Source organism: Lederbergia graminis (assembly GCF_042655485.1).
Taxonomy (GTDB): Bacteria; Bacillota; Bacilli; order Bacillales; family Bacillaceae_C; genus Lederbergia; species Lederbergia graminis.
Window position 1 is genome coordinate 1 of sequence record NZ_JBHSMC010000012.1, and the last position, 52469, is coordinate 52469.

Annotated in this window: 52 protein-coding genes, 1 tRNA gene and 3 rRNA genes; 1 reads left to right on the forward strand and 55 read right to left on the reverse strand. The window is 36.9% G+C overall.

Translation table 11 applies throughout. The features are described 5' to 3' along the window. From ACFPM4_RS08950 to metG, 42 genes are all read right to left on the reverse strand, one after another. Positions 1 to 101, reverse strand: a 16S ribosomal RNA gene (locus ACFPM4_RS08950); the annotation flags it as partial. Between the two features lie 343 nt (positions 102 to 444). After that, complete coding sequence (lysS, locus tag ACFPM4_RS08955; RefSeq protein ID WP_382350424.1) at positions 445 to 1932, reverse strand: lysine--tRNA ligase; 1488 nt, start codon at positions 1930 to 1932, stop codon at positions 445 to 447. 387 nt (positions 1933 to 2319) lie between these two features. Further along, positions 2320 to 2538 carry a helix-turn-helix domain-containing protein gene (locus ACFPM4_RS08960; protein WP_382350427.1) on the reverse strand — a complete coding sequence of 73 codons (219 nt, stop codon included), beginning with the start codon at positions 2536 to 2538 and terminating at the stop codon, positions 2320 to 2322. Continuing rightward, positions 2490 to 3017, reverse strand: a complete 528-nt coding sequence (gene folK / locus ACFPM4_RS08965) for a 2-amino-4-hydroxy-6-hydroxymethyldihydropteridine diphosphokinase (protein ID WP_382350430.1) — start codon at positions 3015 to 3017, stop codon at positions 2490 to 2492. Before folK ends, ACFPM4_RS08960 begins: the two co-directional genes overlap by 49 nt. Beyond that, positions 3010 to 3378, reverse strand: a complete 369-nt coding sequence (folB, locus tag ACFPM4_RS08970; RefSeq protein ID WP_144929254.1) for a dihydroneopterin aldolase — start codon at positions 3376 to 3378, stop codon at positions 3010 to 3012. The genes folK and folB overlap by 8 nt, the downstream gene beginning before the upstream one ends. Continuing rightward, positions 3371 to 4195 carry a dihydropteroate synthase gene (folP, locus tag ACFPM4_RS08975; protein ID WP_382350516.1) on the reverse strand — a complete coding sequence of 275 codons (825 nt, stop codon included), beginning with the start codon at positions 4193 to 4195 and terminating at the stop codon, positions 3371 to 3373. The genes folB and folP overlap by 8 nt, the downstream gene beginning before the upstream one ends. A 121-nt stretch (positions 4196 to 4316) precedes the next feature. Further along, a complete protein-coding gene (gene cysK, locus ACFPM4_RS08980) occupies positions 4317 to 5243 on the reverse strand; it encodes a cysteine synthase A (protein ID WP_144927568.1) in 927 nt (308 codons plus the stop codon). Between the two features lie 142 nt (positions 5244 to 5385). Continuing rightward, positions 5386 to 6267 carry an Hsp33 family molecular chaperone HslO gene (hslO, locus tag ACFPM4_RS08985; RefSeq protein ID WP_382350435.1) on the reverse strand — a complete coding sequence of 294 codons (882 nt, stop codon included), beginning with the start codon at positions 6265 to 6267 and terminating at the stop codon, positions 5386 to 5388. Positions 6268 to 6285: 18 nt separating this feature from the next. After that, positions 6286 to 7053: a type III pantothenate kinase gene (locus tag ACFPM4_RS08990; protein WP_382350519.1), complete on the reverse strand. Its 768-nt coding sequence runs from the start codon at positions 7051 to 7053 to the stop codon at positions 6286 to 6288. A gap of 148 nt (positions 7054 to 7201) precedes the next feature. Beyond that, entirely contained in the window at positions 7202 to 9193 is a 1992-nt protein-coding gene (gene ftsH, locus ACFPM4_RS08995) for an ATP-dependent zinc metalloprotease FtsH (RefSeq protein ID WP_382350438.1), read from the reverse strand. Positions 9194 to 9285: 92 nt separating this feature from the next. Next, positions 9286 to 9837, reverse strand: coding sequence for a hypoxanthine phosphoribosyltransferase (hpt, locus tag ACFPM4_RS09000; protein ID WP_144927577.1), 552 nt, complete (start codon positions 9835 to 9837; stop codon positions 9286 to 9288). Continuing rightward, complete coding sequence (gene tilS / locus ACFPM4_RS09005) at positions 9827 to 11254, reverse strand: tRNA lysidine(34) synthetase TilS (protein ID WP_382350442.1); 1428 nt, start codon at positions 11252 to 11254, stop codon at positions 9827 to 9829. Before tilS ends, hpt begins: the two co-directional genes overlap by 11 nt. A 111-nt stretch (positions 11255 to 11365) precedes the next feature. Then, positions 11366 to 12316: a protein kinase domain-containing protein gene (locus ACFPM4_RS09010; RefSeq protein WP_382350445.1), complete on the reverse strand. Its 951-nt coding sequence runs from the start codon at positions 12314 to 12316 to the stop codon at positions 11366 to 11368. Continuing rightward, a complete protein-coding gene (locus ACFPM4_RS09015) occupies positions 12285 to 13022 on the reverse strand; it encodes a vWA domain-containing protein (protein ID WP_382350448.1) in 738 nt (245 codons plus the stop codon). Before ACFPM4_RS09015 ends, ACFPM4_RS09010 begins: the two co-directional genes overlap by 32 nt. 65 nt (positions 13023 to 13087) lie before the next feature. Further along, a complete protein-coding gene (spoIIE, locus tag ACFPM4_RS09020; RefSeq protein WP_144927589.1) occupies positions 13088 to 15571 on the reverse strand; it encodes a stage II sporulation protein E in 2484 nt (827 codons plus the stop codon). A gap of 217 nt (positions 15572 to 15788) precedes the next feature. Continuing rightward, positions 15789 to 15862: transfer RNA gene (locus tag ACFPM4_RS09025), tRNA-Met, on the reverse strand. A 114-nt stretch (positions 15863 to 15976) separates the two neighbouring features. Continuing rightward, positions 15977 to 16393, reverse strand: coding sequence for a S1 domain-containing RNA-binding protein (locus ACFPM4_RS09030; protein ID WP_144927592.1), 417 nt, complete (start codon positions 16391 to 16393; stop codon positions 15977 to 15979). A 383-nt stretch (positions 16394 to 16776) separates the two neighbouring features. Further along, entirely contained in the window at positions 16777 to 17181 is a 405-nt protein-coding gene (locus ACFPM4_RS09035; protein ID WP_144927595.1) for an FtsB family cell division protein, read from the reverse strand. Between the two features lie 18 nt (positions 17182 to 17199). After that, on the reverse strand, positions 17200 to 17826 hold the full coding sequence (gene yabQ, locus ACFPM4_RS09040) for a spore cortex biosynthesis protein YabQ (protein ID WP_144927598.1): 627 nt from the start codon (positions 17824 to 17826) through the stop codon (positions 17200 to 17202). Further along, positions 17823 to 18125 (reverse strand): sporulation protein YabP, encoded by a 303-nt coding sequence (gene yabP, locus ACFPM4_RS09045; RefSeq protein ID WP_144927601.1) that lies wholly within the window; start codon positions 18123 to 18125, stop codon positions 17823 to 17825. Before yabP ends, yabQ begins: the two co-directional genes overlap by 4 nt. 298 nt (positions 18126 to 18423) lie before the next feature. Beyond that, complete coding sequence (locus ACFPM4_RS09050; RefSeq protein WP_144927646.1) at positions 18424 to 18693, reverse strand: RNA-binding S4 domain-containing protein; 270 nt, start codon at positions 18691 to 18693, stop codon at positions 18424 to 18426. A gap of 26 nt (positions 18694 to 18719) precedes the next feature. Further along, positions 18720 to 20186, reverse strand: a complete 1467-nt coding sequence (gene yabN, locus ACFPM4_RS09055) for a bifunctional methyltransferase/pyrophosphohydrolase YabN (RefSeq protein ID WP_382350455.1) — start codon at positions 20184 to 20186, stop codon at positions 18720 to 18722. Positions 20187 to 20200: 14 nt separating this feature from the next. Then, positions 20201 to 21790, reverse strand: a complete 1590-nt coding sequence (locus tag ACFPM4_RS09060; protein WP_382350458.1) for a putative polysaccharide biosynthesis protein — start codon at positions 21788 to 21790, stop codon at positions 20201 to 20203. 232 nt (positions 21791 to 22022) lie between these two features. Further along, positions 22023 to 22559, reverse strand: a complete 537-nt coding sequence (gene spoVT, locus ACFPM4_RS09065; protein ID WP_144927616.1) for a stage V sporulation protein T — start codon at positions 22557 to 22559, stop codon at positions 22023 to 22025. Between the two features lie 211 nt (positions 22560 to 22770). Continuing rightward, positions 22771 to 26295, reverse strand: coding sequence for a transcription-repair coupling factor (gene mfd / locus ACFPM4_RS09070; RefSeq protein ID WP_382350462.1), 3525 nt, complete (start codon positions 26293 to 26295; stop codon positions 22771 to 22773). A gap of 76 nt (positions 26296 to 26371) precedes the next feature. Further along, positions 26372 to 26602 (reverse strand): anti-sigma-F factor Fin family protein, encoded by a 231-nt coding sequence (locus tag ACFPM4_RS09075; RefSeq protein WP_144927623.1) that lies wholly within the window; start codon positions 26600 to 26602, stop codon positions 26372 to 26374. A gap of 61 nt (positions 26603 to 26663) precedes the next feature. Continuing rightward, positions 26664 to 27224 carry an aminoacyl-tRNA hydrolase gene (gene pth / locus ACFPM4_RS09080; RefSeq protein WP_144927626.1) on the reverse strand — a complete coding sequence of 187 codons (561 nt, stop codon included), beginning with the start codon at positions 27222 to 27224 and terminating at the stop codon, positions 26664 to 26666. Positions 27225 to 27704: 480 nt separating this feature from the next. After that, a complete protein-coding gene (locus tag ACFPM4_RS09085) occupies positions 27705 to 28328 on the reverse strand; it encodes a 50S ribosomal protein L25/general stress protein Ctc (RefSeq protein WP_144927628.1) in 624 nt (207 codons plus the stop codon). Between the two features lie 974 nt (positions 28329 to 29302). Further along, on the reverse strand, positions 29303 to 30262 hold the full coding sequence (locus ACFPM4_RS09090) for a ribose-phosphate diphosphokinase (RefSeq protein ID WP_144927631.1): 960 nt from the start codon (positions 30260 to 30262) through the stop codon (positions 29303 to 29305). A 13-nt stretch (positions 30263 to 30275) separates the two neighbouring features. Next, on the reverse strand, positions 30276 to 31649 hold the full coding sequence (glmU, locus tag ACFPM4_RS09095) for a bifunctional UDP-N-acetylglucosamine diphosphorylase/glucosamine-1-phosphate N-acetyltransferase GlmU (protein WP_382350468.1): 1374 nt from the start codon (positions 31647 to 31649) through the stop codon (positions 30276 to 30278). Positions 31650 to 31853: 204 nt separating this feature from the next. Further along, a complete protein-coding gene (gene spoVG, locus ACFPM4_RS09100) occupies positions 31854 to 32147 on the reverse strand; it encodes a septation regulator SpoVG (protein WP_144927637.1) in 294 nt (97 codons plus the stop codon). 149 nt (positions 32148 to 32296) lie between these two features. Next, positions 32297 to 32671 carry a RidA family protein gene (locus ACFPM4_RS09105; RefSeq protein WP_144928529.1) on the reverse strand — a complete coding sequence of 125 codons (375 nt, stop codon included), beginning with the start codon at positions 32669 to 32671 and terminating at the stop codon, positions 32297 to 32299. A gap of 18 nt (positions 32672 to 32689) precedes the next feature. Then, positions 32690 to 33523 (reverse strand): pur operon repressor, encoded by an 834-nt coding sequence (gene purR, locus ACFPM4_RS09110; RefSeq protein ID WP_144928531.1) that lies wholly within the window; start codon positions 33521 to 33523, stop codon positions 32690 to 32692. A gap of 110 nt (positions 33524 to 33633) precedes the next feature. Continuing rightward, a complete protein-coding gene (gene ispE, locus ACFPM4_RS09115; protein WP_144928533.1) occupies positions 33634 to 34488 on the reverse strand; it encodes a 4-(cytidine 5'-diphospho)-2-C-methyl-D-erythritol kinase in 855 nt (284 codons plus the stop codon). A 146-nt stretch (positions 34489 to 34634) separates the two neighbouring features. Beyond that, on the reverse strand, positions 34635 to 34820 hold the full coding sequence (locus ACFPM4_RS09120) for a small, acid-soluble spore protein, alpha/beta type (protein WP_144928535.1): 186 nt from the start codon (positions 34818 to 34820) through the stop codon (positions 34635 to 34637). Between the two features lie 128 nt (positions 34821 to 34948). Next, positions 34949 to 35218, reverse strand: a complete 270-nt coding sequence (gene veg / locus ACFPM4_RS09125) for a biofilm formation stimulator Veg (protein WP_144928537.1) — start codon at positions 35216 to 35218, stop codon at positions 34949 to 34951. A gap of 280 nt (positions 35219 to 35498) precedes the next feature. After that, on the reverse strand, positions 35499 to 36362 hold the full coding sequence (yabG, locus tag ACFPM4_RS09130; protein ID WP_382350524.1) for a sporulation peptidase YabG: 864 nt from the start codon (positions 36360 to 36362) through the stop codon (positions 35499 to 35501). A 125-nt stretch (positions 36363 to 36487) separates the two neighbouring features. Further along, entirely contained in the window at positions 36488 to 37369 is an 882-nt protein-coding gene (gene rsmA / locus ACFPM4_RS09135) for a 16S rRNA (adenine(1518)-N(6)/adenine(1519)-N(6))-dimethyltransferase RsmA (protein ID WP_382350475.1), read from the reverse strand. After that, positions 37369 to 37926, reverse strand: a complete 558-nt coding sequence (gene rnmV / locus ACFPM4_RS09140) for a ribonuclease M5 (protein WP_382350478.1) — start codon at positions 37924 to 37926, stop codon at positions 37369 to 37371. Before rnmV ends, rsmA begins: the two co-directional genes overlap by 1 nt. A 170-nt stretch (positions 37927 to 38096) precedes the next feature. Beyond that, positions 38097 to 39305: a ubiquitin-like domain-containing protein gene (locus tag ACFPM4_RS09145; protein ID WP_382350481.1), complete on the reverse strand. Its 1209-nt coding sequence runs from the start codon at positions 39303 to 39305 to the stop codon at positions 38097 to 38099. Between the two features lie 223 nt (positions 39306 to 39528). Further along, the gene (locus ACFPM4_RS09150) at positions 39529 to 40296 is read right to left on the reverse strand and encodes a TatD family hydrolase (RefSeq protein WP_382350484.1); all 768 of its coding nucleotides are present in this window, start codon (positions 40294 to 40296) and stop codon (positions 39529 to 39531) included. A gap of 187 nt (positions 40297 to 40483) precedes the next feature. Next, positions 40484 to 42454 carry a methionine--tRNA ligase gene (gene metG / locus ACFPM4_RS09155; RefSeq protein WP_382350487.1) on the reverse strand — a complete coding sequence of 657 codons (1971 nt, stop codon included), beginning with the start codon at positions 42452 to 42454 and terminating at the stop codon, positions 40484 to 40486. A 268-nt stretch (positions 42455 to 42722) separates the two neighbouring features. Here metG and ACFPM4_RS09160 point away from each other — a divergent pair, with 268 nt between their 5' ends. After that, entirely contained in the window at positions 42723 to 43007 is a 285-nt protein-coding gene (locus ACFPM4_RS09160; RefSeq protein ID WP_382350490.1) for an AbrB/MazE/SpoVT family DNA-binding domain-containing protein, read from the forward strand. 72 nt (positions 43008 to 43079) lie between these two features. On the opposite strand, the gene ACFPM4_RS09165 is transcribed toward ACFPM4_RS09160, so the two are convergent. The 13 genes from ACFPM4_RS09165 to ACFPM4_RS09225 all read right to left on the reverse strand — a co-directional run. Continuing rightward, positions 43080 to 43547 (reverse strand): S-ribosylhomocysteine lyase, encoded by a 468-nt coding sequence (locus tag ACFPM4_RS09165; RefSeq protein ID WP_144928548.1) that lies wholly within the window; start codon positions 43545 to 43547, stop codon positions 43080 to 43082. A 34-nt stretch (positions 43548 to 43581) separates the two neighbouring features. After that, positions 43582 to 44460 (reverse strand): 16S rRNA (cytidine(1402)-2'-O)-methyltransferase, encoded by an 879-nt coding sequence (gene rsmI, locus ACFPM4_RS09170; RefSeq protein ID WP_382350495.1) that lies wholly within the window; start codon positions 44458 to 44460, stop codon positions 43582 to 43584. Further along, positions 44423 to 44725 carry a GIY-YIG nuclease family protein gene (locus ACFPM4_RS09175; protein WP_144928552.1) on the reverse strand — a complete coding sequence of 101 codons (303 nt, stop codon included), beginning with the start codon at positions 44723 to 44725 and terminating at the stop codon, positions 44423 to 44425. Before ACFPM4_RS09175 ends, rsmI begins: the two co-directional genes overlap by 38 nt. Next, positions 44709 to 45455, reverse strand: a complete 747-nt coding sequence (locus ACFPM4_RS09180) for a tRNA1(Val) (adenine(37)-N6)-methyltransferase (RefSeq protein WP_382350498.1) — start codon at positions 45453 to 45455, stop codon at positions 44709 to 44711. Before ACFPM4_RS09180 ends, ACFPM4_RS09175 begins: the two co-directional genes overlap by 17 nt. An 80-nt stretch (positions 45456 to 45535) precedes the next feature. Next, the gene (yabA, locus tag ACFPM4_RS09185; RefSeq protein WP_144928556.1) at positions 45536 to 45901 is read right to left on the reverse strand and encodes a DNA replication initiation control protein YabA; all 366 of its coding nucleotides are present in this window, start codon (positions 45899 to 45901) and stop codon (positions 45536 to 45538) included. A 14-nt stretch (positions 45902 to 45915) separates the two neighbouring features. Next, positions 45916 to 46743, reverse strand: a complete 828-nt coding sequence (locus tag ACFPM4_RS09190) for a PSP1 domain-containing protein (protein ID WP_144928558.1) — start codon at positions 46741 to 46743, stop codon at positions 45916 to 45918. After that, positions 46736 to 47743, reverse strand: a complete 1008-nt coding sequence (gene holB, locus ACFPM4_RS09195) for a DNA polymerase III subunit delta' (RefSeq protein ID WP_382350503.1) — start codon at positions 47741 to 47743, stop codon at positions 46736 to 46738. The genes ACFPM4_RS09190 and holB overlap by 8 nt, the downstream gene beginning before the upstream one ends. Before the next feature lie 31 nt (positions 47744 to 47774). Then, positions 47775 to 48104, reverse strand: a complete 330-nt coding sequence (locus ACFPM4_RS09200; protein WP_144928562.1) for a cyclic-di-AMP receptor — start codon at positions 48102 to 48104, stop codon at positions 47775 to 47777. 106 nt (positions 48105 to 48210) lie between these two features. Next, the gene (gene tmk, locus ACFPM4_RS09205) at positions 48211 to 48855 is read right to left on the reverse strand and encodes a dTMP kinase (RefSeq protein WP_382350507.1); all 645 of its coding nucleotides are present in this window, start codon (positions 48853 to 48855) and stop codon (positions 48211 to 48213) included. 49 nt (positions 48856 to 48904) lie between these two features. Further along, the gene (locus tag ACFPM4_RS09210; protein WP_382350510.1) at positions 48905 to 50311 is read right to left on the reverse strand and encodes an aminotransferase class I/II-fold pyridoxal phosphate-dependent enzyme; all 1407 of its coding nucleotides are present in this window, start codon (positions 50309 to 50311) and stop codon (positions 48905 to 48907) included. A 102-nt stretch (positions 50312 to 50413) separates the two neighbouring features. After that, a complete protein-coding gene (locus ACFPM4_RS09215; protein ID WP_382350513.1) occupies positions 50414 to 50650 on the reverse strand; it encodes a sigma factor G inhibitor Gin in 237 nt (78 codons plus the stop codon). 1469 nt (positions 50651 to 52119) lie between these two features. Then, positions 52120 to 52234 (reverse strand): 5S ribosomal RNA (rrf, locus tag ACFPM4_RS09220). Positions 52235 to 52302: 68 nt separating this feature from the next. Next, a 23S ribosomal RNA gene (locus tag ACFPM4_RS09225) occupies positions 52303 to 52469 on the reverse strand; the annotation flags it as partial.

A 52469-nucleotide genomic window follows, 5' to 3' on the forward strand; every position in this document is an offset into this window, starting at 1 on the left:
GCTAACTTTTCGGGAGCAAGCTCCCAAAAAGTCCGCTCGACTTGCATGTATTAGGCACGCCGCCAGCGTTCGTCCTGAGCCAGGATCAAACTCTCATTGAAGTTTTGAAGTGCACGGATGCACTAACAAAGGCGTTGCCACAGGACGTGGCGAACTTAGCCTTTGTTCCTTAAAGCTCTTGCTGGTCTTACTTAATTATTGTTAACGCTTCGTTTCGTTCAGTTTTCAAAGATCAAACTTCTTCGTCGCCCAACAGCGACTTTTCTATATTAACAAAACCAAGAGGCAATGTCAACAAGTTTTTTTGTTTTTTTATTTCGTTGTTGTCTGTTCTTTAATAAGACAACGAAGAATAATATACCATCATTTTGAGAAACTAGCAATACTTTTTTTGAGCTTTTTTTTAAAAAAATTAGCCTCATAGTAGAATGAGGCTAATTTCAATTAATCACGATGTCTCATAAGCGGGAATAGTAGTACGTCGCGTATGGAAGGAGAATTAGTTAATAACATAACTAGACGGTCAATTCCGATTCCTAGTCCACCTGTTGGCGGCATACCATATTCTAATGCTTCGATGAAATCCTCATCCATTTCATGAGCTTCATCATTCCCTTGTTCACGTTCGCGTAATTGACTCTCAAACCGCTCTCTTTGATCAATAGGGTCATTAAGTTCTGTAAATGCATTCGCATGTTCTCGACCAACGATAAAGAGCTCAAAGCGATCCGTAAATCTTTGGTCATCCTCATTTTTCTTCGCAAGTGGCGAAATTTCAACTGGATGTCCGTAGATGAATGTCGGTTGAATTAGCTTATCTTCTACTCTTTGTTCAAAGAATTCATTTACAATATGGCCATACGTCATATGTTCAGTAATTTCAATATTATGTTCCTTCGCAAGCTTTCTTGCTTCCTCATCGGTCATTTGATTCCAAAAATCTACACCTGTATACTCTTTTACTGCGTCAACCATGTGTAGTCTTGTCCATTTCGGCTCTAGATTTACCTCATGCTCTCCATAAGGGATAGTTGTAGAACCAATAACTTCTTTAGCTACATGGGCAATAAGATTTTCTGTAAGTTCCATAATATCATTATAGTCTGCGTAAGCCTCATATAATTCGATCATGGTAAATTCAGGGTTATGTCTCGTTGATACTCCTTCATTACGGAAGACTCGCCCAATCTCATATACTTTTTCAAGACCACCAACAATTAATCTTTTTAAATGCAACTCAATTGCAATCCTCATATATAATTGCATATCCAAAGCATTATGATGAGTTTCAAATGGTCTTGCAGCAGCTCCACCAGCAATGGAATGCAACATTGGTGTTTCGACTTCCAAGAAGCCTGCTTTATTTAAGTAACTTCTGATTTCTTGAATAATTAAACTACGAGAAATAAATGTTGATTTACTATCTTCATTAGTAATTAAATCAAGATATCGTTGACGGTAACGTTGTTCAATATCTTTTAGGCCATGGAATTTATCTGGTAAAGGGCGTAGAGCTTTCGTTAACAACGTTAATTCATGCGCTTTAACAGAAAGTTCTCCTACTTTTGTTTTAAATATAGTACCAGTAATTCCTACTAGATCCCCAAGATCAACATTATTAAATAGTTCATACTGCTCTTCGCCCACAGCATCTTGTCTTACATATATTTGAATCTGTCCATGAAGATCTTGAATATGAGCAAAGCCAGCTTTCCCTTTTCCACGCTTCGTCATTACACGACCAGCTAATGTAACAGTAACATTTGCTTCTGAGAGCTCTTCTTTCGATTGTTGCTCATATTTCTCTTTAATCCCACTTGTATTATCCGTGCGCTCAAATCGTTTACCAAATGGGTCAATACCGCCGCTACGTAAGGAAGACATTTTTTCGCGTCTAACTTGTAATTGATCATTTAACTCTTCGTGATTCATGAAAAACACTCCAATCTATATAAATACCACCTGACCTATCCACCATTGTACACAATAATTACCATTTAGGAAAAGTGTAAGATAACTTAAGTTAGATATGTGGAACATGTAAAAATTATCATAAAGGTTTATTACTAAAAAAACTGCCAGCTGAGACTGACAGTAGTAATCACGGGTATACCCCTCTGCATTTGCTTTACTTCTGCATTTCAACAACAAAGATAATATGTAACTCACACAACTTTGTGCAAAGTTCACTGTTTACTCGCTATTCTCTCGTATTAACACAACTTGTTATTTCATGCCCGTAGTAGACATGATTTCTGACGATCAATAAGGGTGTTTTGCATTTCAATATTGCCTAAATTTAATAATATAATACCCTTATTAAGGCGTTTCTTTACTATCAGGAGTAAGTTCTTCCTTACTTATCCCAAGGCTGTTTGCAACATCACGAAGAATCCTCTCTGAAGGCAACCTCGTTCCTCGCTCTATCTCGCCCAAAACCGATACTGATATTCCAATATCCTTCGCAAGACCTTCTTGCGTGAACCCTTTTAACTTTCGAAAAGCGCGTATGCGTCTTCCCCATTTATCTGTTTCCATAACCGAACTCCTTCTTTATCAGGTATTTCGTCTAGAACTTCAGCCAAAGGGGCATTTGTTGTTGGGAGCTTAATGCTCCTATTAATTTCTAGAAGTGGAACTATTACAAACGCACGTTCCTGTAGTCGTGGATGCGGCACTTGCAAACTCTCCATCTCAATATTTTCATCATTATACAATAAAATGTCAAGGTCTATTACCCTTGGTCCCCATCTAAATCCCCTTACTCTTCCTATCTCTTCTTCGATATTCAAACACACACGCAATAACTCTATAGGAGATAAACCTGTCTTAATCTGTACTACCATATTTAAAAAGCAATCTTGATCTGTATAGCCAATAGGATCCGTTTCATATATAGAAGAAAGTTTCTCAATAATGATATTTTCATTATTTCCCAAGGAATCAATGGCCTTCTTTAAGAATGATTCCCTATCCCCCATATTAGAACCTAATGATATGAAAGCAAAATTATCCATTACTTCGTCCCCTTGTAATTTCAACTGCTACAGAGCGGTAATGCCCTGGAATTGGTGGATCAGGTTTTACTACCTTTACTGTTAAACGTTCAATTAATGTAAAGGTAGTTAATACCTCTTCTGCAATTTTCTCTGCTACCGCTTCTATAAGTTTGTATGGTTTACCTTCTACTATCTTTTTACAAACTTCATATATTTCAGCATAGCTTACAGTTTTTTCAAGATTATCTGTTTTACCGGCTTCTTGGAAATCTAATTCCGCTACGATATTAACACGAAATCGTTGACCAAGCTTCGTTTCCTCTTGTAACACACCATGATAGCCGTAAAATTCCATTTCATTTAAGTAAATCTTATCCATTTGTATGTTCCTTTCCGATTAACACGTCCATCATTTTTGCCATTCTACTCATTTCTTTCACATCGTGTACACGAACCATATGACACCCTTTTTGAATACCGAAACAAACAGTAGCTCCAGTACCTTCCATTCTTTCATTTACAGGTAGATCAAGAGCTGTTCCAATCATTCGTTTTCTTGAGGTTGCTAGCAACACAGGAAACCCGAGTGCTACTAGTTTGTCTAGATTCTTCATCATTTCAATATTTTCCTCATAATCTTTTGCAAATCCAATGCCTGGGTCTAAAATAATTTGATCGTCCGCTACACCAGCCTTCTTGGCAATGGCAATACTTTCATATATATCTTGAAGGACATCTCGGATAAAAGATTGGTAATTTCTTTCTTCTCTATTATGCATCAAAATAATCGGCACATTATATTCTTTCGCAACTGCAGCGATTTCCGGGTCTTTCTTCGCACCCCATATATCATTGATAATTGTAGCACCAGCTTTCACGGCTGCCTCTGCAGTGTTTGCTTTAAAAGTATCAATAGATATCGGTACGGTCTGACTTAAAGCCGAAACTTTCTCGATTACTGGTACAACACGAGATATTTCTTCACTACTATTTACCGGTTCATGACCAGGTCTTGTTGATTCCCCACCAATATCTATAATATCCGCTCCATCAATAATCATTTGCTTTGCGCGATTAACAGCCTTATCAGACTCATTAAAATGACCACCATCGGAAAACGAATCTGGTGTCACATTTAAAATCCCCATAATTAAGGTTTTTTTAGAAAAATCTATTTCAAACTTCCCACATTTCATAACAGAATTCATGGTTACACCTTTCCCTTTCATTTACATTTCTATTTATATAGTCTACCTTTTTTCATATCGTTATGAAAATAAAAAAGCAAGCCCATATTTGGACTTGCTTCCTGTCATCTTATTTTTCAAAGTTATATAATGCTGTACTTAAATAACGCTCACCATTATCAGGGAGTATCGCAAGGACACGCTTCCCTTTTCCAAGCCTTTCTGCTACCTTTAACGCAGCCGCAATTGCTGCACCAGCAGATATTCCGCCTAATACGCCTTCTTCTTTAGCAGAACGACGAGATGTTTCGAACGCTTCTTCATTTTTTATGGTAATTACTTCATCATAGACTTCTGTATTTAAAACTTTCGGAACAAATCCCGCACCGATTCCTTGTAATTTGTGTGGACCTGGTTTTCCACCAGACAATACTGGGGAGTCTTCAGGCTCTACTGCAAAAATCTTTATATCAGGATAGTTTTCTCTCAAAACTTTTCCTGCACCAGTTATTGTACCACCTGTTCCAATTCCAGAAACGAATGCATCTAATTGATCACCCATTTGTTCCACGATTTCTCTACCTGTTGTAAGGCTATGAATTTCAGGGTTTGCTTCGTTCTCAAATTGTTGTGGCACAAAATAACCATGTTCACTTGCTAACTCATTAGCTTTCTTGATAGCACCGTTCATTCCCTCGGCACCAGGTGTAAGAATTAATTCTGCTCCATAAGCACGTAAAAGATTTCTACGCTCAAGGCTCATCGTATCTGGCATAACAAGAACCGCGCGATATCCTTTTGCAGCTGATACCATCGCAAGACCTATTCCTGTATTACCACTAGTAGGCTCGATAATCGTATCGCCCTCTTTTAATTTTCCAGCTTTTTCAGCTGCTTCAATCATCGCTAAAGCAATTCTGTCTTTAACACTGCTACCAGGATTCATATATTCAAGTTTTACATATACATCTGCACTATTTTCATTTACTAGTCGATTTAATTTTACTACTGGAGTACTACCGATTAAGTCTGTAATTGAATTAACTAACTTTGCCATTATTCCACCCCTAATTCCGAGTAATGTAATTGGTTTATTTAAAAATAACACTCTAACGCCAATATGTCAATTATGAAAGCGTAATCTTTTTTTGTTTTTCACTTATTATAACAAAAATAAGACGGATGTCATCCGCCTTATATTATTGAGTAGCTTCCCCTTTTAGTTCTTCAAGCTCCTCTTTTGTATAGTGGTAGCTGCGATTACAGAAGTGACATTGTGCATCTGCTTTGCCATCTTCGTCAATCATCTCTTGGATTTCCTGCTTCCCTAAACTAATGATGGCATTTGCAAAACGTTCTTTTGAACAAGTACAACGAAATTGTACAGGCAGTGTATCTAATATTCTTACATTATCTGTTCCAAGATACTGTTGTAGCATTTCCTCTGGAGATAACCCATCGTTGATTAATTTTGAGACAGGGGGTGAAGATTGAATGCTTTTTTCTATTTCTGAAATCACTTCATCACTAGCACCTGGCATTAGCTGGATGATAAAACCTCCAGCTGCCAATATTGTATTGTCTGGGTTAACTAGCACTCCCAATCCTACCGATGATGGAGTTTGTTCTGAGTTTGCAAAGTAATACGTGAAGTCTTCACCTAATTCACCAGAAATAAGTGGTACCTGACCAGAAAAATGTTCTCTTAGCCCGACATCCTTCACAACAGATAATGTTCCATCTGTTCCTACTGCACGTCTTACATCAAGCTTACCATGTTCATTCAAATCAAAATGGGTTTGGGGATTCGTTACATATCCACGGACATTTCCTTTCGCATCAGAGTCCACTAGGATAATTCCGATAGGTCCGCCACCTTCAACTTTTATCGTAATTTTATCTTCCCCTTTTTGCATTGCTCCCATCATGACACCAGCAGTCATCGCACGACCAAGCGCTGCTGAAGCAGTTGGCCATGTGTAGTGAAGACGTTGAGCTTCTCCTACTGTCTCTGTTGTTGTCGCAGCATATGCACGAATTTGGCCATTATATGCAAGTGCTTTTACTAAATAATCACCCATTTCCAACTCCACCTTTCACTAGACTATATTTCTTTTATAAATTAGTTGTAATCCTTTAAGCGTTAACTCTTCATCTACAATATCTATTAGCCTTGTTTCTTTTGCAATTAAATTGGCAAGACCACCTGTTGCAATAACAGTAGGTTTCTGTTTACTTTTCTCCATAATACGTTTTACAATACCCTCTACTTGCCCAACAAACCCGTATAAAATGCCAGCTTGCATCGCAGCCACGGTATTTTTCCCGATAATATCATCTACATGCGTTATTTCAATGCGCGGAAGTTTTGCTGCTCTAGAATATAGTGCTTCCGTTGAAATACCAATACCAGGTGCTATTACACCACCCATATATTCACTTTTTTCATTTATATAGCAAAATGTTGTAGCTGTTCCAAAATCTACAATAATTAATGGGTTACCATACTCATGAATCCCAGCCACCGCGTTAACGATACGGTCTGCTCCTACTTCACGAGGGTTTTCATATTTAATATTTAATCCAGTCTTTATACCAGGTCCAACAACTAAAGGTTTTATTCGAAAATATTTATTGCACATTCTCTCTAAAGTAAACATGATTGGTGGTACTACAGAAGATATAATAATTCCTTTAATATCCTCAAAACGAAGACCGACATGATCAAACAAATTTTTGATTAGCATCCCCATTTCATCCTCTGTTTTATGTTTACTCGTTTGGATGCGCCAATGATATTTTAATTTATCGCGTTGATAAACACCTAGTACTATGTTTGTATTTCCTACATCAAAAACAAAAATCATTTCTTTCACCACTTTTACGGAAGACTTTTTTACTTCAAACATCATACCATATTTCACTTTGAAGTCTATAATTTACACTTACTCCACTCCCGATGAACTGTAATCAAAAAAAGAAGACATCTATTTAGATGCCTTCTTCTAATATTTTTTATTCTTTCTTATCCTCGTTATCAAGATTATCAGGAGTTTCGGACGGGATAGACGGTCCTAATTTCTCCGGTCTTCCTGTAACATTTAGATTATCATCTTTAATTGTCTCCGTTACCTCAAAGTCAGTATCGACCTTATTATCATTCACATTTACTTCAGGAGTAGGGCGATCTGGAAGTTTACCTTCTTCGTACAGGCTACGGATTTGTTCTGCATCCAATGTTTCAACTTCCAATAATGTACGAGCAATAAGTTCGAATTTATCTCGGTTATCTCTAATGATTTTCTCCGCACGATCGTAACAATCTTTAATGATACGTTGGATTTCTAAATCAATTTCATATGCAATTGCGTCTGAGTAGTTCTGTTCATTATGCAAATCACGCCCTAAGAACACTTGCCCACCTTGGGATTGACCAAATTGTAATGGACCTAACTTTTCACTCATCCCAAACTCAGTTACCATTCTACGAGCGATACCTGTCGCACGTTGGAAGTCATTATGTGCTCCTGTAGATGCTTCATTAAACATAACCTCTTCTGCAACACGACCACCTAGTAAACCTGTTATCTTATCAAGTAGTTCCGGTTTTGTTTGCAAGAAGCGATCTTCTTTTGGAAGCATTACGGCATAACCGCCAGCTTGACCACGAGGAACTATCGTCACCTTATGGACCATTTCAGCTTCATCTAGTACAAGACCAATAATTGTGTGACCACTCTCATGGTATGCAACAATTTGTCGTTCTTTCTTCGATATAACTCTGCTCTTCTTGGATGGACCTGCAATCACCCGGTCTGTTGCTTCATCCACATCTAGCATATCAATCTTCTTCTTATTACGCCTTGCAGCAACAAGAGCTGCTTCATTAAGGAGGTTTTCGAGATCAGCACCAGAGAATCCAGGTGTTCTCATTGCGATTGATTTTAAATCAACCGTTTCATCTAACGGTTTATTACGAGCATGGACACGTAGTACAGCTTCACGACCATTTAAGTCTGGACGATCAACTGTAATTTGTCTGTCAAAACGACCAGGACGTAATAAAGCTGGGTCTAAAATATCCGGTCTGTTCGTCGCTGCTACAATAATAATACCTTCATTTTCACCAAAACCGTCCATTTCAACTAGTAATTGGTTAAGAGTTTGTTCACGTTCATCATGGCCGCCACCTAGTCCTGCTCCACGCTGACGTCCTACTGCATCAATCTCATCTATAAAAATAATACATGGTGCATTTTTCTTAGCATTTTCAAATAAATCACGAACACGTGAAGCACCGACACCGACGAACATTTCTACGAAGTCAGAACCACTAATGGAGAAGAACGGAACTCCCGCTTCACCAGCTACTGCACGTGCTAAAAGGGTTTTACCTGTACCAGGAGGTCCTACTAGTAAAATACCTTTCGGAATCCTTGCACCTAGTTCCGAGAATTTTCGAGGGTCTTTTAAGAATTCAACAACTTCAACAAGTTCTTGTTTTTCTTCATCAGCCCCAGCAACGTCTTTAAAACGTACTTTTTTCTTATCCTCGGTATACATTTTCGCTTTGCTCTTCCCAAAGTTCATTACTCGGCTTCCGCCACCTTGTGCCTGATTCAACAAGAAGAAGAACAAAATAAAGATAATGACAAATGGAATTATCATAGTAAAGAATGATACCCAGCCACTTGTTTCTTTAGCTGGTAATACATCCAAATCTGCTGAAGCAGCATCAATTCGGTCAAGCATTGCTGGACTATTCATTACATATGTAAGGAAATACTTGCCTTCCTCAGCACCTTTAAGCTGCCCCTTAATTTCATAAACGCCTCTTTCAGGCTGCATGGAGTATTTCGCTACATTGCCACTTTCTAAATGTGTAACAAATTGATTGTAGGTTATATTTTCTGTTGTTTCATTCCCATTTTTAAACCAACTTAATATACCAATCAGAACTAAAAATATTAGTAAATAGAATATGGTATTTCTAAAGATCCGATTCATCCCTTACCTCCTCCCACGGTAAAAAAACTATATACAATGGTATCATATAAATTTCTAGCTTTACAACCATTCAACTTCATAATCAATATATTTTATTCCTCACTAGTATTGCCATATACTTCTGGCTTTAATATCCCAATGTAAGGGAGATTTCGGTATTTTTCTGCATAATCAAGTCCATATCCGACAACAAATGCATCAGGTACTTCAAAACCAACATAATCTGCTTCAATATTTGCTTGTCTTCCCGTCGGCTTGTCCAGTAGCGTTACGATTTTAACACTCTTTGCTTTTCTGTAATGGAATAGCTCGACTAAGTAGCTTAATGTTAAGCCGCTATCGATAATATCTTCTATGATAAGTACGTCTCTTCCTTCAACAGGTGTATTTAAATCCTTTAATATCTTTACTTCCCCAGAAGAAACAGTAGACTTCCCATAACTTGATACATCCATAAAATCCATTTCTAAATATGTATCCACACGTTTTAATAAATCTGTCATAAATGGAGTAGCACCTTTTAAAACTCCAACAACTAGTGGAAAACGGCCATCATAGTCGTCCGTAAGTTGCTTTCCCAATTCATACATTTTGGCATTTAATTGTTCTTCTGTGATTAACACTTCTTTAATATCATGTTTCATTTACTTTGTTGCCCCCTAGGAATGTTTGCTTACTGTACTGTATTTGATAATATTCTTGTTTATGATCAACCGCTGTTTCAAAAAAGGCTTTTTTCAATCCGGGGATCCAGAGGAGTTTGCCGGTATAGTCGGTAATAATTGGCCATACTGCTCTTTCATTCAAAGGTATTTTCATATCAATAAATATATCTTTTACCTTTTTTGTACCATTCATCCCTTTTAACCTATCCCCAGGCCGCCTTGTTCGAACGATTAGTGGCAATTGCACTTCCTTCGCAGGAAGGATCAGTGCATCCTCTGCCGTAATATTCCTTTTACTATTTAAAGGTTCTATTCCTATTATGTATCCATTAGGGAGAACAACCTTATCGCCTACTACTATTTCAAAACGATACGGCTCTGCAGTTTTAATATCATTAAAGGAAATTTGGCAAGTATGATAAGAACGAAGCACCTTTAAACCTTTTGGGAAGTTCAATTTACCGGAAGGATTATCACCCTTCAATAACTGTATGAGCAGATTAATATGATGAGCTGTTATTTCTTCTAAATTATGCTGGTAAAGATAGTTTAATATTAGATGAATCACCCTTCTTTGTAAAGGATTAGCCACTTTTAAAAATGCAGGAATATCAATTATAATTTTGTCCTCTCCCTTTACTTTACATACATTATTATATTCCTGTACGGCTAGTTGTAGAAGATAAGTTTCATCTTCTGTTATATGTTCACTAAATCGTTGAAAATGTTCTATTACTCGGGGATTTTCCTTCTTTATATAAGGGAGGATTTCCAAACGGAATCGATTCCTTGTATAATCCTTTTTCTCATTACTCAAATCACGCCTAGGATTTAACTCATAGTAGGAACAATATTCTTCAATTTCCGATTTTGAAACTGCTAAAAGCGGGCGAATTATTTCTTTATTATTTGAGAATGGCCTACGGACTTGAATTCCTGCACGTGTTATACCACCACTACCTCTCACTAGTCTCATGAGAATGGTTTCTATTTGATCATCCCCATGCTGTGCAACTATGAGTTTATTTAAGTGATATTCCTCCATAATCTTTTCAAAGTATTGATATCGATATTTTCTTGCTGTTTCTTGCATACCTCTTTGTTCCAGTATCATTTTCTCTTTTATGTTGATGGATACGCCATGGAAACTTATTCCCCTTGATTCACAATAATCACGAACAAAGTAAAGATCCTGTAATGACTCCTCTCCTCGTAACATATGGTCAACATGTGCAACGACAATCTTAATACCATAACGCTTCTGTCTGTTATATAAAAAGTCTACCATTGCAAGGGAATCTGGCCCCCCTGATACTGCAGCAAGTATTCTATCCCCTTCTTGAAGAAGTGAGTGTTCTTCTATAAACTGCTCCGTTTTAATCTCAAAATCTAACATGCTAACATTCCCTTTATCCATAGAATTATACTATGTAAGGGCTATGTTAAAACGTAGCCCTCCTTTTATATATGTTACCATTCATCTAACCTAAATTAGTAGTGTAAAGTATCATAAAATATACCCATAAATATATAAGGCATACAAAACAATTGTAAGAATTAAGATGGAGACAGTTTCAAATATAGGATTCTTCTTTTTCTGCTTTTTAACCTGACGTGATTTATATCGAACCGCATTTGACTTAGGTTGTGAATCACTAGCAGATAAAAGTTGAAGCATATCCTTTTTCATCTCCTGTGCAGAGCTATATTGATTAAGAAATGCTCTTTTTAAAACCGGTTCATACCTTACCAATCCCTTGTCGCTCTGTACAACATCCATTAATTGCTTTTTCCCATCTGTATTTTTCGAAAAGCGTTTTGGATAATATAAATTCACCAATAACATCGCTGTTGAAAATAGATCATAACTTGGTTCCGCCTTCCTTGTACCAAGTCCCCAATAGCCACGATCAAAGAATTCGGTAAACTCCTTAATAGCCCTATTGCTTTTCGTCGTGCCCCCTACATCTATACAGCGAATCTTCGCTGGTGGACCTGAAACTATTAAATTTTCCGGTTTTAAATCACCAAAAACCCAACCTTGCTTATGCAAATTCTCTAGTATATCCAGTAATTGCACAATCATAATACCCGCCCAAGACTTCCCTTTACTAGAAATGAAAGAGAGCAAATCTGGACCATGAATGTATTCCATTACATAAAAATGAATTGTTCCATTCTTTGTATGCCAATCATCTACATCAAATAAAGAAGGTCCGAGGGTAGATCCCTGGACCTTCTCAAATGCTTTCAGGACATTAACCTCTGATGTGATGGACATACTATCTGTACTCATCTTCAACGCAGAATACCCAAAACTACCTTTTACAAGGTATACTACCCCATTTGCACCAGCACCTAACTCTTTCACAAGCTGATAGCGGTGTTTATGCCATTTTCCGTTTATAATTGTTCCCGGATTGAATTTACATGGACTCTTCGAGGTATTGTTCATCATCACCAGATAACAACCCTTTCAATGAACGCTTTGCCTTAAAGTGACTCATTGCCACACGTAATGCAGGACCTGTCGGAGTTATCCCTCCAACTGCAAGTTTTGGAAAAATACTAGATAGCAACTCCATGTTAGGTGTCCAATCAAGTAGTTTCTCTACTTCCTTCTTTTTCCCGGGAAATACAAACACAGAAAAGCGATTATTGCCCGTTCGTGCGTTTAAACTAAGAGATAAATCCAGCAGTGCTTCTTTTACAGTAGGAAGTTTTGTCTTCATACTCGCACTCGTATCAATCAATACCAAAACTTCAACATCTGCTGTTTCTCCTAGTTCGTCCACCACCTCCATTACTTCTCCACGTTGATCAGGTGGTAATTCTTCCATATCCACCTCTTTACCGAGGATTTGCCTTAATTCTTTATTTACTACACCTTGTAATGTTTGAGTCATCGCCTTCCTAGTAACCATTTGTACCGTTTGCGACAATTGCGTTGCATATACTACCTGGCTAATTCCACCGCCTGATGAAGCAATACCTTCAATCTCCTGTAAACCTTTCTCATCAATCGTATCATTTTCCATTACACCAATAACATTTACCGTAATTCCTTTTTCCTGAGCTAAGGCAGCCATTGCTACTGGATCTTCACCTTGGTTTGAACAACCATCCGTAATCAGTAAAATTTGTTTTAAATTACCTTTCTTCATGTACTCCCCTCCAGATTCACAATTTAGCTACCATCCTCTCCTTCCTAGCTCTTTTTTATACTTCATTATGATATTTTCATACTTTTACTTTTTATTGGTATTGGTGACCACTTTGGCGTATTATGTTTTACTTTCACTACCGCAATCGTCATATCATCAACAATATGACCGGATCTTGTGCGTATCACCTCTTCCATAATAAGATCAGCTATTTCTTGTGGTACATTCGTTTCTATCTCTCTTAATTTTCGTTTCATCCATAATTCATAGTTTTCAACATTCTTCGGACCTTCGAATATTCCATCACTCATCATAATCAGTAAATCTCCAGCACGTAACTGCTCTGATACAACATCGACATCAAAATCCTGTAATATTCCCATTGGAAGATTACTAGACTCAATCTCTATTATCTTATTCCCCCTTTTTATAAAACTTGGAGTTGACCCAATTTTCAAAAATTTAGTCGTTGCATCTTGTAAATCTATCATCGCCAAATCAAGTGTTGAGAATATTTCATCCGTCGAGCGTAAGGACAGTACAGAGTTAACGGACTTAATCGCCACCTTTTCCTCTATTCCAGATTTTAAGATTTTTTGTAATAGTTTTAGTGTTTCACTAGACTCATGATGAGCCCGCTCTCCATTTCCCATTCCATCACTAATCGCAATTGCAAATTTGCCTGGTCCTAAATCCATCGTGGAGTAACTATCACCTGATAGAAATCCTCCATCTTTTGCAGCATGTGCAATACCCGTTTCGACTACATAAGTTTTGGCTGATCGTAGAGTTGCATATTTATATCCCGTATCAAAATCACCAGCTTCCTCACTTTGAACGATAATAGTTTCATTTAATATGTCCGATATAATTGGAGCAATAATCTTCTCGCTTTCTCCTGCCATACTATGGCTAGGTAGTGTAATATCTATATCCACATTGCCTGGTTCGATGCTAAAGATTTCTACTTGTTCAATTTCAACACCAAAGTCTTGCAGTGCGTCTAGCATCATCTCCTCTTGTCGATAATGATTTTCTTGTTCCCTTTGAATCTCTCTCGCAAAATCTCCCATTACCTCCGATACTCCTAATAATTGCTCCGCAACAAGCTTACGACTTTCTTGAACTTGTACTTTCAATTGTTGGTTCATCTGTAACACATTCAGTTCTTGATGGATAGCATCACGGACTTGCTTATCCTTATTACAATGCTTCCGCAAGTTACGGTTTAATGAATGTGGAATCATTCCAGTATTTTGGTCCATCTCATTCTTGACATTTTTCATTAATTCATAGGTTCTATCAAAGTTAGCGGTACTCCAGCATTGGTTTTTCCGGTAACAAGCTTGGCATGTTCGTTCTGTTACATTACTTAAAAATAGATCAAACTCTTTATCTTCATCTTTATCCGCACTTAATTTTTCTGATTGAGAAAAACTATTGGATAATGCTTGAAATACAGAAGAAAATTCCTCCACACGTCGAACAGTCAAATCTCTTATTTTTCTTGCATACATTTGTTGATCTTGGATATGTTCCTGTGTACCAGGTATGAATCGTGCAATGCGCTCAATTAACCCCCTTGGTGTTAAAAAGAGCAGCATAATTGCAACGCACGACTCGTAAACCGTTTTCATTAATGGGGTATTGGCATCTCCGTACATACCAATTAGTATTGTAGCAACTAATAATCCTATTGCGGTGCCAGCACGCTTTCCTTCTTTTAATAGACCTCCTAATAATCCGGAAAAAGCGAGTAAACTAATTTGAAAGAGACTACCCACATTTGCCAAGCTAAATATTAGTCCAGTAACTACTCCAACGGTCGATCCAACTGTTGCTCCCGCAATAAATGCAAACAAAATTACGAGATAACGAGAGAAAATATGTTCAACTGATAAGTCATATATGTGCCAACCTATCGTTCCAGTCATAACAGATGCGAGCATAATTATGAGACTGATAACTTCTTCCGTCTTTAATGTTCGCTTTCTCTTCTGTTTAGAAAGGAATGGAATACTTTGCATGAATATAAATACTAATACGAAAGAAAAACTAGCCTCTACCGCAGCCATGATAGCATCATAGCGTGTGAATGTTTGTCCATTTTCCATAAATACATAACCACATTTTGCAACAAAGGCAATACCTACGACAATATAAGGGGAAGTTTTGATAATATTGGTGAAAACCCGTTCTAAAACTTTAAAACTAATCATAAATAGTATAGAAAGAGCAAAGGTAAAGACAGCATTTCCTATTGATAACGTAAGCGAACCTGCTAAGAGGCCAAATAGGACAATTGGTGCCTTATTCCTTTTTAACATGTAGACAACTGCGAAGAATGGTAGAGCAAATGGTGAAAGTTCAGATAGAATTAATGCTCTTCCTAATAGAACAGCAATAATAAGCAAGGCGATGCCCTTGTCAATAAAGATATTCTCAAGTTTTTGCATTGTTCTACGGTATCCACCTGAGATATCAATTTTGGCGTTTGGTAAAACTACACTACGAACTGGTTCGATGACGCTTTGATCTCCCTTTTCCATATATATTAGCACTCCCTACTAAATATAATTGTCTCTCATTATACATATGGTAGTTTTAAAATTTTGTCAGTTTGATGGAGGAAAAGCTATAAAACGTTCGACTAATTCGGACGAAAAAAAGCGTAAGTCGTTTGCGATTTGCAAATAACTTACGCTTTTTGGCGTTTTAGTGTCTACGGCCTTGATATGCTAATCCAGTCGCTTTCACTTTTCGTTATAGCGGCGGAGGGGATCGAACCCACGACCTCACGGGTATGAACCGTACGCTCTAGCCAGCTGAGCTACGCCGCCTTGTTTTAAAAAAACACAATATCTATCTTACAATTAGTTGCGAAACCTGTCAATAAAAAATGTAGCTACTTTTCGTTAGCAGCTACATTTCGCATTTATATCACAGACAGCAAGTTAGCCTCTTCTTGCACCTCGTCCTCCACGCTTTGATTCAGTATGACGTTTTAAAGATGATAAGCGGTCCTCACTGTCCTTCAAGAACCGATTCATTTTTTGCTCAAAGCTTTCTTTTTGACGTACATCATTCGCTCTGTTATTACGCGGACGGTGGTTAGAATTAGACTGAGAAGGCGGTTGTTCCTTAGCTTTACGGATGGACAATCCGATTTTACCGTCTTTCTCAACATTTAACACTTTCACTAAAACCTCATCGCCAACTTTTAAATGCTCATTAATATCTTTCACATAGTTGTCTGCGACCTCACTAATATGAACAAGACCTGTAGAGCCTGCTGGCAATTCCACAAAAGCTCCAAAATGAGTGATACCTGTTACCTTACCTTGTAACTTGCTGCCTACTTCAATCGACATAAAAAAATTTATCCTCCTTAAAGTATAAAAAAATAAACCTTACTCTATATTATATAAGAATTTCATTGAAAAGTGCAAGCACATAAAGAAACATCTACATCATCACGATTTAAAGAATAAACAGTGACCAAATATGTTGATGTAATGAAGAGCTAAACTAATGCTTGTATATTTTCAAGATAGTTTAGCTCGTTTCTATAGAAATATTTATTTTAATAGCTCTTTCCCTCTGACAATTTTAAAGTCCAGAACCAACAGCAAGGAACTGTTTACAATACGCTTGGTTTAAAAGAGTGTTCTAATTATAGTTGTAGATTAACAGCGGAGAAAATACACGTAGACTCCTGTGGGAGCAATGGCCTCCATCAACTTGTCTTGCCTCTTTAAGAATCTTCCTCTTCATCCTTATCTTCCTTCTTCTTTGATTCAGGAATAGTAAAAATAATCTCGCCTTCATCTGAAAGAAAGTATTCACTGCGAGCAAGTTTCGCTATATACTCATCATCATTTAACTTAGCAATTTCATTTTCTAATAACTTTTGTTCTTTTTCTAATTTCGCAAGCTGATGTTCTAATTTTACTTGTTCTGCCTGTTTTGCTTCCAATATATTTAACCTGGAAATATAGAAGGAGATCACAAAATAAGATAGAGCGATAGTCAGGACAAGAAACAAGGATAATCTACGGATAAGCAACTTCTTTCTTTTTGCTTTCCTTTTCATTAGAACTTCCTGTTGTTTCATATAGCTTGTCTCTATTGAGGTAACTCGATTTTTCCCAACTCCCATCCCGACACCTCCTCATCATTATTTTTTCAGAATAAGATTTTTTACCTTAATAAAGTGTTTCTTCGTTGTTTTTAATAATCCTGCTAAAAAATTTCGCGTTTTTTCTATTTGTTTTTTAAAGGATTTTGGTAATAACGAGTATATCCATCTGCCAATTAACAGAAGTGGATATGTAACGACCTTTAAAACCCATAATAACACTGACCAGATAAATTTTACAAGTGTAAATAGCACCTTTGCAAGGAACATAACTAACGTGAAAAGTGCCAGAATAATCCCCTTAATTGGGCGATATATAATCGCAAGAAATAACTTTTGAATGACTACTGCTGCAGATTTACAGAAGCTTATAACTCTCTCCAATATTTTATTATACACATTTTTCATCAGTGCCTGATATGCAGAGAAGCCGCATAGCAAACAAAGAATTAAATAAAATCGCAATTCACCATAATTAACAAGGAATAAGACATAAAAGGTAATCAATCCATGAATAACCCAGAATAATATATCATTGAAAAAAACAAGCATCCTTTTGCGACTGCCCCGTTTTAAGAAACGTTGGTATGTGTCAAGCGATGCTCCAAAAAAGCTTCCCATGGCGATCATGGAAAGCATGGTATAAAATTGGACGGTTAATGTCATCGGAATAACTTGCTAAAGAAGCCTTTAGCTTTCTCCCCATGGTGATCATCTAAGTATACTAAGTCATAGATTTTCCCTTTTATCGACACAATCCCTTTATCTACATCTAAATTTTTCATTTGCAAGTTTTGACCACGGATAGCTAAAAAACCCATCGTTGTTTCCAATAGGAATTCTTCATTATCAAAACTCTCTACTTGCTTAACACCAGTAATGTCGAGGATTCTCCTCCCACGCATCGTAACGTCATGTTCTGGTACAGTTCCCTTGGATGGTATTGGCTCATATTGTTGGTTCATTTTCATCCCTCTTTTTCGCACTGATTTTGTTTAATCATATGAGGGGAAACAGGGAATTAGAACAAGCTATCACGTTTTAGAAAATATTCAAACTCTACTTTTTTTACTTTTCATTTAATATTTATCAATTGTTGCACCTAACACGGATCCTCAAAGAATTTCTAGTAGTAATTGAGAAACTTTTCATAGTATAAATCAAATTTATGCTAGTTCTCGAATGAAATACATTGCCTAAATATAAAAAAGGCTAGCCAATTAGCTGCAAGCAGCTTATATTGACTAGCCCTCTTTAGATATTCTATTCGTTATCGTTTTCTATCTTCTCTTCTTTTACTATCTCATACATATTCGCTGCATCTTCTTTTTTGGTTGATTCTTGAAGTTCATTTACTTTTGCAGTAACAAGTTTCTGACCGAAGCGGATTTCCAATGTATCTCCAACTTTCACGTTGGAACTCGCTTTTGCTTGTTGGCCGTTAATGGAAATTCTCCCTTTATCTGCAACTTCCTTTGCTAATGTGCGTCTTTTAATAAGACGTGAAACCTTTAAAAATTTATCTAAACGCATCGTACTCATTTATTTGTCTCCTCTCCTTATAACCCTTGTTTCTTTGCTTCATTCCAAAAATGGTCAAGCCCTTCTAAATCAAAATCTGCAAATGATTTTCCTGCTTCTCTTACCTTTGATTCTATATAGGAAAATCTTCGCAGGAATTTTTCATTTGATGTTTGTAGCGCTTCTTCAGGATGGATACGCAAAAGTCTGGCTACATTTACAATCGCAAATAAAACATCACCTAATTCATGCAATTGTTCTTGTTTATTTCCTTTCGCTAATTCCGCTCCAAACTCCTGCATTTCCTCGACAACTTTTTTCCAAGCTTCATGTACGTCATCCCAATCAAAACCAACTTTAGCAGCAATTTTTTGATAGTCATAAGCTTTTAATAAGGCAGGTAACCCTTTACTCACATCTTCTAATAATGACTTTTCACTTTCCGTATTACCTTTCTCATTGGCTTTAATTTTCTCCCAATTTACTATTACTTCATCTGCATCTGCAGCTTCTACATCTCCAAACACGTGTGGGTGACGACGTACCATTTTCTCAGAAATACTTTCTATCACATCGTCGATTGCAAACATCCCATCGTCTTCACCAATTTGGGCATGGAGCATGATTTGCAGAAGTACGTCACCTAATTCCTCGATCATATTATCAATATCATCACGGTCAATAGCATCGAGCAGCTCATAAGCCTCTTCTATTAAATACTTTTTCAACGATTCATGTGTTTGCTTCTTATCCCAAGGGCAACCATTAGGACCACGAAGCTCGGCAATAATCGCTCTTAAGGTTGAAAATTCCTTATAGGCATATTCCCGATTAGATACTGGAGGAACGTATAGACTTGTAAGGTTATTTAACGATACTTGACGGTCAAGCTCGTACAATGGAACCTTTTGAACTTGTTCCTCTACACTACCTGCGCTTGTTACAATCGTCACTTCATAATCATCTGGATATTTCTCCATTAATGTTAATTTCACATCGGAAGCAATAAATGAATCATATACTTGTGCAATAATGATGTGCTGATGGATATGAATCGATTCTTTCTGAAGTGATGTTCCATCTAGTAATTGAAAACCTTCTACTGGATCCACTTTAATTGCTGTAAACAAGCTATCAATAAAGCTTTGACCACCACTAACTTTTATATTAATTCCCCGCCCTGGACCGCGTTCTAATAATAACTGAACTGTTTTCTCGGCAACCATCGGATGACCAGGAACAGCATAAAGAACATTTTCTACGGTTGCTTTATCTAACAATGTTTCGGTAATTTCTTCATATACCGATTCAAAACTATCGTGTTTTTCATAGACATCGTCGAAAGAAAGATAATGTATTTCTTCCTCTGCAAGTTGATCTACTACTGGATGTTCCTTCGTACGCAAAAAAAGTTGTTGGGAGTTTTTAATTCGTTTATAAATGCCTAGTGGAAGCTGATCGATATCACCTGCACCAAGTCCAATAATTTCAATTTGATTTTTCATCTTAACTTCCCTTCTCATTTCTTTGATGAAATGAATTGCAAGATTCTATTTCCAAAAGGTATAATCGCAAATTCCTCTTCTGATAAAACATTTCTTTTTATGATGATAAATAAGTAGATGAAAGCACCTATTACGACACCAGTTAAAGCACATATACTACTTATAAATCGATTTGTGTCCATTAATTCGAATAACAGTAACCATATTTGCAACCCAATTGTCATCATAATGGCTGCAAGCAAGAGCGACTTACTATTGTTTTTTAATATTGCAATGATTTCTATCCTCTCATTCAGCTTCTTAAGCATAAGAACCATGATAATAAAAAGACTGATAATCGTTGCAAGCGCAGCACCCATTGTTCCCCATAATGGTATAAGTAAGACATTCCCTACTGTTTTACAGACAACTCCAAGCAATATGTACTTCCCAGGGGCAAATACATGCCCCAATCCATGTAATATTCCAGAACTAACAAGGATAAAAGAACTAAATAGTATAGATACCGCTAAAACAGCAAGTACATTGGAACCTTCGCTATTTGCAAATAACATGATATTGGTTGGTTTCATAATATTGACCAGACCAATTGTTGCACCAACACTGATTACTATTGTAATATTCAACGCATTAATCGATTTTTCTTGTAAAGTAGATTCATTATTTTGTCTCCAAGCGGATGCAATTAAAGGGACTAACGCAAGTGAAAACGATGATGCTACAACAGTCCCTAACTGAATCAAAGGCTGTCCACGATCAAAAATCCCTTTTAATACTTTCGCTTGTTCCATTTCCATACCAGAATGACGTAATAAACTATAAATACTGAATGAATCAACTAACTGTAATAAAACAAGTAACATGCCACTAATGCAAATTGCAGTTCCATGAATAAGCACAATTTGTGCTGTTTTATAAAACTTCTTGAAAGATAAGCCGGAAACAAATAAGCGCCTAAACGCTTTCCTTTTCATTGCATAATAGCAAAGTAGCCCAAAGCCCGAGATTCCCCCAAATAGAGAAGCGAACATTGCTCCACTACCTACCGCATACAAAGAAGAACCCTTATTTACTAATAATATTGCGATGATAAGAATAAAACTAACTCGTATAATTTGCTCCAACACTTGGCTAGACGCAGTTGGAACCATATCCCCATAGCTCTGAAAATACCCTCTTCCCACTGAATAGAATGGCAAAAGTAAGAAGATAAAGGCAGTAATCTTAATTAAAGGAGAAAGTTGCACATCTCCCATTAATCTAGCTATGATGTCCGCTCCAAAGAAAAATAACGAAAACAAGCACACTCCTATTATAAGTAGCGTATAAAATGCAGCTTGCATCCCATGAGCAAGATGTCTATATTTTCCCTTTTCACTTTCTGCAGCTAACTTCGAAATAATAACAGGGAATCCTGATGTAGCAAGGATTATGGCTATACCGTAAATGGGATAGACTTGCTGATATATGTAAAACCCAACATCACCAACGATGTTTTGGAAAGGAACTCGATATATAGCACTTAATATTTTTACAATAAAAGCCGCAGCAGTTAATATAAGAGCGCTTTTAATAAAATGATTTGAATTATCTCGAGACAACATACTCTCGCCTTTCCAGTAGAATAGATTAGAGATTAGGAACTATGTAAATATATGTTGATAAGTCACTCTAGACTCCTACGCTAATCAACAGTCTAGTTTAAGTGAAATTATACCATAGAATAATAAAAAGACTTAGGTCCTCTTCATATCATCAATAATCATATGTATGACATGATATGTAAAGGAGACCTAAGCCTTGGGAGGATCAGTCCTGTATAATGAATGATTTCATTTAACCTTCCATCTGCCTCGCTAAGAAGCTTGCTGCAGTTTCTGCAGACTTTTGTTCGATTTCCCCAATTGTTTTATCCTTTGAGAAAATAACAACTGCACCAATTGGGTCACCACTTGCAATAATTGGGGACACCGCATAGGACATAATTTCTTCTTCATTACCTTCTACAAGTGAAACATTTCCTGCACTTTTTTCTAGATGACTGGAGCGCTCCATCATTGCTTTCTCAATGATTGTCCCATTGTTCTTATTCATGTATTCCTTTTTCGATCCACCTGCAACTGCAATTACGGAATCGCGATCACAGATGATAACGGAGCTTCCTAAACTTTCATATAAAGCTTCTCCGTATTCCTTTGCAAAATCGCCAAGTTCATTAATTGGAGAATACTTCTTTAATATTACTTCTCCGTCTCGATCCACAAAGATTTCTAGCGGGTCTCCTTCACGGATTCGCAGTGTCCTTCTAATTTCCTTTGGTATTACTACCCTACCTAAATCATCAATACGACGAACAATACCAGTTGCTTTCATCTTAAGCTGCCTCTCTTTCATCAGATGATTTTTCGGAAGCTGCTCATAATGGACGCTAGCACGTGCTTGAATAACCTTTCATCAATCATTTGATGAGCTTCCGGGTTTATTCTAATTACCATAAGTGGTTGAATTTAGTATCTTTCAGAAAGAGAGAACTATACATGTTTCCTGCTATTTTTTTGAAAAACTAGGAAGGTGTTTGAAGCAATTAAACGTTAACTGCCTTTTTTGCAGTTCCTAGCCCTTTTATGATTTCACTAGCAACTTTTAACCATTCTTCTACAGGTTGACGCCCTATTTTCATTGTAATCTTTAGTTTTGAACCATCCATTCCAAGTCCAATATTTCTACCATGCTGATTACAAATAGCAAACACTTTTGAACCGTCGACTTCTGCAGTGCCTTTTTCTGACATAAAAATGGTGATTTCATTTTTCGATTGTTTAATTGATTCCAGTTTTGCTTCTTTTGCGTATACTTTCATTTCCGCTACATGGAATAAGTACTCTACTTCTTCTGGATAGTCTCCAAAGCGGTCGATCATTTCATCTCTAAGTTCATTAACATCATCAATAGAATGGACATTTCTAAAGCGTTTATACATTTCAATTTTTTGATGTCCATCGCTTATATATTTATCTGGAATATACGCATCTATTTCTAGTTCCACTTCAAATGAAGGAGTATTTTCTTTACTAATTTCACCTTTTCGCTCATCGATTGCCTCTTTTAGCATTTGCGAGTACAGGTCAAATCCAACGGAATCTATAAATCCATGTTGTTGTGCGCCTAGCAAATTACCTGCTCCTCTGATGGATAAGTCACGCATCGCAATCTTAAATCCAGAGCCTAATTCTGTAAATTCCTTAATGGATTGTAATCTCTTCTCAGCTACTTCAGTTAGAACTTTATCTTTTCTGTATGTGAAATATGCGTATGCAATCCGATTAGATCTACCAACTCGTCCTCTTAACTGATATAGCTGTGAAAGACCCATACGATCTGCATCGTGAACTATTAGCGTATTTACATTTGGAATATCTACACCAGTCTCTATGATGGTAGTCGTTACGAGAACATCAAACTCTCCATCTAAGAAGCTTAAAATAATGGATTCCAACTCTGTCTCCGTCATTTGTCCATGTGCATAGGCAACTCTAGCATCCGGAACTAGCATGGAAATTTCCTCTGCTTTTCTTTCAATTCCTTCGACACGATTATATAGAAAATATACTTGCCCATTTCTTGCAAGCTCCCGTTCAATCGATTCCTTTACCATCGCACCGTTATACTCCATCACATACGTTTGGACAGGAAAACGATTTTCTGGTGGAGTTTCAATGACAGATAAATCACGGACTCCGAGCATGGACATATGAAGTGTTCTCGGAATTGGTGTTGCTGTTAATGTTAATACATCAACATTCGCTTTCAGCTGCTTAATTTTTTCTTTATGAGTTACTCCAAATCGTTGTTCTTCATCCACTATTAATAAGCCTAAATCAGCATACTGAATATCTTTTGAAAGGAGACGATGTGTTCCTACTACAATATCTACGGTACCATTCTTCAACCCTTTAGCTGTTTCCGTTTGTTGCTTTTTAGTTCGGAAACGACTGAGCAATCCAATATTAATAGGGTAATCCTGGAACCGCTCTTTAATTGTCTCATAGTGTTGCTGTGCGAGAATCGTTGTTGGAACTAGTAAAGCTACTTGCTTTCCATCCATGATAGCCTTAAACGCAGCTCGAATGGCTACTTCTGTCTTTCCATAACCAACATCTCCACAAAGCAGACGATCCATCGGCCTTTCTCTTTCCATGTCGCGCTTTATTTCAGTGATGGAACGTAACTGATCTTCTGTTTCCTGATAAGGGAAGGAAGCTTCAAACTCACGCTGTAAATCTCCATCTGGCGAGAATGGATATCCTTTTGAGGCTTCTCGTTCCGCGTAAAGTTTGATGAGGTCGTCAGCAATATCTTTTACAGACGACTCTACCTTCTTTTTCACACGTTTCCAATCACTGCCGCCTAATTTATATATTTTCGGCTCTTTTCCTTCAGAAGCAACATACTTTTGAACGAGATCAATTTGTTCGATAGGGACATATAGTTTATCATTCGCTTGATATTTTAAGTGCAAGTAGTCTTTATGAACACCATTAATTAATAACGTTTCAATTCCTAAATATTTCCCAATTCCATGATTAACGTGAACAACATAATCCCCTACTTTTAGTTCAGAGTAGCTTTTTATGCGTTCAGCATTTGAAAGTTTTTGTCTTCGTTTTGTTTTCCTAGTCTTTTTATTAAATACTTCTTCTTCCGTAATTACCGCCATTTTTGCCATTGGAAGTTCAAAACCTGTAGTTAATTCCCCATGGACAATATGGACTCCATGTTCAATAGTATTGCTATTGAATGCAATACCTGCTTCGATTTCATAATCATTTAATACAGCTTGGATTTTTTTCGCTCTTTCTTCATTTGGTGCTAAGAAAATAACAGCAAACTGGTTCTTCTTCCACCGCTCCACTTCCGTTTTAAGTACATGCATTTGACCATGGAAGTTCTGCATTAACTTACAAGGGACATTGGCTATATTCTGTGGACTAGTATTAGGAATATGCCTCATAAACAAAGATAAATAGATTACAGGTCTTTGGTTGTTTGTAATTAAATTGTCCAATGAATGGGAAACATCTAAATCATGAATAATATCACCATTTGCTAATAGTGATGTGTACCACTCTGCTTCCTCTTTAGACAATCTTTCATTCATTTCTTGAATTCGACTTAATTCATCAAAAATAAGGATTCCATCCGATGAAACATAATCTAGCAAACTTGCAGCAGGTTCGTATGCGTATGATAGATACTTGAAAAACTGCTCTGGCTTTTGCTGATTTCGCAATTTTTCAATATCAAAGCCGATATTTTCAGCCATTTGCGTCTTTGCTTGCTCTTTTTTTAATTTTTTTAACGACCTAGCAAGTCCCGCCTCAAGTTTTTGGGCTATTACGGAATACTCGTTACTCTCAATAGGGGATTCCGTAGCCGGACCTATTATGACGCTTTCTTTCTTTTCCTTGGAACGCTGATCATCCAATGAAAACGTTCTTATAGAATCTACTTCTGTATCAAATAATTCAATTCTAATTGGGTCTGCTTCGGTAAGAGGGTAAATATCTACTATACCTCCCCGAACACTAAATTCCCCTGGTGCACTAACCATATCCGTACGGCGATAGCCCATTTGCACAAATGAAAGCATATCTTTCTCGAGATCCATATCCATCCCTAGCTTAATTTCTAATCGGAATTCTCTCCACTGCTCTGGAGTAGGGAGAATCTTCCTCAAACCTGCAATCGGAACAACAAAAACACCTTTCCGACCAGATGCCATATAATTTAGCGTCTCGATCCGTTGGGCGCGTAATTCAGGACTTGCAACACTTAGTTCCGCTGCTATTAATTCGTTTGCAGGATATAAAAATAATTCGTCATCTTGGATGAATTGTTGTAAATCTTCATAAAGCTTCTGTGCTTGTAGAAGATTATGAGTCACCACAACAATAGATCTCTTCGTTTCTTCTGCAGTAGCAGCAATAAATGCGGATCTAGCAGAACCTGATAATCCAGCAATCAATTGTTCCTGAAGTCCCTCATCTATTCCTGAAACAACAGACTGGATTTCATTTTGTTGTAAAATTAGCTGTTTAAAGCCTTGCATGTATATCTCCTCTTCTTCTCCCCAGACTTTGTTGGCAATACGAATAGAAAAATGCTTTGGATTATTTCCAAAGCTCTTAATGAATTAGATAATCATACTGATGCAAATCAGGATTTTTCATAAATGCCTCATGACAATCTTCACAAATTGCTTTAATATGAATATCTCCATTTGATTCGTAAGTAACCATTTCATGCATATCATCTGTTGTTAATATATTTAATCCTAGTTGTTCATTATTTATTTCAGTATCACTAATTGTTGCCATCTTCGCTGAACAATGTCGACAATAATAATGAATAGACATATATATCCTCCTTACCAATACGTTTCTATAGTATGAACAGCATTGTAAGGAGTTATTCGTCTTATCCATTAAATCGATTCATCACTTCAATAAATGGCTTCTCCAGCCACTCTTCACAGGCATCTGCACACTTAGAAATAACTGATTGCATTTCTGTCCATTCTTCCTTATGGAACTTACCAAGAACATAATCAGGAACTGTCATTCCAACTGGTGGACGATTAATACCAACCCTAATACGATTAAAGTTTTGGGTTCCAAGGTGAGCAATAGTCGATTTAATACCATTATGACCACCTGCACTCCCTTTTTGCCTTAATCTGATCTTGCCTACTGGTAAATCTAAATCATCATATATAACTACAATGTCTTCAAGGGCAATATCATAATAATCCATGATTGGCCTAATACTTTCCCCTGATAAATTCATATATGTTAATGGTTTTAATAATATTACTTTTTCATTGCTTTTGTGACTTATAGAATATATGCCATTAAATTTATTTTGTTTAAGTGGCGCATCAAATCGATGGGCTAACTCATCTATTACTTCAAACCCAATATTATGACGGGTTTTATCATAAGAACGACCTGGGTTACCTAACCCTACTATTAATTTCATTGGCCAAACACCCCATTTCCATTATACCTTTTTTTATAAAAAGCAGTTCCTTATATTATACAGAAAAGTCCATAATCTACAAACAAAGAAAAGTGGAAGTGCCTGTTTATCGACGTACAGATTTACTAAGGACCTGACGAGATAAAGGAAACACGGCGAGGGACGAGCCGATGTTGACTTATCGTAGGAAGGTACTGGAAATCTGCTAGTCGATAGGCACTGGAACTAGACAATAAGAAAAGCGGAAGGCGCCCGCTTATCGGTGACAAGCAAATGTTCTGAGACCAAAAAAGGCGGTTTTGACCTTTATTGGTCTCAGGTTATTTGACCTCGAGCCGATGGCGCCTGTAGCTAGACAATAAGAAAAGCGGAAGGCGCCTGCTTATCGGCGACAAGCAAATGTTCTGAGAAGTGATAAAAATTTACAGATAAACATAGAAAAGGCACAACCATACTACGGCTGTGCCATACTTTCATTATTTATTCCTCTTCAGAAGCCTTTTCACCAATTACTTCTGGCTCTTCTGGTGTAGCCTCATCTGTTGATTCTTCTTCTGTTCTTGGTGGCGCGATATTTGCAATTGTCTCATCATCTTCATGATTGATGGTGATGTTGTAGTTTCCTCTAATATCACCAATTGCAATACTTTCACCAATATTTAAGTTACTAATATCCACACTAATTACTTCTGGAATTTCACTAGGGATAGCTGTTACAGTAATTTCATGTAAAATTTGCTGTACAATCCCACCGTTACTTTCTCCAATAGAACCAGACGAAAGCTCAACACGAACATTCGCTTCCATCTCTTGTTTTAAGTCAATTGCTAGAAAATCCGCGTGAGTCACTTCATTCCTCAATGGATCTTCTTGATACTCATGCAAGACTACATTTAGTTTCTTTCCTTCTAAATCTAAGGAAATAACACCATTTCTCCCTACTTCACGCATTACTTTTATGAAGTCTGAGCTATCAATCGCAATAGAAGTATTTTCTACTTGATATCCATAAACAATTCCTGGAATACCTCCTTGTTTACGAACTTCGCTTAATTGTGACTGGCGTTGACTCTTACGCTTTTTCGCTGTTAATACAGTACTCATAAGTATACGACCTCTCCCAATTATGTATTGTTAAAATTTACTTCTATTATTACCCTAACACAAATATTTATAAACTTCTAATCATATGATAGATAATAGGAAATTTTTTGAAGATTTTACATGTTTTTTAACATTAGTAGTTTATCAACGCTACAGCAATATTGTGTTTAGAAAGAAGACATGAAGTTTTTCTACAAAGCTCTGTTAAACTCTGTTGTTGATTTTCGCTCCTGTACACTCGCTTTCCGCGGGAGTCTCGTGTACATCCGCAACAATCAACTAAGTTGTTAACAACAATGAACTTTAACAGAGCCTTCTACAAAAAAGCATTTCTAATAAATAGAAAAGGGTATAATTCCGTTTAAATTAGAATTATACCTTTCCTTATATTACTCGTATTATTATTTGTGTTGATTGGATTGGAAGACGGCGAAGACTCCTGAGGGAATACAGGACAGGGGAGACCCCACAAGGGCTTAAGCACCGCGAAGGCTTTCCGAACCTTGTCTAGCTGCAGGCGCTATCGGCTCGAGGTCAAATAACCTGAGACATGAAAGGCAAAGAACGCCTTTCTTTGTCTCAGAACATTTGCTTGTCGCGGGCCAGCACGAGGCGGGTCAGGAAGGCGTTGCAAAGTACATGGACGTACTAGTGCAGGCGAAGCGACAGGACGTCGCTGTTTGAGCCTGCTAACAGAATATTGCGAAATTAACCTTCCTTCAAGTTCCAAGCGCCTTTCGCTTTTCGAAGCTTGCGGAAAGCGAACACCTGCAGCGAAAATCAACAGTCAGAGTAAAAAGAAATATATAAACATAAAGAGCATCCAATAATTAATTAATTGGAAAGCTCTTTTATAATTTATCTAGCTGCAGGCAGCTGAGTTAGCCGCCTGGCAGGCTAAGAACGCCACATCCTGTGGCAACGCCTGCTTTAGCACGTCCAGCTTCGGAACGGAAATCAACAACTAGTTTATATTAATCAAATAGTTTACTTACTGATTGGTTTTCATGTACGCGGATGATTGCTTCTCCGAGTAATGGCGCAACAGAAAGCTCTTTGATTTTATCTATTTTCTTTTCTTCTGGAAGAACAATGGAGTTCGTTACCACTAACTCTTTAATATTAGAATTTTGAATGCGTTCAATAGCAGGACCTGACAGAACAGGATGTGTACAGCAAGCATACACTTCTTTCGCACCATTTTCTGCAATAGCTTTAGCTGCTAGAGTAATTGTTCCTGCAGTATCGATGATATCATCGATTAAGATAGCAGTTTTGCCTTCTACGTTTCCAACTATATTCATCACCTCTGCCACATTAGGACGTGGGCGACGTTTATCAATGATAGCAATAGGAGCTTTTAGACGATCTGCAAGTCTTCTTGCACGTGTTACTCCACCATGGTCAGGTGATACGATTACGATATCGTCTTTGTATAGACCTTTTTCTTTAAAGTAATCTCCAAGAATAGGTACTCCCATTAAATGATCATTAGGGATATCAAAGAAACCTTGAATTTGCGGTGCATGGAGGTCGAGGTTAATCATTCTAGTTGCACCAGCCGTTTCAATCAAATTTGCTACAAGTTTAGCTGTAATAGGCTCACGTGCCCTTGCTTTCCGATCTTGACGAGCATACCCATAATATGGCATTACAAGGTTAACCGTTCTTGCTGAGGCGCGTTTTAATGCGTCAATCATAATAAGAAGTTCCATTATGTGATCATTAACAGGTTCATTTGTTGATTGAACTACATACACATCACAGCCACGTATGCTCTCTTCTATATTAATTTGAATTTCCCCATCACTAAATCGATTTACAGTACATTTCCCTAATTCTAACCCAATTTCACTAGCGATTTCTTGCGCTAGGGCACGGTTGGAGCTTAGTGAAAATATTTTCAAACTTGAATCACGATATTGATTTGGCATGTCGAACCTCCACTTAATTTTTCATATTTAGCTTCTTCACATAGTCTTCTTTATTAACTTGTCGCGCACGAGCAATTGAAAGAGATTCACTTGGTACATCATTAGTAATTGTTGAACCAGCTGCTATATAAGCACCTTCACCAATCGTAACAGGTGCAACAAGATTAGAGTTACATCCTACAAAGACATTATCCTCAATCTTCGTTAGGAATTTCTTTTTACCATCGTAGTTTACCGTAATGGAACCACAACCGAGATTCACATTGGAACCAACTTCAGCATCGCCAATATAGCTTAAATGAGACGCCTTACTTCCTTTACCGAAGTCTGCCTTTTTAATTTCAACGAAGTTACCGATTTTCACTTCATCATGGATATTAGATTGAGGTCGAATATGAGCAAATGGCCCAATATTTACTTTTGCTCCCACAGAGCTATCATGAACGACTGATTGTCGAATCTTTGATCCATTTCCAACTGTTGCATTTAAAATTTCACTATTCGGTCCAATCTCACAATCTTCTCCAATAACTGTGTTACCTTGTAAGATAGTACCCGGATAAATAATGGTATCACTACCAATTTGAATATCAGCATCAATATATGTTGTTACTGGATCTACAAGTGTTACACCATTACGCATATGGGCTTCATTAATTCTAGCTCTCATAATTCGATTTGCTTCTGATAGTGCTACACGGTCATTTACACCCATCGTTTCTTCAAAATCTGAAGTATTGTATGCTAGAACTTTTTCACCTTTATCTTTTAATATCTCTATTACGTCAGGAAGGTAGTATTCCCCTTGAACATTTTCATTGGAAACTTCCTCCAACGCTGCAAAAAGTGCTGCATTATCGAAACAATATGTTCCTGTATTAATTTCCTTAACGCTTCTTTCTTGTTCAGTCGCGTCTTTATGCTCAACAATTTTTTCCACAAATCCATTTGAATTACGGATAACTCGTCCATATCCAGTTGGTTCGTCGGTAGTAGCTGTCAACACAGTTACTTTAGCGGATTGGGATTCATGTTCATTCAACAAAGCTTCCATCGTCTCGGAAGTTATAAGTGGTGTATCTCCACATACAACAAGTGTTGTACCTTCTTTATCTTGAAGTAAAGTTTTTGCTTGTTTTACAGCATGAGCTGTTCCAAGCTGTTGCTCTTGAAGAACAAAACTACTTTTTCCTTCTAAACTGGACTTAACAAGTTCAGCCCCATATCCAACAACTGTTACGATCTCATCCATCGTAAGTTTGCTAATATTGTCGATAACATGCTCTACCATTGGCTTACCGCAAACTGGATGTAGAACCTTATATAGTTTTGACTTCATTCGTGTACCTTGTCCTGCAGCCAATATTACAGCGAATCTATTTGTCATAAACGGTCCTCCAATACCTTTTTTCCCTTTATGAATATATCTTATATATAGTATTTTATCAAGAAAACGAGGGAATTCGCCACAAATGTTTTAGAAGGAAAAAAAAGGGTATGTAGAAATAGAAGAGGAGTTCTGGTAGAGAAAGCGGATACAAAAGGAAAGAACCCATCTTTAAATAAAGAGGGTTCTCCTTACGGTCTATTCTTAGGAAGCACCGGCTTCTTCTAACTCCGGAACTTCTACTTCTCCCAAACGATGATATTCTGACAACACAACGTCCTGGATTTTGCTGCGGGTGTTCGAATTGATTGGATGAGCAATATCGCGAAATTCTCCGTCTGGAGTGCGCTTGCTTGGCATCGCCACAAATAATCCATTATTCCCGTCAATTACACGTATATCGTGAACTACAAATTCATTATCAAGGGTGATGGATGCAATCGCTCTCATTCTTCCCTCAGTATTGACACGGCGTAGTCTTACATCTGTTACTTCCATTTGTGCTCACCACCTTCTTCTCCAAGATAACTATAAATAGATAATTCAACAAACTTTTAGAATTTCCTGCTAATAATGAAAACTTTTTTAAAAATTTATGAATTTTTTTTGAATAGAAAAAAAGGATGTCTATAAGACACCCTTTCCCATTATTTTACTAACGCTATTACTTCAATTTCTAACTTCACATCTTTTGGTAAACGTGCCACTTCAACACAAGAACGTGCAGGCTTATGGTTAGAGAAATACTCACCATACACTTCATTAATTGTTCCAAAATCATTCATATCGCTAATAAACACGGTTGCTTTTACAACGGAATCAAAAGATGCCCCTGCTTCCTCTAATACAGCTTGGAGATTACGAAAGACTTGATGTGTTTGTTCTACAACATCATCTGATACAATAACACCTTCAGGAGTTAATGGGATTTGGCCAGAGCTATAAAAGATATTGTTTACAATAATACCTTGAGAGTATGGTCCAATTGCTGCTGGTGCTTTATCTGTTGAAATAATTTGCATTGTTAATCTCTCCTTCTCTTATATAAAATCTGCTTGCTCTGAGAAATAATTCCCAGGAGATACTTGAATCCTTTTTTCTTTTACATCTACATCCGTTAATTTTATTAGAGAGATATAATCATCTACAAGACGTTCTTCTTGGTATTCAGATTCTACTAATACCGCTATCCCTGCTACTGTCGCATTAAATTCTGAAAGAAGATTTACCATTCCATTAATGGTTCCTCCTGCTTTCATGAAGTCATCTACAATTAATACTTTTGCTCCCTCTTTTAAACTACGTTTGGACAATGACATCATTTGGAGGCGTTTCGATGAACCAGACACATAATTAATACTTACAGTCGAACCTTCCGTTACTTTATTATCACGTCGAACGATAATAAATGGGACATTTAAATGATGTGCAACTGTCTGAGCTATAGGGATTCCTTTTGTTGCTACTGTCATAATAACATCAATATCCCGGTCAGAGACAGCAGACGCTATATGCTTTCCTACTTCATTTAAAATTTGTGCGTCGCCTAACAAATCAGTCATAAACAAATATCCACCAGGTAGTAATCTTTCTGGATCAGCAATTAAAGTACATAATTGATTAATAAATTCTTGAGCAGATTCCTTCTTCACTTTAGGTATGTACTTCACTCCACCAGCTGCCCCAGGGACAGTTTGCAAAGTGCCAATTCCTTGGTTTTCAAAGGTATCTCTAATAATTACTAAATCTTCGCTTATAGAAGATTTAGCTGAACTATATCTTTGTGAGAAAAATGTTAAAGAAACCAGTTCACGAGGGTGATTGATTAAATAATAAGTCATATCTACAAGACGCTCACTGCGACGAAATTTCATGTTAAAACCTCCTGCAAATCCCAAAATACGAATATTAATATTGTAAATATACATTATCGTACGTGTATTAGCAAGAGAATGCAGTTTTTCTTTATATATAAAATTACAATCTATTCCCCCAGCATTCTAACTGCATAAACTTGGTTACAAAATCCTCTTAATCCATTGTACACTCTTTGCATACGTGAATCATGCTGCACAAGGCCGAATACGGTTGGTCCGCTCCCACTCATTAGAACGGCATCCGCACCAAACTTCTCCATTTGATCCTTAATATGTTGCACTTCAGGATATAAATTAAGTGTAACTTTTTCTAAAGCATTCCCTAAATTCCTGCAAACATTTATATAATCTTTATTTTGAAGTGCATCAATCATTGCGCTTGTGTTTGGATGTTCTATCGTATCCATATTTACATTGTGATAAATATCAGCAGTAGAGACTCCTATTGATGGCTTTGCTAATACAACCCAGCAACTTGGAGGTGCCGGAAGTTTTGTTATTTTCTCCCCACGTCCCTGTGCTAGTCCAGTACCACCATGTACACAAAAAGCTACGTCAGAGCCAATTTCAGAACCAAGTTCTGCAAGTTCTTCTGTTGATAATTTTAAATCCCATAGAGTATTCAACCCTCTTAGTGTTGCGGCAGCATCACTACTTCCGCCAGCAAGACCTGCCGCTACTGGAATTATTTTATCAATAGAAATGGAAACTCCCCGATTAATTGAAAATCTATCCTTCATTAACTTTGCAGCCTGATATGCAAGATTTCGTTGATCATCCGGCACAAAGCGGCTATGGGAATAAATTTCTATTTCGCTATTATTTGTTTCTATAAGTTCAATACGGTCAGCTAAGTCAATGGTTGTCATTATCATTTCAACTTCATGATACCCATCCGCTCTTTTACCAAGAACATCAAGAGACAAGTTTATCTTTGCTGGAGCCTTTACTAATAGTCTCAATGTCATCACCCACTTGTCGGTCACATTATTTTTCCCATTTTAACACGAAAAGCTCATATCTTAAACTTCTGGCCAAAATAGAAACAAAAAAACCGAAGCATAAGCTTCGGCTGCGGGTAGTTAATTGTCTTTAGGTAGGTTCAATATCACTGATTTTGATTCTTGTTAGCTAGCTGTTGTTCTGCAATTTCAATGGCACGTTTCACCATATTACCTGCATCTCTCGCTCTGATGCCTCCCCAACCTTCTTGTTGGACAACATCATAGAAACCTAGCTCTTTCGCCAACTCGACTTTCAAATTATCAGACATTACACCTTTTCTACGACCCAAAACAAATTCCCCCTTTATCCCGCACTATATAGTATGGACAAACGAAGAATTATTATGGAGTTAAAATTTCCCTATAAACAAAGAAAGACTTATCTGCAGTAATAAAAAAGCAGTAAACTACTTTGAGTTTACTGCTGCCCCAGTGCTAAGTTACCTGCCGTATCATCAAAAAATGTAAGTTCAACCGTCTCAGTAAGTACATCTGCATAACTGTATGAAACACGCTCAAAGGCATTTTCATCTTGATCTAATTCGATGACAAATACCGATGGATAAGTTTCTGCCAAAACCCCAGAACGTTCAACGGTTTTTCTGCGGCCTCCATTGGCTTTCAACATTAATTTCTTTCCCAAGTTTGAATCAAGAGACTTTTTAATGCTTGCTAATGTTTTTGGCATTTCGCTCCACCTCACTGATACTAATCATATCATAATCCGGATAAAATGTCAAATAAATATTTCATTTTATCAATGTTACATGTTTGTTGTCAACATTTTTTTATCTACAATATGTTCCAATTTGCAACAACTATAGTATGCACTCCTTTTATTGGATTATGTATAGATTTTGAAATATATAATAATTCCACATAATTACAGTATCTTTGTCGAAAATCATTTCTCAAACGATAAAAAGCAAAGGCAAAAAACCATTGCTTTTTAACATTTTCTTTCACAATTACTCATCTTCAGTTATTGGCCTATATGGCATACCTGTTCGCAGTATCCCTCTCGTTTCAATTCCACCTAAGCCTTTTTCACCTGTTAACGTGTTTCGAAGTACATCCCACACATTTACTCTTTCCATAAAAGGGGTAAAACAAATTTTTGAGACAATGTACACTGGGTCTAGAGCGTGGATATTAACACGTTGGGGGGAACTTGCAAAATTTGCTCCAGCGTATATGAGGGATTCAAAGTGTGATTGACAAGCACCTGCAAAAATAACTAACTGATCAAGATTAGGAACTTTTTTTCTTGCTTCTTTCACTGTTTCTACAAAGTATTTTGAGTGTCGATATGCATTTAAATCTATTTTCTTTCCTTTTGTTTTCGAATAGGCATCATGCCCTGTAATTACGAGTATGTCAGGTCGGTATTGGTCTATTAATTCTCCAATTCGAAGATGCATTTCCTTCTCATTACAATGAACACCAATAACAGATACTCCCAACCTCTCATATAAATCTAAGCATTTGCGCAAATATGACGGATCACCATCTAGGTGAAGTACACGTCCAGGAACTTGAAAATAACTTTGTTCTTTCTCATATCCCATTGTTGCTTCATATTCCCGCTCTAATCGCAGTAAATCTATATCCTGTTTAAACAGTTCAAATGACTGCTCTTCTAACGTTCTTACTGCAGAATTACGTTTAGACCTTTCCGATTCACTAATGGGAATTAAATCAGTCAATGGTGCATCTGCAACTAATCGATAATCTTCACCTGATAGAATAGCAACCTTTCGACCGTCAATCTCCATGATATCGATGACTCGAAACAATATGTCACATTGATGGGACAAGCGGCCGACAATCATATTGATTTTTATCACGGTCGTCAACTCCAATGTAATGCATTAGATATACAAAATAAAAAATCCTATGCGATAGGCTATGCAAAGGATTTTTGCTTTGTGCATGTTTTATTGTCTCTCGTTATCGATTACTGTGAAAATAGCGGATGAAGGGCATCAGTTAGCTTAGCAAATTCTTGTAATGATAATGTTTCTCCACGTCTACTTGGCTCGACATTTGCCTGTTCTAGAGCTCGAATTATTTCTTCTTTTCTCTCCTTACCTGCCTTTAAACCATTGGTTAGATTGTTTAATATTGTTTTTCGACGCTGCGCAAATGACAATCTAGTTATTTCAAAAAAGAATTTTTCATCTACCACATCTACGGCAGGCTTTTCTCTTTTCAATAATCGTATTACTGCTGAATCAACATTTGGTTGTGGCATAAATACTGTCTTAGGAACAATCATGACTGTTTCTGCAGTCGTATAATATTGAATGGCGATAGAGAGCGAGCCATATTCCTTTGTCCCCGGTTTTGCGGCAATACGTTCCGCAACTTCCTTCTGTAACATGACTACTATTCCTCGTAACGGAATTTTACTTTCTAGCAACTTTAAAATAATTGGAGTAGTAACATAATACGGCAGATTTGCTACCACCATCACATCTTCTGTGTTAGAAAACTTTTCGTTTATAATTACTGGTAAATTCGCTTCAAGAACATCTTGATGCAGAACCTCAATATTATTATAAGGTGATAGTGTATCTTCTAAAATAGGTAAAAGACGGCCATCAATTTCAAAAGCAACTACCTTCTTGCTCGCTCTAGCAAGATGCTCCGTAAGTGCACCTATACCAGGACCAATTTCTATCACACCTGATTCTCTTGTCAATCCTGCAAAATCGGTAATATTTCGTAATATATTTGGATCTATAAGAAAGTTTTGCCCTAAGCTCTTTTTAAATGAAAACCCATATTTTTGTAAAATCTCTTTCGTTCGGATCGGTGTAGCAATATCCTTTTGCATTAGTTTTTTTCCTCCTGTATTACACGCTGTAAAGCATTCATAAAATCTGCTCTTGAAATTTGGAATACCATTAACCTTTTATGTAGTTGTTTCCCGTTAGTATAGCCAATTTTTAAAATCTCTCCGATTTTCTCTCTTCTCTCTCTTGCTTTAGGCCCACCGATTAATCCTGCATGAAGAAGATCTTCTTTCGTTATCAATTCATCAATTGGCTCTAACATCACCTGTGCGTCTTTAAGAGCTTGCTGTATAACTTCAGGGGCAGCATGCTCTACACCAATTCCTCTGCCGCTCTTAGGCAACGCTAGCTTCTTTTCAATAAAAGCATGCTTACACTCTGGAACATGTTCCGCAATAAATTTCCTGATTTTTTCTCCAGGATAATCAGGGTCTGTTAGAACAATCACACCCCGTACTTGTTGAGCAAGTTTTATTTTTTCTATTGTTTCAAACGATACAGCTGAGCCATTCGTTTCAATCGTATCTGCGTGGACGGCTTTTTGTACTGCTATCGTATCATCTTTACCTTCTACAACAATTATTTCTTTTATTTTCATATTTCCTCCGAAATAAGTGAAACATTTTTATGATTTTCTCGTCTATATGAGTAGATACATTTTTAACTTGCAAAAAAAACGTATTCCCATTATAACCTGTATTGTTACAAATTGAAAAAGGTACATAAAAAAACAGCGGAAATTTAACTTTCCACTGCTTTATATATCAATTAATTTAGTATCCTGATTTTCACTTTTTTTCGTCCAAAACGGAATGCCTGCTCTTTTGTAGGCATAAATACATCAATTTTATCTCCTTTAATAGCACCACCAACATCACCTGCTACTGCATAACCGTAGCCTTCCACCCACACCTTTGTTCCAAGTGGGATGATTCTAGGGTCAACAGCAATAACTTTGACATCAGGGTTACTACGTAGATTTATCCCTGTAGCAGTTTTACCAGAACAACCGTTGCAATATGCTGTATATGCGGTTGCTTCCACATACATTTCTTTGCCATTCGCTGCTACTGTATTATTTCCACGAGATACTTGAGCAACCATTACTTTAGTTCCAACAGCAACAATTTTATTTTGACTTTCTTGCACCGTTTTCTCTGCAACTAGCTTTCTATCAATCTCTTTACCATTTTCTTTCGTCACTTCATATTCTTTTTTAAGTAAGCCTTCTTTTCCTTGCTGTACAACTTTTTCTGACCCTTTTGCTAATGTAGAGTCTTTCTTTGTGATTACTTTGAAATCAATCGGTTCTTCCACTACATCGGTGACCTTTTCAACGCGGAAGACGTTTACTTCTCCATTTGGTTCCACGTTTTTATCTAGACTTGGCTCTACACGATCTAGTTTACCAAGTGTTATTCCTTGTTGTCTTAAAAAGTCAGCGACCGTAATCGAAGTGGACCATACTTTCTTTTCCTTCGCCTTTCCGTCCTTTAACACAATTGGAAAAGCTCTGTCGATGGATAATTTCATATTTTCATATATTTTCTCATCAACTGAAAAATCAACTTCATCGTGATCATTAATATTGATTTCTTGATTATCCAAGAATTCATCAACTGTCTTAGCAGTAGTCCAGATAGTTTCTTCTGAATCCCCCACTTTAACAATTACCTTCTTAGCTGGTTCCCACACTACTTCTAATTTATTTTTAACTTGAGTGTTTTCAGAATGGGATAAATAGTCATCTTTATTTACAGTCACATTTAGTTCATCTAAGATGTCACCAATTGTATCAGCATGGGTTTTCAGTATAACCTTCTCCCCATCCATTGTTAAAGCGACTGTTTTCTTTGTCCCCTCATACGCGAGTATACTCAATGTTGCCACAAAAACGATAAAACTAGCTACTAAAATACCTAATTTCTTTCGCGTAATGCTTGGAAGCATCGAGTATTTTTCGGGCCTTGTGTTCATACAAACACGCCTCCTTCTTCTCCGAGAGATTATACAAACAACTATTGTTGGTTGTCAACTCACATCCTTTTCTTAAGGTAAGTCCCATTATGCAACAAGGTTAGCCAAAAAGAAAAGAAAGAGTTATCGACAATATTAGCCTGCGAAGAAGTAAAGTCTTGTAGATTTTAATAGAAACTATCTGTTTTTACTGATAATACCAAGAATTTTAAGAATTTTTTTGTCAATCAATGCCGAATAATTTTTTTGCATTTCTCGTAGTTGTCTCTGCTATTTCATCAAATGATAGACCCTTTATTTCAGCAATTTGTTCTGCAACTAACTTCACATACCCAGGCTCATTTCTCTTACCTCTAAAAGGGTGTGGAGCTAAATAAGGACAATCTGTTTCGATGAGTAAGCGATCAAGTGGTACCTCTTGAGCAACTTCTTTTGGCTTTTTCGCATTTTTAAATGTGACTGGGCCACCTAATGAAATATAAAAATTTAGCTCAAGGCACTGTTTGGCGACTTCAGGACTTCCGCTAAAACAATGCATGATACCTCCAACTTCTTGTGCGTTTTCTTCTTGTAAAATTTGTACAACATCTTGAGTGGCATCACGATTATGTATGATAATAGGTAATTGTAGTTTTTTCGCAAGGCTTATCTGCTGACGAAATACCTTTTTTTGAATATCCTTTGGGGATTTATCCCAATGATAATCAAGGCCCATTTCACCTAACGCTACAACTTTTGGATGTGCAGCAACTTCTTCAAGCCATACGAAATCTTCCTCTGTCATATCAATTGCATCGACTGGATGCCAGCCAACACTTGCATAAATGAATTCATACTCATCCGCAAGTTGCAGCGCTTTCATGATTGTTTTTCGGTCAAAACCAACTACAACCATATATTCCACACCGTTGGCCTTTGCTCTTGCGATCACTTCTTCGAGATCATCTTTAAATTGTTCATCGTTTAAATGTACATGAGTATCAAAAAGCATGTTAAATCTCCTTCGTCAAGTATACTCTATTATTTAGTAACATATATCACAGCAAATTAACATTTATATTACATTTAAAAATGAGATAGGGGGTTGCGAAATAATATAAAATTATCTGCCAGAACCCCCTATATTATTGAACTTTTTGTGACAATTTAAACTTACTGAATTGACAGAAAGATTAAATTTAGTTTACAATCGCGCCATTTTCAAGTGACTGATCAACACTCGCAAGGGAAAGAATTCCATTTTTTTCACCAGCAAGTATCATTCCTTGCGATAATTCACCACGCAACTTAACAGGTTTTAAGTTTGCAACGACAATAACTTTTCTACCAATTAATTCTTCTGGTTTGTAGAACTCCGCTATCCCTGAAACTACTTGACGTTGCTCATAACCTAAGTCTAATTGAAGTTTAAGTAGTTTATTTGCTTTCTTTACAGGTTCACACTTCATAATTTGTCCAACTCTGAGTTCTATCTTTCTAAAATCATCTATTGTAATTTCTGGGAGTTTTCCATCTACTTCTTCTGTTTCATTTACTTGCTCCTCCTCTACAACAGGAGCAGAACCTTGCATTTTTGTTTTAATAAAATTCACTTCTTCTTCCATATCAAGTCGAGGGAAAATAGGTTCTCCCTTCTCTACAACCTTAGTATTTGCAGGGATTGCACCAAACTTAGTAACACTTTCCCATGCAGTATATTGCTCATCATGGATGTTCAATTGTTGAAGTATTTGATCAGGTGTTCTTGTAAGGAATGGTTTTAGTAAAATTGCTACTCTTCTTAATGAATCTGCTAAATGTACCATGACACTTGCAAGTTCATTCTGCTTTTCACTATCTTTTGCTAATATCCATGGTTGTGTTTCATCAATATACTTATTCGTTCTGCTAATAAGTTGCCATACAGCACTTAAAGCAACAGAATACTCCATATTCTCCATGGCCTCTTCGTATTCTTTTACTATAACTTCATTCATTTCTAACAATTGGTGGTCAAATGCTGTCACATTACCAGCATAAGCAGGAATAACACCGTCAAAGTATTTATTGATCATAGCAACAGTTCTATTCAGTAAGTTTCCGAGATCATTTGCTAAGTCAAAATTTATTCTTTCCACAAATCCTTCTGGTGTAAAGACACCATCAGAACCAAATGGCACTTCACGTAATAAATAATAACGAAGAGCATCAAGTCCATAACGATCAATTAATGTAACAGGGTCAACTACATTCCCTTTGGATTTCGACATTTTTCCATCCTTCATTAATAACCAACCATGAGCAAATACCTTCTTAGGTAATGGTAAGTCTAAAGCCATTAACATGATTGGCCAATAAATTGTATGGAAGCGAACGATTTCTTTCCCAACAAGATGAACATCTGCTGGCCAGAATTTTGCATATTTCGCATCATCGTCCGTGCCATAGCCGAGCGCAGTAATATAATTTGTTAATGCATCTATCCAAACATAGATAACATGCTTCGGATTCCCAGGGACTTTTATCCCCCAGTCAAAAGTTGTTCGTGAAACAGCCAAATCTTCCAATCCTGGTTTTATAAAGTTATTAATCATTTCGTTTTTTCTAGACTCAGGTTGGATAAATTCTGGATTTTCTTCATAATATTGAACAAGTCTGTCAGCGTATTTGTTCATTCTAAAGAAGTAAGACTCTTCCTTTACTTTTTCAACTGGCCGTCCACAATCAGGACAATTTCCATTCTCTAACTGTCTTTCAGTAAAGAATGATTCACATGGTGTACAGTACCAGCCTTCATATTCATCCAGGTAAATATCACCTTGATCAAGAAGTTGCTTAAAGATTTTTTCAACAATTTGCTTATGTCGAGTTTCAGTTGTACGAATAAAATCGTCGTATGAAATATCAAGTCGCTTCCATAGATCTTGTATACCCGCAACTATCTCATCCACATACTCTTGTGGCGATACCCCATTTTCTTCTGCTTTCTTTTGAATTTTTTGTCCATGTTCATCTGTTCCCGTTAAGAACATTACCTCATATCCGCGCATTCTTTTATAACGTGCCATTGCATCACCTGCAACAGTCGTGTATGCATGTCCTATATGTAAATTTCCACTAGGATAATAAATCGGGGTTGTTAAATAAAATGTTTTTAATTTCTCCTTCATTACTCAAGCCTCCAAACAAATATATTCATGTATACTATTATATAATAAATTCATGGCTTATCCTTCGCATCTTTTCCTCATCCATCCTCAAAATATACGTGAAATTTAGAAATTCCGCAACTTAAGGGGTTTTTTCTCTATATAATATCTTGAATTGACGATATTTGGTAAAATTGTTATAATAGTATAAATGGATTATGTCGAAATATGACGATTGTTAGTTTAATAGAATCAAATAATAGATAGACTTATATAGGAGGCAGAGGAAATGAAATCTACAGGTATTGTAAGAAAAGTTGATGAACTAGGCAGAGTCGTAATTCCAATTGAGTTAAGACGTACATTAGGAATCGAAGAGAAAGATGCTCTTGAAATTTACGTTGATGACGACAAAATTATTTTGAAAAAATATAAAGCTAGCATGACTTGCCACATTACTGGTAATGTATCAGACGATAACAAGATCTTCGCTGATGGAAAACTAGTTTTAAGCCGCGAAGGTGCTCAACAACTTGTAAATGATATTCAAAAAAGATTTGCAGATGAAAACTAATTAATATAAATAAAGAGATTGATTCAAGAAGGGCATTCCCTCTTTTTGAATCAATCTCTTTTCTTTTATCTATTAAAATACTTCTGACCACTCGTTGCGGTGTGCAAGCATCTTTTCAGCAATTTCCTTTGCTCCTTCAAGACTGTGGCTAGCTGCCCAACCACATTGAACCTCGTTACATGCAGGAACTTCTGTTGCTGTTAACACATCTTTTAATGTTTTTTCTACGATGGATAATATCTCATCGTAATTATCATGGTTTATGACAGATAAATAATATCCTGTTTGACAGCCCATAGGACTAATATCCACAATTTGATCTGAGTGATTTCGACTAAATTCTGCCATCATATGTTCAAGTGAATGTAAGGCTGGCATTTCCATATGTTCTTTGTTTGGTTGGCAGAAGCGAATATCGTATTTACGAATTTCATCACCGTTGTTTCCTACTTTAACTCCAGCAAGACGGATATATGGTGCTTTTACTTTTGTATGATCTAGATTAAAACTTTCGACATTCATTTGTTTTGTTTTTGACATGGTTGAAGCACTCTCCCTTTTAAATTAATTGTTATTAACCATTAATGTGGTACGCTTGGTAAACATCACGTTTCGCCATTTTCCGATCCATCGCAACTTGCTTGATAGCTTCCTTAGATGAATGACTCTTATTGTCTATATAATATTGAACATGGGCTTGCACATCTATTGAATGCCACCATTCCTGTGTCTCTTCTTCTTCCATGGCAGCATTTCCTTCTACTATCATACAAAATTCGCCACGTATTTCATTTTCATCTGCCCATTGATATGCTTCTTCTATTGTACCACGAATGAACTCTTCAAATTTCTTTGTTAGTTCACGACATAATACAATTCTTCGGTTGCCTAATATATCTAGCATCCATTTTAATGTATCTTTTAGGCGATGCGGTGCTTCGTAAAAAATGAGCGCACCTGTCTGCTTTTTCAAAATCTCTAACTCTTCTCGTTTTTCCTTTTTTCCTCTGGAGAGAAACCCATAGAAGTAAAATGGCTGTGGGACTATTCCTGAAGCAATTAGAGCTGTCAATGCGGCATTTGCACCAGGAAGTGGAACAACAGTAATTCCCTCTTCCATTGCAGCTGCTGCAAGCTCATAGCCTGGGTCTGAAATACACGGCATTCCAGCATCACTTACTAATGAAATTGTTTCACCATTATTCAATCGTTCTAATAATTCCTTACCAGCAGTATCTTTATTATGTTCATGGTAACTAACTAACGGAGTTTTTATTTCGTAATAATTACAAAGTTTCTTTGTATTTCTTGTATCCTCTGCTGCAATTACATCGGCTTCTTTTAACACACGAATTGCACGAAAGGTCATATCTTCTAAATTTCCTATTGGAGTTGATACTAGGTAAAGGATTCCGCTACTTTTTTTGTCTACGAAGCTCTTCTGTATTTGCATCATGTCCACCTGCTTCTGCTAAAAATTGTTCCTTCTTAAGTCGTGTTAATTGTTTAAACGCATATTCTGCACGCATTGCTTCTCTTTTATCACGGAAGTTTTTCGCATATATGATTTTTACAGGTCGCTTCATGCGTGTATATTTGGCTCCACGCCCACTGTTATGCTCTTGAAGTCTTCTTTCTAAGTCCACAGTATACCCACCATAATACGATCCATCATTACATTCTAAAACATAGAAGTAATGATTATTGCTCATTTCCATATAAAATTTCTCTCACTTCTGGGGAATATTCATTTTCACTATCATATACAAATAAAGGCGACAGCACCTTCAATCCTGGATTACCATCCTTTATTCCTTCTACTAAAATTGTATTTGCTTCTTTACCTTGTTTTGGGTATACAAAGCGGAGCCTTTTAGGTTCCAATCGATACTGACGCATATATGTTAATATGTCCATAAAACGTTCAGGACGATGTACAAATGCTGCTTTTCCTCCTTGTTTTAGAAGTTGGCTGCTCGTTCTGATCACGTCTTCCAATGTGCAGTATATTTCATGGCGTGCAATGGCTAAATGTTCATTTTCATTCATTATTTCTGGAGATGGGGAGACAAAATATGGCGGGTTACAAGTAACTACATCATATTTGCTATGCCCTAATATCCTAGGCATGTCTTTTAAATCTCCATGTACCATCTGTATTTTATTCTCTAACCCGTTATAACTAATACTACGAAGAGCCATATCGTACAATCTCTCTTGTATCTCTACCCCAATTATATTCGCCTTTGTTTTATTACTAATTAATAGTGGTATTACTCCATTACCACTACATAAATCAATGATATTTCCCTTTTGGATAGGTAAATAAGCAAAACGGGCAAGTAGTACCGCATCAAGAGAAAATGCAAATACAGAAGGGCTTTGGATAATACGCAAATTTTCTGCTAGCAAGTAATCCAAACGCTCATCCTCATGTAATTCAATCATATATTATATCCTCCGTTAGCTACATAAAAAGCCCTCCCCACCAAAAGGAGGAAGGCTCTTAATTAAAATTATGGTCTAGTTTACTTTTTATTTAAAAAAGATAGGCAAAACAGGCAATCCTCATCACGACGAGGGCTACCGAAATGGACATTACAAATATGAAAGCCTTCTTGATACAATCTTGCTAAATTATCGTAGCCTTCACCAATTTCGGAAATCTTTTCATACGCAGTCTTTCTCGAGCCATCCCCGTCTTCTTCTGAGGAAAAAGTGTTTGGAGCTTGTTGCTCTATATGTTTGCGTAAATGGTCATTTTCGATTTGTAAGGCGTTGTTTTCCTCTATTAATTCAGCAAGGTACTGTTTTAGCTCTCCAAGTTGCTGATAAAGATGACCTATTTGCATCTCCATGCTGCTAACGGAATCGAAGAACTCCTTTTTATCCATTCATTACCACCTCATTATTCCGGGGCCGAGACAGATGTTGCACTTCCATTCTTAATTTCTTCTAAGGTGAATTCTAACATTCTTTCCTGTCCTACTAAATCTACTTGAATTATACGCTCTAAAATATTTAATCCCACAACCTTACCAGGTCCATTAGGCGTCTTTATACGATCGCCAACATCAGGAAGTTCTGCCTTTGCTGCTTCGTATTCATCATTTTCATACTTCAAGCAACACATTAGGCGTCCACATAATCCGGATATTTTCGTTGGATTTAGGGAAAGATTTTGATCTTTTGCCATCTTAATCGATACTGGCTCAAAATCACCTAAGAAAGTGGAACAGCAAAGCATACGACCACATGGCCCAATTCCACCTAACATTTTTGCTTCATCTCTGACGCCTATTTGGCGTAACTCAATACGAGTCCGGAAAACAGCTGCCAAATCTTTTACTAAATCACGGAAGTCAATCCTTCCTTCCGCTGTAAAATAAAAGATTATTTTATTGCGATCAAATGTATATTCGACATCAACCAATTTCATATCTAATTGATGCTCAATAATCTTTTCGCAGCAAATTTCATAAGCTTCTGTTGCGGCTTGCTTGTTTTCTTCGACATTTAATTGGTCTTTCTGATCAGCAATTCGCACTACTTTTTTTAGTGGTAAGACAACATCATTTTCATTGACTTGTTTATTGTCCGTTACCGCTTTACCATATTCAATCCCACGGGCAGTTTCAACAATCACATAATCGTTCTTTCTGATTGGGTGCTCACCAGGATCAAAATAATATATTTTACCGGCTTTTTTAAACCGGATACCTACAACATTATACAAAAGAAGGTCCCCCCTGCAAATTTAAAACAAGCTGCTCCATTAACAGTTGACTATTAATATTTGCATTTAATTTCTGTTTGGCTTCCAATATCGACGTCATTTGCTCGGACAGTCTTCTTGAAGATGTTTGAAGTGCATCAGATTGCAATCTATCTCGTTGATCTGGATAGACAAGTTGCTCATCTTTTCCTAATTGGATATACAACACATCTTTATATAGGAGTAGCAACAAATTAAGTCCCATATCTAGTTGAGCCTTCTCTTTAAAATGACCCATCCATTCATCCTGAAGAGATGTCATCGCATATAATGGATTTTCTTTCAGGACTTCATACAATTTTAACACTATTCTTCTAGCTTGTAAAAACCATTCATCTTCACTTAATGATAATGCTTCCTGGAATTGATTCGTGACTGCTGCTAGAAGTGGAGCTTTCACTGGATGGATTCCCGTGTCTTGGAGCTTTTTCGTGAAAATTTCAGGTGGAAGGGAATTAAATGTTACTGTTTGACACCTTGATAAAATAGTAGGTAATATTCTTTGAGGCTGTTCTGTAACAAGAATTGCAGTTGTTTCTACATTCGGTTCCTCAAGGAATTTTAATAAACTATTCGCAGCAGAAATAGTCATTTTTTCTGCATCGATAATAACATACATTTTCTGCTTCGATTCTACTCCAGATTTATTAAACTCCTTCCTTAAGTCACGAATTTGCTCAATTTTTATCGACAATCCATCTGGTTCTACAACATGTAAATCCGGATGATTGCCGTTATTTATCCTTCTACAATTAGCACACTCACCACAAGGTTGAACCTTGTCCAATTTATTACTACAGAATAAACTTTCAGCGAACAGCATACTTGCTGCCCGCTTTCCGGTACCATGTTCACCTTCAAATAAATAAGCATGTGCTACTCGTTGCTTTTCGATGCCACTTTTTAATAGCTTCGCTGCAAAAGGCTGCTCTTGTTCAAATTCTTGCCAATTTAAGGACATACGAATCACTCACTAACAAATACACTTATTTTTAAAACTGATGGAATTGATCAATTGGCAGTACAAATACCGTTGCTCCTCCTACTGATACCTCAACAGGATAGGGGATGTATGAATCGGCATTGCCGCCCATCGGCGATACAGGAGCCATAAGCTGTTCACGGGTTTTACAATTATCTCGAATGATTTGCAAGGCTTTATTTACCCTAACATCTTCCGTACCTATCATAAAGGTAGTATTCCCAGATTTCAAAAAACCACCTGTAGTTGCAAGCTTTGTAGCTCTAAAATTATTTTCGACCAGTGCACTCATTAGTCGATTACTATCTTGATCTTGTACAACTGCCATTATTAATTTCATTACATTCACCCCTCCATAATAGTAAAGTCCCTATATTATTATTCATATTATATCAGCTATCACTATATGTTGAAATGAATAGGAGATTTATAATAGATAGCTCTTATCACTCTTTTTCGCTATGTAATGCCAATAATCCTGCTATTATTTCCTTTGTTTGCGAATAAACTTTTTCAATTGATTGACTTGCATCTATCTCAATAATTCTTTCTGGAAATTGATCAATTAACTTCTTATAACCCTCACGTACTTTATAGTGAAAGTCCAGTTTCTCCAAATCAAGTCTATTTACTTCTCTACCTTTATTAACAGCAATTCTCTTTAAACCCGCTTCAGGTTCTATATCAAAATACAATGTTTTATCTGGCATTAACTCTTGGATAGCAAATTGATTCACAGCAAAAATTTCTTCTATACCAAGCCCTCTTGCATTCCCTTGATATGCAAGTGAACTATCAAGGAACCGATCACAAATTACAATAGCTCCACGCTCTAGTGCAGGAATAACCTTCTCTACTAAATGTTGTCTTCTTGCAGCCGCATATAATAATGCTTCTGTGCGTGCATCCATTGAAGTATTATTCGGATCTAAAATAACTTGTCTTATTTGTTCTGCAATATGAATACCACCTGGTTCGCGAGTAATAATTACATCCACGCCAGTTTTAGTTAATTCTTTTTCTATCATTTTAATAATAGTTGTTTTTCCTGCCCCCTCGGGACCTTCGATTGTTATAAATAAACCTTGCATGATAACCTCCATCATCAAGCCCTATAGTAGTATAAGTATATCAAATCAGTTAACGGTTCTCCAAATTGGTAAAAATTGCAATATTCCCTGATTTTATCTGTTCTACTTCGCCTTGGAATCTTGCACCTGATTCTAATAAGAGATGGAGTTGGCGAACGTGATTTATTGTAATCCTTTCACCAGGTAATAGTAAAGGTATTCCAGGTGGATATGGGATAATCATCTTCGCAGCAACTTTCCCTATTGCTTCATTACTTTTTATCCATTCAACTGGTAATGTATCCATATCCTTGTAGGAAATGGATAACTCCGTAATTGGATGATTCATATTGACAAACCCTACGTTCTTATTAGAATCTGCTTTAGTAAACTCAGGGAATTGAATATTGGGGTAAGCCATCCCTTCTTTTAACAATGGTAAAATACATAGTACTTGAAATGGGTCAGCTAATTCGGAATATACTCCTGTACTTTCCAGTTTCTCTTGTAATTGAAACCCTGAATAATGTGGATGCCTAACGATAATTTTTAGAGGGTCATGTGAACATATAACGATCATACCTGATTTTTGAAATTGCTCTATCCAAACTTCTCGTTGCTCCAACGTATACTGAATATCTTGCTTTGTAAAATTAGCAATATAATATCGGGCATAATCAAGGGATGCCATAATTGGATACGAGGGACTACTTGATTGTAATACACTCAAGTAGAATTCAACTCGCTCTCTTGCAATACGATTGCTATTAATATGCAAATAAGACCCCATCGTCATGGCCGGTAATGTTTTATGGGCAGATTGTACAGTAATATCCGCTCCTAAAGTAAGCGCGGATTTCGGAAATGGATCACCTAACGAAAAATGAGCCCCGTGAGCTTCATCCACTAACACAATAATATTATAGCTATGAAGAACTTTAATCATTTCCTCTATCTCATACACTTGTCCATAATAATCGGGATGTGTAAAAATACAAGCTTTAATATTGTCATATTTATTGATCGCTTCATAAATATCATCCATTTTTATTCGGCCTGGAACCATTAATTCTTCATTCATTTCCGGAGAAATAAATACAGGACGAACATTCGCCATTCTTAATCCATTTAATATCGACTTATGACAATTTCTTTGTACTAAAACGATATCTCCTTCCTCACATGTAGCCAATATCATCGCTAAATTTCCAACCGTACTTCCATTTACAAGGAAGTAACTTTTTTCCGTATGATAAAATGATGTTAACAACTCCTGTGCTTCCGCAATCGCCTCATGTGGGTCATGCAAATCATCCAAACCCGTAAGTTCTGTCACATCATATGCAGCATTTGCCTGTAAAATAGGAAAACCTTCATATAATAACCCATTTTTATGCCCTGGCACATGAAAGGAAATAGGCTTATTCTTCCTATGTGCTTCTAATCGCTCACAAAGAGGCATCCTCTTCTGATCCATAAGCACACCTCCAAATACACTTTTCCTTATTTTACTATGATTGTCCCTTATTTTGCTAAACCGAAAAAATAAAAAACCAGGAGCATGTTATTCGCCTCCTGGTTATGACAATATTTTAGTCTCTTTAATTACTTTTAATTGATTAATATAATATTTATACGCAGGATCACTCGTACTCGTAGCAATCATCGCTCTCTCACAGTCTGTGCAAATAAAAGATGTATAAAGATGTATCCCCTGTTTCTGAGTCTTCTCACAAATAATGCACCTCTCCACAACTCCACCTCCATACACATTAGTTTGCCCAATCCTCGAATTTGTATACAAAATTAGTAACATTAAACAAATTGAAGAAACTTATTAATTAATCCTATGCAACAGGGACGCCTACCGTGTTTGTACCTAGCGAAAAAGGTATGTTCCAATTTTTACAGATTATCAGATTTGAAAAGGAAATCATGTACCTAACCTTCAATGGGTTCTGTTATTAGTTTTGGAATGGAGGATTTCTGTCTTTGGGAAAAAATTGTGGAATCTTTGAGTGAGGGGGTTTGAATAAAGGCGTAATGATATAAAGTTGTGGAAATTGAAATGATTATTTTATTCACTTTAATGGAAGCAGGTGTCGACATTGACTACCTTTCAAAGAGATTTTACTCTTTTAGGGAATCATAGCAGGAGTTTGATTACTTCAATAAAGGATTATTACCTTTTTTGGGTATCAGCTTGGGGGCTGATTCCCATTTGAAGCGACTTTTTAGGTTATGGGAATCAAATAAGGGTTCTGATTACTTTTTAAAGTGTTTATCACTTTTTAGGTAATTAGAAGTGGAATCTGATTACCTTTTGAATTCCTGTCGTTTTGGGAAACAGATAGAGGTTCTGGTTACCTTTTGGAGAGATTTCACTCTTTTGGGGAATCAGATGATGAACCTGATTACCTTTCGTAGGTATTTCACTCTTTTGGGGAATCAGAGGACTGGTTTGATTCCCTTCCTAAAGGAATTTTTCTTTTTGGGAATCATACAGCGGTTTTGATTCCCTTCCTGAAGGTTTTTTCTTCTTTTGGGAATCAAACATAATTCATCTCTTACTGAATAGTGACTATAATTAATCCTTTTCTTAAATATGGTATCTATTCTACTTGAAATAGATACCATATTTTCATATTCCTATTCATTTGGGATTTATTCAGCCTCAATAGTGACCTCTTTTGCTTTTTTTCTTACTATTGGGCACTATTCCGCTGTAATAGTGACTTCTTCTACAGTTTTTCCTATTCTTGGTCACTATTCAGGCATAATAGTGACCTCTGTTGCTTTTTTTTTAATTCTTGGGCACTATTCGGCCTCAATAGTGACTTCTTCCACTCTTTTTCTTTTTCATGGGCACTATTCCCTCTGGATAGCTACCTTAATTCAATTTTTTCATTTCTTCGGGCTTTATTATATAACTGGTTTTCTTCATTCCTTTTTCCAAAACAAAAAAAAGCCACCTTCCTCAGAAGATGACTTTCGTTTGCCTGGCAACGTCCTACTCTCACAAGGGCGAACCCTCACTACCATCGGCGCGCGAGCTTAACTTCCGTGTTCGGGCTACGAATCACGATGACCGGCGAATCTCGGCGTCATCGGCGCTCGCTCGATTCTCATGGGCATAGCCCATTGTGAGTCTCACTCTCTTGATTCCTTGATCTTCTTGGTCCTCCTGATTCTCGCCTTACTTTGCATATACTGCGTTACACTTATACCTTCCGGTATAAGTAAAGAACAAAAAAAGCCACCTTCCTCAGAAGATGACTTTCGCTTGCCTGGCAACGTCCTACTCTCACAAGGGCAAACCCTCACTACCATCGGCGCTGAAGAGCTTAACTTCCGTGTTCGGGATGGGAACGGGTGTGACCTCTTCGCTATCGCCACCAGACATATAAGAGAATTTCATTCTCTCAAAACCAGATAATATGGAGAAGAATAAACCTTGAAACAATCTATTTGATTAAGTCCTCGATCGATTAGTATCCGTCAGCTCCATGTGTCGCCACACTTCCACACCAGACCTATCAACCTGATCATCTTTCAGGGATCTTACTAGCTTGCGCTATGGGAAATCTCATCTTGAGGGGGGCTTCATGCTTAGATGCTTTCAGCACTTATCCCTT

What these genes read in the sequence shown, in the direction of transcription:
- rnmV (WP_382350478.1), bottom strand. Translation starts at nt 37,926, where the DNA reads ATGAAAATAAAAGAAATAATTGTTGTAGAAGGTAAAGATGATACGATA.
- ACFPM4_RS09085 (WP_144927628.1), bottom strand. Translation starts at nt 28,328, where the DNA reads ATGAGTACTGTATTAACAGCGAAAAAGCGTAAGAGTCAACGCCAGTCA.
- ACFPM4_RS09145 (WP_382350481.1), bottom strand. Translation starts at nt 39,305, where the DNA reads ATGAACACAAGGCCCGAAAAATACTCGATGCTTCCAAGCATTACGCGA.
- ACFPM4_RS09150 (WP_382350484.1), bottom strand. Translation starts at nt 40,296, where the DNA reads ATGCTTTTTGATACTCATGTACATTTAAACGATGAACAATTTAAAGAT.
- spoVT (WP_144927616.1), bottom strand. Translation starts at nt 22,559, where the DNA reads ATGAAAGCAACTGGTATTGTTCGTCGTATTGATGATTTAGGTAGGGTA.
- ACFPM4_RS09105 (WP_144928529.1), bottom strand. Translation starts at nt 32,671, where the DNA reads ATGCAAATTATTTCAACAGATAAAGCACCAGCAGCAATTGGACCATAC.
- ACFPM4_RS09210 (WP_382350510.1), bottom strand. Translation starts at nt 50,311, where the DNA reads ATGGATCAGAAGAGGATGCCTCTTTGTGAGCGATTAGAAGCACATAGG.
- ACFPM4_RS09160 (WP_382350490.1), top strand. Translation starts at nt 42,723, where the DNA reads ATGAAATCTACAGGTATTGTAAGAAAAGTTGATGAACTAGGCAGAGTC.
- folK (WP_382350430.1), bottom strand. Translation starts at nt 3,017, where the DNA reads ATGGATAATTTTGCTTTCATATCATTAGGTTCTAATATGGGGGATAGG.
- ACFPM4_RS09035 (WP_144927595.1), bottom strand. Translation starts at nt 17,181, where the DNA reads ATGGGAGTTGGGAAAAATCGAGTTACCTCAATAGAGACAAGCTATATG.
- tmk (WP_382350507.1), bottom strand. Translation starts at nt 48,855, where the DNA reads ATGCAAGGTTTATTTATAACAATCGAAGGTCCCGAGGGGGCAGGAAAA.
- ACFPM4_RS09175 (WP_144928552.1), bottom strand. Translation starts at nt 44,725, where the DNA reads ATGGAAATGAGCAATAATCATTACTTCTATGTTTTAGAATGTAATGAT.
- spoVG (WP_144927637.1), bottom strand. Translation starts at nt 32,147, where the DNA reads ATGGAAGTAACAGATGTAAGACTACGCCGTGTCAATACTGAGGGAAGA.
- ftsH (WP_382350438.1), bottom strand. Translation starts at nt 9,193, where the DNA reads ATGAATCGGATCTTTAGAAATACCATATTCTATTTACTAATATTTTTA.
- pth (WP_144927626.1), bottom strand. Translation starts at nt 27,224, where the DNA reads ATGAAATTAATAGTAGGGTTAGGTAACCCAGGTCGTTCTTATGATAAA.
- yabA (WP_144928556.1), bottom strand. Translation starts at nt 45,901, where the DNA reads ATGGATAAAAAGGAGTTCTTCGATTCCGTTAGCAGCATGGAGATGCAA.
- ACFPM4_RS09200 (WP_144928562.1), bottom strand. Translation starts at nt 48,104, where the DNA reads ATGAAATTAATAATGGCAGTTGTACAAGATCAAGATAGTAATCGACTA.
- spoIIE (WP_144927589.1), bottom strand. Translation starts at nt 15,571, where the DNA reads ATGGAAAAGGGAGATCAAAGCGTCATCGAACCAGTTCGTAGTGTAGTT.
- yabQ (WP_144927598.1), bottom strand. Translation starts at nt 17,826, where the DNA reads ATGACATTAACCGTCCAATTTTATACCATGCTTTCCATGATCGCCATG.
- ACFPM4_RS09090 (WP_144927631.1), bottom strand. Translation starts at nt 30,262, where the DNA reads ATGCCAAATCAATATCGTGATTCAAGTTTGAAAATATTTTCACTAAGC.
- lysS (WP_382350424.1), bottom strand. Translation starts at nt 1,932, where the DNA reads ATGAATCACGAAGAGTTAAATGATCAATTACAAGTTAGACGCGAAAAA.
- glmU (WP_382350468.1), bottom strand. Translation starts at nt 31,649, where the DNA reads ATGACAAATAGATTCGCTGTAATATTGGCTGCAGGACAAGGTACACGA.
- tilS (WP_382350442.1), bottom strand. Translation starts at nt 11,254, where the DNA reads ATGTTAGATTTTGAGATTAAAACGGAGCAGTTTATAGAAGAACACTCA.
- ACFPM4_RS09075 (WP_144927623.1), bottom strand. Translation starts at nt 26,602, where the DNA reads ATGTCTATTCATTATTATTGTCGACATTGTTCAGCGAAGATGGCAACA.
- purR (WP_144928531.1), bottom strand. Translation starts at nt 33,523, where the DNA reads ATGAAATTTCGTCGCAGTGAGCGTCTTGTAGATATGACTTATTATTTA.
- ACFPM4_RS08990 (WP_382350519.1), bottom strand. Translation starts at nt 7,053, where the DNA reads ATGATTTTTGTTTTTGATGTAGGAAATACAAACATAGTACTAGGTGTT.
- ACFPM4_RS09015 (WP_382350448.1), bottom strand. Translation starts at nt 13,022, where the DNA reads ATGAAGAAAGGTAATTTAAAACAAATTTTACTGATTACGGATGGTTGT.
- ACFPM4_RS09060 (WP_382350458.1), bottom strand. Translation starts at nt 21,790, where the DNA reads ATGTTGTCTCGAGATAATTCAAATCATTTTATTAAAAGCGCTCTTATA.
- veg (WP_144928537.1), bottom strand. Translation starts at nt 35,218, where the DNA reads ATGCCAAAAACATTAGCAAGCATTAAAAAGTCTCTTGATTCAAACTTG.
- yabN (WP_382350455.1), bottom strand. Translation starts at nt 20,186, where the DNA reads ATGAAAAATCAAATTGAAATTATTGGACTTGGTGCAGGTGATATCGAT.
- ACFPM4_RS09215 (WP_382350513.1), bottom strand. Translation starts at nt 50,650, where the DNA reads ATGTTACTAATTTTGTATACAAATTCGAGGATTGGGCAAACTAATGTG.
- mfd (WP_382350462.1), bottom strand. Translation starts at nt 26,295, where the DNA reads ATGCAAGGCTTTAAACAGCTAATTTTACAACAAAATGAAATCCAGTCT.
- ACFPM4_RS09180 (WP_382350498.1), bottom strand. Translation starts at nt 45,455, where the DNA reads ATGATTGAATTACATGAGGATGAGCGTTTGGATTACTTGCTAGCAGAA.
- yabG (WP_382350524.1), bottom strand. Translation starts at nt 36,362, where the DNA reads ATGATTGTCGGCCGCTTGTCCCATCAATGTGACATATTGTTTCGAGTC.
- ACFPM4_RS09165 (WP_144928548.1), bottom strand. Translation starts at nt 43,547, where the DNA reads ATGTCAAAAACAAAACAAATGAATGTCGAAAGTTTTAATCTAGATCAT.
- hpt (WP_144927577.1), bottom strand. Translation starts at nt 9,837, where the DNA reads ATGAAACATGATATTAAAGAAGTGTTAATCACAGAAGAACAATTAAAT.
- yabP (WP_144927601.1), bottom strand. Translation starts at nt 18,125, where the DNA reads ATGAACCAACAATATGAGCCAATACCATCCAAGGGAACTGTACCAGAA.
- metG (WP_382350487.1), bottom strand. Translation starts at nt 42,454, where the DNA reads ATGAAGGAGAAATTAAAAACATTTTATTTAACAACCCCGATTTATTAT.
- cysK (WP_144927568.1), bottom strand. Translation starts at nt 5,243, where the DNA reads ATGGCAAAGTTAGTTAATTCAATTACAGACTTAATCGGTAGTACTCCA.
- ACFPM4_RS09030 (WP_144927592.1), bottom strand. Translation starts at nt 16,393, where the DNA reads ATGTCGATTGAAGTAGGCAGCAAGTTACAAGGTAAGGTAACAGGTATC.
- rsmI (WP_382350495.1), bottom strand. Translation starts at nt 44,460, where the DNA reads ATGCAAATACAGAAGAGCTTCGTAGACAAAAAAAGTAGCGGAATCCTT.
- ACFPM4_RS09010 (WP_382350445.1), bottom strand. Translation starts at nt 12,316, where the DNA reads ATGATGAACAATACCTCGAAGAGTCCATGTAAATTCAATCCGGGAACA.
- ACFPM4_RS08960 (WP_382350427.1), bottom strand. Translation starts at nt 2,538, where the DNA reads ATGGAAACAGATAAATGGGGAAGACGCATACGCGCTTTTCGAAAGTTA.
- folB (WP_144929254.1), bottom strand. Translation starts at nt 3,378, where the DNA reads ATGGATAAGATTTACTTAAATGAAATGGAATTTTACGGCTATCATGGT.
- holB (WP_382350503.1), bottom strand. Translation starts at nt 47,743, where the DNA reads ATGTCCTTAAATTGGCAAGAATTTGAACAAGAGCAGCCTTTTGCAGCG.
- ACFPM4_RS09050 (WP_144927646.1), bottom strand. Translation starts at nt 18,693, where the DNA reads ATGCGTTTAGATAAATTTTTAAAGGTTTCACGTCTTATTAAAAGACGC.
- folP (WP_382350516.1), bottom strand. Translation starts at nt 4,195, where the DNA reads ATGAAATGTGGGAAGTTTGAAATAGATTTTTCTAAAAAAACCTTAATT.
- rsmA (WP_382350475.1), bottom strand. Translation starts at nt 37,369, where the DNA reads ATGCAAAAGGATATTGCTACACCGATCCGAACGAAAGAGATTTTACAA.
- hslO (WP_382350435.1), bottom strand. Translation starts at nt 6,267, where the DNA reads ATGGGTGATTATTTAGTAAAAGCACTTGCATATAATGGCCAAATTCGT.